Genomic DNA, 57,671 nt, shown 5'->3' with positions numbered 1-57,671 from the left:
GCCGATTGCCAACAACAATCTCAACCAGACCCAGAAGAACCGCCAGTGGAGCCAGGAACTGCGTCTGTCGGGCAAGGTGCTCGACGACAAGCTCGATTTCACCGTGGGCGGTTTCTACTTCGATACGCGCGGCACCTTCACCGGCCGGATCAACCTGAACTATGCCGGGATCGACTTCCGCCACGGCCCCGATCCGACGCCTGCCAAGAACAAGGCGATCTTCGCAAACTTCACTTATGCGCTGAGCGATGCTGCGAACCTGACCGGCGGCATCCGCCAGTCATGGGACGAGAAGGACTATGGCTACGTCCGCAAGAATCCGGATGGAACCAACATCCAGGGTCCGTGCAACTTCTTCCTCGGCGCGCCCACTGCAGGTCCGACCGGCATCGGCAACCAGCCCAACTGCCTGCTTTTCGGGCTTGACGGCCTGACCGCGAAGTTCCGTGACAACCGCGTCGACTGGCGCGTGGCGGCGGACTATCGCTTCAGCCCCGAGTTCCTGTTCTACGCACAGGTATCGACCGGCTATCGCGCCGGCGGCGTCAATCCGCGTCCGTTCTTCCCGAGCCAGGCGACCGCCTTCCGGCCCGAGACGATCACTGCCTACGAAGCCGGGTTCAAGTCTGACCTGTTCGATCGCAAGCTGCGCCTCAACGTCTCGGCGTTCTTCAACGATTACAAGAACATCATCCTGTCGAGCGTGAACTGCCTTGACCTTGCCACGGCGGGTCCGGGCGGGTCTTCGCAGGCCACCCCGTGCCTGCGGCCATCGAACGTCGGGTCGGCCCACGTGAAGGGTTTCGAAGTGGAGACGCTGATCCGTCCGGTCGACAACTTCACGATCGACGGTTCGCTCAGCTACCTCGATTTCAAGTACCAGAAGGTCGATACGCTCTCGACCGGGGTGACGCTGAACGACGTGACGCCCTATACGCCGAAGTGGAAGGCGGCGATCGGCGTGCAGTATGACATTCCGGACGTGCTCAAGGGCATGGTTACGGTGCGCCTCGATGGTGCCTATCAATCGAAGATCTACACCGAGGCCGCCAATATCGACAGCCTGGCGGTAAGCAGCACGGTGGCGGCCAACAGCCCGGTCACGCCTTCGCCGTTCAGCAATGCCGGTGGCGGCGGGCCGATCACCACGCTGCGCCTGTCCAACCGGATTGACGGCTATTTCCTCGCCAATGCCCGTCTCGGCTGGCAATCGGATGCCAAGGACTGGGGCGTCACGCTCGAAGTGCAGAACCTGACGAACAAGTACTACTTCCTGACCCTGCTGCAGGAAGCGTTCGGCGCAGGCACGGCATCGGGACAGCCGGGCCGCCCGCGGACCTGGTCGGTTTCGGTCCGCCGTTCGTTCTGAGGTGAGGGGGGGGCGCGGACCATGTTCGGTTCGCGCCCGCCCCCTTTTCCGGAAAGACATGGTCGCGGTACCCGATCTGCATTATTCCGGTTGCAGCGGGTTGTGCAGTGCGCCAAAACTCGTGGTGATGAGCAAGAGCAAGGTGCCCACCGGGACGGATGTTGCCCGGTTGGCTCGCGTATCCAAGTCGGCAGTTTCGCGTGCCTACAACGGTGGGTATGTGGCGCCCGAGGTGCGCGAGCGGATCTTCGAGGCTGCGCGCAAGCTCCGCTACCGACCCAGCAATGCCGCCCGCGCCCTATCGACCAATCGTTCGAACCTGATTGGCCTCGCCATCACGGCACTCGATAACCAGTTCTATCCCGAGCTGGTCGACAGGTTGAACGACCGCCTCAGTCTGGATGGCTACCGCTGCGTGCTCTTCGAAACGCGCGGCGAGGCCGGGCTCGAGCCAGTTCTCGATGAACTTCTCGGCTTCAGGCTTGATGGCGTGATCATGGCTTCAACCTCCTTTGCCACTCGGGTAGCCAGCGAATGCGAGGATGCCGGCGTCCCGGTCATCATGCTGAACAATGTCGATCTGACGGCACAGGTTGGCGGGGTTTCTGCGGACAACAGGCATGGCGGGGAGGCGGTTGCGCAGCATTTTCAGTCTTTGGGAATTACCCGGACGGCTGTCATCAATGGCCTTGCCGAAAGTTCGGCCAGCGTTGAGAGAACGGCGTTCTTCAGGGATGCCATGCTGAGAGCAGGGTTGCCTGAGCCGATCGTCGCTTGCGGAAAATACGATTTCGAGACCACGGCCCGCGTGACAGCGGAACTGTTGCGGTTGCCCGACCGTCCCACCGGCATCTTCTGCGTAACCGATCTCATGGCCCTGTCCTGTCTGCAGGCGGTTGTCGGTTGCGGGCTTGTGCCCGGTGAGGATGTCGCGATCGCCGGCTTCGACAATGTTCCGATTGCCGCGTGGCCTGCCTTCGACCTCACGACTTATGCCGTGCCTGTCCCAGAAATCGTCGACACCGCCTGGCAACGCCTCATTTCGGCAATACGCGGTTCGGAAGTGCCGAAGGAAGTTCTGCGGGTCCAGGGCGAACTGGTGATCCGCAGCAGCACTGCGGGGCGCACTGCCCGCGACGGATCGCACGGCGGGGATCAGCGGACCAAATAGCCAGATATTCCGCTTCGTCGGGGTTTGACGGAGGACCCGACGACCTATCGGTCGGATGGATAGGTATCGTCCGAATCCTTCAGTTTGTGCAACCGGTCCCATACGTTCAACCAGAAGCTGCACATAAGAATTGTGTCTAAGAGGAGGGGATTTTGTCACAGATCACACCGCGCCTTTTGGCGTCTTGCGCAGCCGCGGGCCTTGCCGCGCTGTCCATTCCGGCGCTCGCCCAGTCGTCGGCTGACCAGTCTGCGGCTGGAGACGACAACGGCCGCCTTCCCGAGATTGTCGTTACTGCCGACAAGTTCTCGCGTTCGATTCAGGACACGCCAATCGCGCTGACCGTCGTGACGGGTGATGCGATCGCCAAGTCTGGCGCCACGAAGATCGATGACGTGCTCAAGAACGAGCCGGCGGTCGTCGTGCAGGGTGCCGCACGCGGCTTCCTGGTCTCTATCCGCGGCGTCGGTCTGTCGCTGCCGCCGCAGATGGGGCAGGGCGCGGTAGGCACAAACTTCGACGGTGCCTACTCAAGCCGTGCCGAAAACGCCTCGGTCGGCTTCTACGACCTTGAGCGGGTCGAGGTCCTGCGTGGTCCGCAAGGCACACTCTATGGCCGCAACTCGGTAGGCGGCATCGTAAACGTCGTTTCGAAGAACCCGGTTCTCGACAAGGTCGAGGGCTATGTTGGCCTCGAGGGCGGCAACTATTCGCTGATCCACGGCGAGGGTGCGCTGAACGTGCCACTTGGCGACAAGGTTGCGATCCGTGTCTCGGGTGCCGGGATCTCGCGCGATGGCTACATGAGCAATGGCCATGACGACAACAAGTCGTATGCCGGCCGTGCGAAGTTGCTGTTCAAGCCTTCGGACGATGTCAGCCTGCTGCTCGGCGTCGAGCATTCGGCGCTGCGTGGCCAGGGTCCGGGTGCCGTGCCGATCGCCAGCATCCTTGCCGGTACGCGTGAGACGACCGACGTGTCGGTCGGCTTCCAGCGCGTCAATTCCTACAAGTACTGGGGTGAACTGCGCGCGGACATCGGGCCGGGCACCCTGAGCATCCTGCCGTCGCTGCAGATCACCAAGGGACGCACCATCGGTGCCTTCGGTGGTTCACTTGCGGACTCGCTGGATCCCAAGCTCACGCGTCAGGAGCAGATCGAGGTCCGCTACGCTTCGCAGCCGGGCTCGCCGTTCGACTGGGGTGTGGGTTTCTACCACTACAAGAGCCGCAACATCACCCAGGCCGTGTCGACGCCGTGCCAGGACGTCGATGGCAACTACGTCATCCCGGCGGCGGGCTTCAGTGCGCTTCCGGTCGGCTCACCTCCGGGCCCGGTTGCCTCGGGCACCTGCCTCTCGGCAGATCAGGCGCGCGCTGAATCGTACGAGCCCGAAATACGCCGGTCGCAGACCGATGGCATCTTCGGTCAGATCACCGTTCCGATCACCGATACGGTCCGCGCCATCGGCGGGGTTCGCTACACTTGGGAAAAGGTGAGCGGCGAGAACGTCGACAGCCTCGACCTGACCGGAGCGCTGACGCCGCTCAATGACGAGCATTTCGACTATCGTGCCGGCCTGGAAGCCGACCTGTTCGGGGGCAAGTCCAAGCTCTATGGCACCATCGCCTCGGGCTATCGCCAGGGCGGGTACAGCTTCGGGCTCGGCACGTTCGAACCGGAAAAGATGACGTCCTATGAGATCGGACTGAAGAACAAGCTCGCCGGCGGCGACATGCTCTTCAACCTTACCGGCTTCTACTACGACTACTCGGCCTTCCAGCTGGTGATCGCGAACTTCACGGTGTTCCCGCCGCAATTGTTCGTACCGACGATGCCGGGCCGCGAGTACGGTGTTGAAGCCGAGACGGTGATCGCCGTGGGTGGACGCGGGCGCTTCAATGCTTCGGTCACCTATCTCGACTCGCGTCTGGACGGTCTCGACGGCTTCTACGTGGGCGTGCCGTTCCCCAACAGCCCGAAGTGGTCGGTCAAGGCCGGTTACGAGCATGCCTTCGAGTTCGGGAACCTGAGGATCACCCCGCGCGCCGACCTCCGGTTCTCGTCCGCATCGAACGTATATCCGGAAACCACCGTGGTGGCCGATACGCATCCTTCGGTGCAGAACGACTATGCCACAGGTGACGTTTCGGTCCAGGTTGCATTCTCGGACAGCCTGACATTCACAGGCTACATCAAGAACGTGAACGATCAGGCAATCAAGCAGTCGCACTTCTTCGGATACGCGCAGCTTGCCGCTCCGAGGACCTACGGCCTTACCGCCAACTACAAGTTCTGATCTGCGACGCTGGGGGGCGCCGCGGCAGTGCCGTTCATGTTCGCGTGAACGGCACTGCCTTCAGATCTCGGGAAAAACCAATGTTCAAAGCGCAGGTCGGCTTGCCACCTGTCGAAATCGGGAAGAGGTTACGCATGCGTCTTGCGGTCATGCTGGCTACTACAGCAGCACTATTTTCAGTTACCTCCCACGCCCAACCAGCTCCGCCCCCGGGAAATGGCCCTGGCGCTGGCGCCCCCCCTCCGGGCGGCATGCCGGCAATGCCTACCATGGCCGCAACCAAGTACACCACCGGCCTGCGTATTACCGACGGTGCCTTCAATGCCGCGTCGCCGAAGGACGCTGCCTTGGCAACCGCGACCGCGACGCTGGTCGAAAGTGCCACGATCACATCAGCACAGAACGCCTTCAACCCGATCCTGGCTGAAGGCGGGAAGACGGCTATCACAATCAAGCGCACGAAAATCCGTCTTTCGGGCACCGGTACCAACGACTTTCTTGGTACTGGCGCCGGGATTCTGGCGCGCAACGGCGCGGCGCTCGTCCTGACCGATTCCACCATCGAGACCAACGGGCCGATCTCGTCTGCGCTGGTCGCGGCCGAGAATGCGACCGTGAAGATCTATGGCAGCAAGCTCGTTGCCAACGGCGGCCCGCTGCCGGCCGACTACAAGCCGCGCATCGGTCCCGGCATGATGGAGCCGCCTGCGCCGCTTGGCCTCGTCGGCACCGCGCGCACCCTGCTGGCGATGAGCAACTCGCGGACCTACGTTTACAATTCGACGATCGAAGCCGACGGTTGGGGCGCGCTTTCGACCGATGCTGCGGGCGATGCCCTGTATCTTGAAGCCAACGATTGCGTGATCAGGGTGCGTCGCGCCGGCTATGGCACCTACGCCGATTTTGGGGCGAACGTGGTCGTCAACAGCTCGAGCATCGATAGCGGAGGGATGATGGGAATCATCGCTGGCAAGGCACGGACGCGCTACGATCGTGTGACCGGCACGGCGGCCGATAACGTGATGATGATCCATTCGGTCATGGCCTTCGACATTACCGAGCAAGCAACCTTTGAGATCGCAAATTCGAACGTCGTGGCCCGGGGCAGCGCGCTGCTGGTAAAGAGCGCCAACGCCAATATCGCCATCGCCTCGAGCAAGGTCGCAAGCGCCAGGAACGTCCTGCTCGAAGTCCGCAAGAACGATGACGCCAACGCGACGAAGACCAATGGCAAGCCGGTGCCCGGCGTTCTCCTGACCGTCACCAACTCGGAACTGCAGGGCGGCATCATCGATACCGACCCGGATCGCACGACGATGGTCGTGCTCGACCATGCTTCCCTTACGGGCGCGCTCAAGGACGTCACTTTGGCCATCAAGGGCGGCGGCAAGTGGACTGCGAACGAAAACTCCGTTGTCACTGCTGCTGACAGCGCCACGTTGGGCGCGATCGATGCGACGGCAGGCGTGACGGTTCAGGTTCGCGGGGCTGGCGCCTCCGCGCCGCGCAAGCTGCCCTCGGGCGGAAGCCTGGTCTTCTCCGGCTGAGGGTGGGGCGGGGTGCAGTCATGAAGATGCGCCGCTGGCACAGATGGTTCGGCTTGCCCTCTGCCATTCTGCTGGGCTTCGTCGCGCTGACCGGAACGCTGCTTCATGTCGACATGATCCGTCTCGGGCAAAAGCCGCCGGGTTCGGATCATGGCATCCAGGCGCCGCCACGAAATTTGCCATCCGATGCCGAGCTTGAGGCCATGGTCGGCACGCTGGCGGCAACGGCACGTTCCGAGACCGACTTTCCGGTGAGGTCCCTCCAGATCAATCTGGATGCCACGCACGTGACGCTGGTCGCGGCAGATGGACTTGCCCCCGGCAGCAAGCAGATCAAGATCGACGCGACAACCGGCAAGCGCATTATCGAACCGCCGCGCCCGGCTGATTTCCATATAGTGCTGCAGGACCTTCACGCGGGTTACACGTTCAGCTGGGGGGGCCGGATCGTCAGCCTGTTGTGCGGGATTGCGCTGCTGGTCCTCAGCGTGACTGGCTTTCAGATCTGGTGGGACCTGCGCAAGCGCCGAAAGAACAGGGAATTTTTCTGGAAGTAGCGGCGGGGCGAGGATGACATCGGGAATATCCGAGTGATGACACTGACTTGAACAAGCAGGGCGCCGGGCCGATTGCGCGCCCCTGTCGGCGGGCTGGCCGTTGTACTTCCTTCATTCGGCTCCTTCGACGGGGAGACAGCCGTCTCCATCAGTGGCATTGATCCGAGAGCGCGATCGCGCTGTCGAACATGGCCTGGCGAACGTGCAGCAGTTCCTCGCGGCTGGGCAACCGGCTCTTGTCAATGGTCTGGGTGCAGGCAGCCGGCATCGCCACGCGCCGGAGTGGGAAAGTTCCCGCTCGAGGATCTTCGCGTCTTCGATCCTGATACGGCCCCAGCGCAGGAAGGGGACCGTTCCTTCCCTGACGGTGCGCGGAAAAAATCTGGCCGCTGTTGGTGTCGATGAAACACTGCTGTTCGGCCGGGCCATTCTCGGCCAACAAGATCCTGCGCCTCAGATCCGAGAATGCAGATCATTCTCGGGCAACCAAGTTCTGAAACCGGTCGCAGATATCGACTTCCTATGGGGGAACGTTCCGTTCATTTCGGGCGGATTGCCGTGGCAGGAGATCTTGCCGGGCCGGGCGGGGTGCAATGTGATGAGATGACGGGATTAATATCTAAGAATACAGAGTGGGAGGTATCAATTGTATCGGAAATTCGAGTTCGCGCGCCACTCTGATACAGATTGAAACGTATCGCCGGAACAGGATGGTCAGGATCATTCGTAGGCGATTGTGGGAGCGATTGCACAAGGTTAATCCGGGTGTCTGAACCAGTGGAGAGGCTTTGCTGATGAAAAGACGTTATATGGCATCGAGCGGAATGATCGGGGCAGTGTTTGCTCCGATCATTCTTGCGGTTTCAGTTTGCGCACCGGCGGCATCGGCCAAGGAAGTCGGCGGTGTTGTTGGCCAGACCGTGGCCTTGCCCGAACTGACTCTGGTGGCGGGGAACCTGCCGACGGCACCGGATGGCAAGCTTCTCACCTTGACTGTCAACGGTGTTGAACGCGCAATTGCGCCGGGACGCTATTCGGGCGACGTCGTACTCACGGTGACGGACGACATTCCCGTCAAGTATCATGAGCTTCCGCTGCATCACTTCCGCACGGCGCTCTATGTCGAGAACGGTGCGCCGGTCGCGGCAAAATCGGTAAGTGCAGCGGTTCGTGCCGCATCGTTCGGCGCGGGGACCGTTTCCGATGCCCGGATCGCCTCGGAAGGCGATCGCTTCAACGGCATCATCGTTACCGGAGAAGGCAAGTACACGATCGATCATCCGGTGATCGACTTTATCGGCAACGGCGGCAATGACTTTGCCGGGTTCGGGGCAGCCGTCATGTCGACGGGCAAGGCCGAAGTAACGCTCAATCGCCCGATCATCCGGACCCGCGGCGCCATCCGCACTGCGCTGTTCGCGGGCGGTGACAGCGTCATGCACATCAACAATGCCGAGATCGAGACCTACAACGGTACGCTGCCAGCTGACTACCAGTTCACGGTCGACGTCGGCAAGATGATGGAAGTGCCATGGATGCTGGGCCTTTCGGGCAATGTCCGGTCAAGCAACCTGGTCGACCGCGCCACGATGTTCATCAACAACTCGCACATTCGCTCGGAGGGATGGGGCGTCCTGTCGACCGATGACAACCAGCGCGTGCGCATGACGGTCACCGACAGCCTCGTCGAAGCGGTGAAGTCTGGCTACGGCACGTACTCCATCGGGGATTCGCACAACATCTTCCGCCGCAGCGTGATCCGTGCTGCAGATGTCGGAGCGATCATGGCGGCGGAAGGGTCGATCACCCTGACCGACCGCACCCTCGTCGAGGCGGGGCGCTATGGCGTTATGATGCATTCCGGCGTCGGCGGCGGCGTTCTTACCATCGACAAGGGCAGCGAACTCCACGCCGGGCTTGTCGCCATCGAAGTGAAGGGGATCGGCACGACGATCGTCGTGGACTCGGCCAAGGTCACTGCGGTAGGAGGCACCATCCTGCAGGGCATGGAGAACGACGATCCGTTCCTGAAGGCGATGATGAGCGGGAGTGCGCCGGCAGGGGCTTCGGCGCCACCGCCCGGCATGGGCCCGACGGGAGGGCGTCCGGACGAGAAGCCGAAGGACCCGAACATCATCGGCACGTTCCGCAACACGAAGCTGGTTGGCAACTTCTGGAACGGTCGGCCGAAGCAGGGCGCCATGGTGCTGCGCTTTGAGAATGCCGAGGTCATTGGAACGATCTCGACGTCTTCGGTTGCCCCGGCGAGCGGCAAGGATCCGGTGAAGGAAACCTTTCAGGAGATTGGCCACGTCACGAACACGGCGATTCCCGTAAAGGGCGAAAAGGGTGGCCTGACGGTCTCGCTGGACAAGTCATCCCGCTGGGTTGTCACCGGCACGAGCTATCTCAATGCGCTCGAGACCGAACCCGGCGCGCAGATCGAGGCTGCCACCGGCACGCTTGGCATAACGCTAAACGGCCGTCCCGTCGCGCTCAAGCCCGGAAAGATCAAGGGCGCGATCGTGGTGACCACGAGGTAGCCAAAAGCAAACGGCATTCGGGGCACCGCGGCATGGCTGCGGTGCCCTTTCTTTTTGCAGGACGATGATTGTCCATAAAAAAACAGCGCGAGAGCGGAGTCTCGCGCTGTATCTTTTTGCGTGCCAGGTAATCCTAGAATGGATTGCTCAGGCGGTGCAGGGCGTCTCCCAGCATCGTTGCGTGAATGCTCGGGTCCCCGTTCTGCAACTGCAGCGCTCCCACCGCAACGCTTGTCTCGATCACGTCGCGGCAGCGCTCGAAACGGCGCTCCTGGTAGGCCAGAAGTGCGGCCCGTACGTCATCGGTGCTGGCCAGCTCCTGCGCGAGGACGACCGCGCTTTCCACCGCCATGCCAGCCCCGGATGCAAGGTGCGGCGTCGTGGCATGTACGGCATCGCCAAGCAGGACAACCCGTCCGTTGAACCAGTCGCGTGGCTGCAGGGCCGCCGAAAGCGGCCGATAGTTGATCCAGTCGTCCTTGGACATGTTGTCGCGTATCCATCCGGCGCTGCCCCCGAAATCGGCCAGAAGCTCCTTGAGCGTCTCGAACATTTCCTCATCCGACATGAAGCTCTCGCGCTCCACGTGCGGGGTCAGCATCCACATGTAGATCATGTCCGGTGCGCACACGGTTATGCCGCAAGGATGGGCATGGCCGAGAAAGAACTCCGCGGAATCAAGTTCGGGAGGCTTGCGGATAGAGATTCGCCAGCACCCCTGGCCGGTCGGTTCAGCGGGCTTCATGTGCGGAAAAGCCAGGTCCCTTACCCCCGAGAAAACACTGTCAGCACCGACAACCAGATCGAACCTGCCTGTTGAATCGTCCGAGAAGCGAACGTCTACGCCGGTTCCGTTGTCATCAAGCGCTGAAACGGTGATCCCGAGCCGTACCGGAATGTTCAGCGCCCTGACCTTGCTCTGCATGAGCCGGTGCAGCACGGGGCGCATGATGCCGCCGTTCGCCGGAATCCCCTCTTCCAGAGCAGGCTCATCCAGGTCCAGCATGTGGCTGCCATCGTATTTGAACAAGCGGGTCCTGTTCGTTACCGCGCCGAACTGTTTGATCTCGTCGAGCAAGCCCAGTTCGCGATAGGCCCTGAGAGTGGGGCCTGTGATGGTGATCCCGGCGCCATATACGCGCCAATCCGGATCAAGGTCGATCAACTCGACCGCCACCCCCCTTTCGGCGAGGCTGATCGCGCACGCCATACCGCCAATTCCCCCGCCGACGACGAGCGCCGTGGCGATGCTGCTGATAGCTTTCCCAGTCATGGTGCCATGACCTAGCGAACGCGGCGATGTGTTCAAATCCGAACGATGGATGGAAAGCCATTGATACAATCGGTGGGATATTGGCGCGGATGCGGGCTATCGACCCGGCAGAAATTCACGCGACAACAGCCCTGGGGAGGGAACAATGCGCAATCTGCTTCTAGTCTCGACTGCAATCTCGACGTTCGCGATCGCGACGCCAGCCATCGCGCAGGACGCTGCGCCGCAATCCGCCGAGGTATTGGACGACAGCGGCATCGGCGAGATCGTCGTGACCGCGCAGCGCCGGACCGAAAGCATCCAGAAAGCTGCCATTCCAATCGACGCGGTGAAGGGCGACGATCTGCTGCAGCGCGGCATCGGAAACGCTGCAGACCTGACCCGTGCGGTGCCCTCGCTCAGCATTCCCGCGCCTGGCGCTGGTGTCGCCTCGGTATTCATCCGCGGCGTGGGTAACATCACAACGAGCAGCTACAACGACCCGGCCGTTACGCCCAGCTATGACGGTGTCGTGCTCGGCCGCAGCGGCGGCGTCTTCGGCGCGGCATTCTACGATCTGCAGCGCGTTGAAGTGCTCAAGGGCCCTCAAGGCATCCTGTATGGGCGCAATGCCACCGGTGGCGCCATCAACGTGCTGCCGGCGCGCCCGGAACTGGGCGTAAACTCCATGGGCTTCAACCTCGCCTACGGAAATTACGACCAGATCGACGTGGATGCCCGCGCCAACATCGCCACCGGCGAGAACACCGCGTTGCGCATTGCCGGCGCCTACATGACCCACGATGGCTACAACAAGGACGGCACGGACGACGCGAAGCGCGGTTCGCTGCGTGCGCAGTTCCTCTATGAGCCTTCGACGGACCTGTCGGTGCGTCTCGGTGCGGACTACAGCCACGTCGGCGGCAAGGGCGTGGGCGGCAATTATCTTGGTGCCTTCGTTCCTACAGGGAGCGGCTATACCTTCGTTTCGTCGGGCCTCGCGCAGTCGGAGGGCTTCAACAGCGAAGCCTCGCGCGCATGGATTTCGACGCAGCTGGGCGGGCCCGGCCTGGATTTCCGCCGCCCGATGCAGAGCGACCCTAGCCAGGACATCACTTACTGGGGCGTGAACGCCGAATTCAACCTGCAGACCGGCATTGGCAAGCTCACCGTGATACCAGCCTATCGCAAGACCCGCGAGCGTTCGGAATTCTACGGGCCGGCCTTCAATACCGGCAACGTGCGCGAAGATACCAAGCAGAGCAGCCTCGAAGCGCGCCTGGCGGGCAAGGCAGGGATGTTCGACTACGTCGTCGGCGGTTTCTATTTCAACGAGACGATCGACGCCAACAACATCTACAATCAGGAGTTCGTGCTCCCGATCCAGACCTACACGGCAAAGACCGAGAGCCTTGCCGCGTTCGGCCAACTGACTGCTCATGTTTCGGACCGCGTTCGCCTTGTCGGCGGCGCGCGCTATACGCATGACAAGAAGACGGTGAACGGCCTGATCAACAACATCATTGCCGTCTGCAACGAGAGTGCGCCGCCGTTCTGCATTGGCCAGATGCCCCACCTGCCCAACTTCTTCAACGCCGACGATGCCATTGGCTGGCTGGGCAGCAACGGCTTCATCAACACCAATGTCGCGATCAGCCCGCCCAGCAATACGACAAAGTCGGGCCAGATCATCTATCCCATAGTGAACGGTGCCAACGGGATCATTCTGAAGACGTACAACAACATCAACGACACCGACACCTTCTCGAGAGTGACGTGGAAGGCCTCTGCCGAATTCGATGTGACGCCAACCAGCCTTGTCTATGCCACGGTGGAATCCGGCTATCGCGCAGGCGGCATCCAGATGGTCGATTCCCCTTTGAAGGAAAAGTACAAGCCCGAGTTCATCACCGCATACACCATCGGCTCGAAGAACCGTTTCCTGAACAACAAGCTGCAGGTGAACCTTGAAGGCTTCATCTGGAAGTACCGCGATCAGCAGATCACGTATTTCACAGTGGATTCAAACGGCACCCTGATCAGTTCGAACGAGAATGCGGGTCGATCGACCATCAAGGGCTTCGATGTGGACGTGATCGTGAAGCCGGCGAGCGGCACGACGCTTGGTGCCAAGGTGCAGTATCTTGACAGCAAGTACGAGGAATTGACCCTGACCTCGGCCATACCGTTCGACAATTTCAATTGCCCGGTTTCGGGTTCGGCCGGAACGACAAGCAACGGTTCGCCGATCATCAGCTACGACTGCTCTGGCAAGCAACTCCTGTACAGCCCGAAGTGGACGGTGAACCTTTCGGCCGAACAGGTTGTGCCGCTTGGCAATGATCTCGAACTGGTTGCCAACGTCGATACCGCGTGGCGCGACAGCCAGTGGGCAGCGTTCGAGTTTCTCGATTTCGAGCGCGTCCCTGCCTACTGGACGACTGGTGCCTCTGTCAGCCTGCGTGCGCCCGAGGGCGCCTGGGGCCTGACGGCATATGTCCAGAACATCGAGAACGAGCGTCGCAATCTTACGCCGCAGTCCTCGCCGATGGGCGTTGCCGTCGCGCATTACAGCGCACCGCGTACTTATGGGCTGCGCTTCTCGGCCAACTTCTGAGGACTTGAAGATGAATATCCTGGTGACCGGCGCTGGTGGCTTCGTTGGACGCGAGCTTGTCCGCCTGCTTCTCCATGCCGGCCATCAGGTGACGGGCATGGACTTTTCTGCCGATGCCATCCCTGAAGGTGCCAAGGCAATTGCTGGCGATCTCGGAGATGCGGAGGTCCGGAGACGCGCGATCGGATCAGGATGTGATGCCCTTGTCCACCTTGCCACCGTTCCGGGGGGAGCCGCTGAGACGGACCCGGCAGCGTCACGACGCATCAATGTCGATGCCATGTATGATCTATTGCTCGAGGCTTCGGCTGCAAACAATGGTGTGAAGGTGGTCTATGCCAGTTCCATTGCCGTGTTCGGCGATCCTCTGCCACCTGTCGTGGATGACGCGACGCCGCTGAGCCCGAAAATGATCTATGGCGGGCACAAGGCGATGATGGAGCATGCCGTGGCCATGTTCTCCAACCGCGGCCTGATTGACGGGGTGACTGTCAGACTGCCAGGTATTCTCGCCCGGCCGAAGGGACCGTCCGGCATGAAGTCGGCGTTCATGTCCGATCTGTTCCACGCGCTGAAGGCTGGCGAGCAGTTCTTCTGCCCGGTTTCCGCCGGGGGAACGATCTGGGCACAGTCCGTCCGGCAGTGCGCCGAGAACTTCCGCCATGCAGTCGGGTTGAATACATCCAGCTTGCCCACCACGCGGGCCGTGACCCTTCCAGCACTGCGCGTCTCCATGGGCGACCTCGCGGCGGAGATCGCGCGACAATGCGGCGTGTCTGAAGCGCTGGTGAGTTATGGCAATGACGAGGCACTTGAAGCTGCCTTTGCTGCGCAGCCGCCTCTCCAGACTGCGGCAGCCATGCGGGCAGGTTTTGCGCATGACGGAGATCTTGCTAGACTGGTCTCCAACGCTCTCGCTGCGATCTGACGGGAGCACGGGAGATGGCAATGCGGTTCGGGCGTCTCGATCTAAATCTGCTGGTGGCTCTCGACGCGCTCCTGACAGAGCGGAGCGTAAGCCTTGCATCCGACAGGTTGTGCCTTTCGCAATCTGCCACGTCTAGCGCGCTTGGTCGCTTGCGCGAGTACTTTGGCGACGAGTTGCTCGTGGTCAAGGGAAGAACCATGATCCTGACCGCTCGGGCTGAAGAGCTCATCGAGCCCGTACGCGCGGTGCTCGAGCAGATCCGCACCACGGTTGCCGTCGCGCCGCCATTCGATCCGGCAACTGCGGATCGCGCGATCCGGCTTATGGCTTCCGACTATTCAACCGAAGTCCTGTTGGCTGGGGTTCTGGCTGGAATGGAGCGGGACGCGCCCGGCATGCGGTTCGAAATTCAGCCGATGAACGACACCCCGATCGAAGCGATCGAGCGCGGCAATATCGATCTGCTTCTGACCATCGACTACGCCATCTCCGCCGACCACCCGAGCCAGCTGCTGTTTGAGGATGACTACGTCGTGGTTGGCGATCAGAATAATCCGGCTTTGGCAGGCCCGATGACCAAGGAATTGTACTTCGCACTGGGACACGTCAGTCCGCGTTTCGGCAAGGCGCGCGTGCCAGCCTTCGAGGACTGGTTTGTCAGGCGGCAAAAGCAGCAGCGCCGGGTCGAAGTCGTGGCTCCCTCCTTCCTGTCGCTGCCCGGTCTGATCCTGGGCACGAAGCGCATTGCAACCATGCATCGACGCATGGCAGAGATCGTGGTGCGATCGATGCCGCTTGTCATGCGCGAAATTCCATTCGACATCCCCCCGATCCGGGAAGCGGTGCAGTGGAACATCGCGAACAACAATGACCGTGCACTGCGCTGGGTGGTCGAACGGCTGATGTTTGCGGCGAGCAAGGATACTCCGAAACCGGATGCCAATGTTCTGGCCCTTTCAGGTGGCTCGATCGACCGCAACCAGATCGAGGTCGAGTACCGGATGAACCATCCCCAGCGTTGACCCCTTCGGCGCAGATGTGGTCACGCCCCCTCATACTGCTGAAACGGTTTGGTCCCTCCCGTCCGACACGGCACCTGATCTCTTGAAAATCACGGTCGTGCTGCGCTGGCGGACGATTTTGCATGCGATCTGATCTTCTCGGAAGACGCGCGTGCGCCTTTCACTGGCATTCCCCAAGGCACAAAAAAGTGCCTTCTTCCGCTCTCGCGCGAACCGTTTAAGCCAACTTTCCAAGAGCGATGACAATCGCCGACCCTTCGCGGAGCATCGGGCCAACTGCATGGGAGAGCAGGTCGCAGCGACAGAGCAGCTGGAAGCTGTCTTAAGACCTACGCAGACTGCCGGCGGCGCAGATCTCGATCAGCGGTGGTAACGATCTTCGGGCGCAGCGGCACGCCATGCGCCTGCCGGGCTACGGTGCGGTCAAGGCCCATCAAGCTGGACGCCAGACTTGGAACTGAAAGGAAGCAACTTGCATGAGCGCAGACGCAACCCGCTTTGACGGCAAGGTGGCCATCATCACCGGCGGCGCCGGGGGTATTGGCGCAGCCACCGCACGACTGATTAGCGCGCGGGGCGGCAAGGTGGCCGTGGCCGATATCATGATCGACCGGGCCGAGGGACTGGCTGCCGAACTGCCCGGCGCCATTGCCATCCACCTGGACCTGGAAAGCGAAGCATCGACCGAGGCGATGATCGCCACCACGGTGCAGCATTTCGGCCGGCTGGACGTGCTGCACAACAACGCGGCGCTGCTGGGCCCCGATATTGCGCAGCAGGATGGCGACGTGGAACACATGGCCACCGCGCTGTGGGACCGGACCTATGCCGTCAACGTGCGCGGCACGATGATCGCGTGTCGGGCCGCCCTGCCCCACTTGCGCGAGGTGCGCGGCAACATCGTCAACACGGTGAGCAACCTTGCGCTGCAGGGCCACCTGATCCAGGCCGCCTATTCCAGCAGCAAGGCCGCCATCATCCAGATGACGCGGGCCATTGCCGCCAGCCACGGCAAGCTGGGCGTGCGCTGCAACGCGGTGGCGCCGGGCATGACCATGACGCCGGCGCTGCGCGAAGCCTTTCCGCCCGCGCTGCGCAAGGTGGTGGAGGATGAAACCCTGCGCGAACAGCTGGGCGATCCGGAAGACATCGCCGAGGCGGCGGCTTTCCTTGCCAGCGACGCCGCCCGCAACGTGACCGGCCAGGTGCTTGTCTGCGACGGCGGCGGCGCCAGCCACGTGCCCGGCCTTGCCGGCTTCCGCAGCTTCTTTTCGGGAGAACATTGAGATGAGCCAGTACGACATTGTCGTGATGGGCGCCGGCCACAACGGGCTGGTCGCGGCGGCCTACATGGCCAAGGCGGGCAAGAAGGTGCTCGTCTTGGAACGCAAGCCTCACTATGGCGGCGGCGTTTCCACGCGTGAATTGCTGCACCCCGGCTTCTGGCATGACGAGCACTCCAACGTGCACATCATGATCCAAGGCAACCCCATGCTGCGCGAGGACGAGCTGGGCCTGCTTTCCAAATTCGGGCTGGAATACATCTATCCGGACCTGATCCACGTTTCCATCTGGGACGACGGCACCGTCATCCGCAGCTACAAGGACCTGGACAAGACCTGCGAGGAACTGGCCCGCGTCTGCAGCCCCAAGGATGCCGACGCCTATCGCCGGTTCGTGGAGATGAGCCAGACGGCGCTGCCGATGCTGGTCAGCGGCCTGTACAGCCCGCCCTTCCCCATGGGCGCCTTCGTGGCGATGATGGACCAGTCGGACGAAGGGCGCTTCCTGCTCGACCTGATGCAGCGCACCGCGCTCGACATCGTGGACGCCTATTTCGACAGCGAGCTGCTGAAGCTGCACATCGTGCGCATGGTCACCGAAAACCTGCAGATGCCCGATGAACTGGGCACCGGCATGGGCGCGTTCGTGATGCCGGGTATCGTCCACACCTATGGCTGTTCCATGCCCAAGGGCGGATCGGGCCAGCTTTCCCACGCGCTGGTCCGCGCCATCGAGCATTTCGGCGGCGAAGTGCGCTGCAATGCCGAAGTGAAGCGCGTGATCGTTTCGGGCGGCAAGGCGACGGGGCTGGAGCTGGTCGACGGCGAAACCTTCATGGCTCGCGACGGCGTGATCGGCGCGATCCACCCGCACGTGCTGCGCAAGTTCGTGGCCGAAACGCCCGAGCCGGTGCTGGCCCGCGCCGAGCGCGTGACGCAGTCCACGTTCTCCATCAACCTCACCCACATGACGTTGAAGGAGCGCCTGAAGCTGAAGGTCGGCAACGATTGCAACGCGATGATGACCGAGCTGATGGACTTCTACACCGTGCGCGACATGTGCCTGGAGTATGACAAGCTGCGGCGCGGCGAAGTGAGCGAGCGGCTGATCGCCGGTGGCGACAACACCATCTTCGATCCCAGCCGCGCGCCCGAAGGGGCGGGCGTGTTCTATGGCGTGAACTTCGCGCCCTATGACCTGTACCCCGGCGGCCCCGCATCGTGGGAGGAGCGCAAGATGGAAGTGGCGGACAAGGCGCTGGCCCAGTACCGCAAGTTCTATTCGAACCTGACCGACGACAACATCACCGGCCGCCTCGTGCGATCGCCGGTGGACCACGAACGCGACAGCCCGGCCAGCTTCGTGCGCGGCGACATCCATGGCTGCGCGCCGTTCTTCTACCAGTCGGCAGGGCATCGCCCGACGCCTGACCTCGGCAACCTGCGCGTGCCGGGGATCGAGGGGCTGTATCTGGTCGGCCCGTTCATGCACCCGGGTGGCGGCGTGTTCGGCGCCGGGCGCGCCACCGCGATCCAGATGATGGACGACATGGGGATTGACTACGACAAGGTATGCGGGGGGCCGGTGTAATGAGCAGCGCACGCAAGAAGGTGCCGGTGGCGACGATTCTCGATGCCAACGACAAGGAACTGATGGCGATCCGCAAGATCGAGCCGGATGGCAACACTCTGGTCATTCGCGGCAAGATCTTCGGGGCCATGCCGATGGTGGCGAAGCTCACCCCTGCCGAAGCGCGCGCGGCGCTGAAGTTGCTCGATCTGCGCACCGTGCTGTTTCTGCTGACGTTCCTGTTCCGCAAGAACTGATATCGGTTTTCTGGATTGGATCGCAGCGAAACAATGCATCTCGTCGAATTGCGATAGATCAACAATCCAAGGTCTGCGCGCCGTCATGACTCTTCCCGTAGTTTCGGGAGACCAGCGATGGCGATTATTGGAATCAGGCGGCTGACATGGTTGGTGGACGATGTCGCCGCCTGCGTTCGTTTCTTCACTGACTTCGGACTGACGCTGGTCGAACAGGATGGCGCTTCGGCAATGTTCGAAGCAGCGGACGGTTCGCAATCGCTCTTCCTCGCCCGCGGGCACGAGCGTTTGCCCAAGGGCACGGCGCAGACCGCGCGAGGCGTGCACGAGTGCGTCTGGGCGGTTGGCAGCGAGCAGGCTCTAGCGCGTCTCGTCGCGCGTCTTGAGCGTAGCGTGCCGATCTCGACCGATGACGAAGGAGTGGTGCACTTCGTCACCGCTTTCGGCCAGGCGATCGGTCTGCAGGTCTGGCAGCCGCGACAGGTGTTCGGCGCGCCAACGCCGCAGAACACGGTGGGCCGCATTGCCCGCCTCAACCAGCCGCGCAAATGGATCGATCGCGCTGTGCCCAAGCGCACGCACCATTGCGTCTGGACCTTTCCCGACGTGCAGGAAGCTGTCGACTTCTACCGCGACATGCTCGGCTTCCGCATCACCGACATGCAGAAGGGGTTCGGGGTCTACATGCGGGCCGATGGCGCGTACGAGCACCACAACATCTTCCTCGCCGATGCCCGCGCACCGATGCCGGGCTTCAATGGCACGCTGAAGTTCCATCACGCCAACTGGGAAGTCGAGGACATCGACGAGCTGATGGTCGCCAAGAACTACCTGGATCGGCGCGGGTATACCTATGGCGACTGGAACTGGGGCTTCGGCCGCCATCGCCTGACATCTGCGGCGTTCTTCTACGTTCCCTGTCCCGCCGGTGGCGAGGCCGAGTATGGCGCTGATTGCGATTGCGTCGACGACAGCTGGAAGCCGCGCATCTGGGACGGCGCCTTCGGCACGGCGATCTACATGACGAACCTCCCCGATTTCATGAAGAGCGAACCGGACTGGGACGTGACCTATGCCCGGCCGGATCAGCTCCATTACCACCGCGCAGACCCGGCCCCGCTGGCCGAAGCAGCCGAATAAGGAAGGCGATACGATGTCAAAGGCAAACCGAGTTCTCATCATCGGCGGCGGTGTGGGCGGCCTCGCGGCAGCAATCGGCCTGCACCAGCGCGGCATAGCGGTTGAAGTCGTCGAGCGCGACAAGGACTGGAAGGTCTATCACGTCGGCATCATCGTGCAGGCCAATTTCGTCCGCGCGCTCAACATGCTGGGCTTGGGGGACCGCGCTGTCGCGGCGGGCTACGCCTACCGCGGCGCGCGATTCCTCGACATCGACGGGAACGTCCTGAAGGAATTGCCCGGTGACACGGCAGTCGACGGCCTGCCCTCGGACCTCGGCCTTACCCGTCCGGCCCTGCACAAGGTGCTGACCGAGAAGGTCCGTGCGCTTGGCATTCCGGTCCGGCTTGGCGTGTCGTTCGATAGTCTCTGTGACGATGGCGACGGTATCGATGTCAAGTTCACCGACGGAACCTGCGGCAGGTATGATCTGGTGATCGGTGCGGATGGCAACTACTCCGCCGTCCGCAAGGCGCTCTGGCCCGAAGCGAAGCCCCAATACACGGGGCAGGGCGTATGGCGCTACAACGTGCCCCGGCCGGAAGGGCTGGAGTGGGCAGATATCTACATCGGCAAGGACAAGGGCAAGGCCGGGTATTGCCCTCTGACGCCTGAAGAGATGTACATCTTTGCGGTCTTCGAAGAACCTGGCAATCCCCGGTTCCCTGCCGCAACGCTCGCGGCCGAGATGCGTCGCCGCCTCGAGGGATACGGCGGCATCCTGGCTGAGGCGGCGCGGCATGTCACCGACCCTTCGCTCGTGGTCTATCGCCCGTTGGAAGCCTGCATCATGCCGGCTCCTTGGTATCAAGGGCGGATCGTTCTCATTGGCGATGCTGCGCATTCCGCCACACCACACTTGGGCCAAGGCGCAGCCATGGCCGTCGAGGATGCGGTTGTGCTGGCCGAGGAAGTCGCGGAGCGCGAAGTAGACAGCGCTCTGGCGGCGTTCATGGAACGGCGGTTCGAACGCGCAAAGCTGGTTGGCCTGAGTTCGATCCGGCTTGGCGAGTGGGAAATGCATCCGGAAAGCGCCGGCGATCCGATGCAGCTGACCGATCAGATTCGGAAGAAACTTGCCGAACCCGTCTGATCCATTTGCGGTATCGATATCACGGGTCCGGAAACTTTGGTTTCCGGACCTTGCGGTTATTAGGCATGACAGTCCGGCTAAGGGGACTTCCGGAGTAATCATGCCACCCAAGGATTCTACAGCCGTCATCGGTATCGAACGTGTCATTTTCGGCGTGACCGACATCGCTGAGCATACCCGCTTCTGGGTCGATTTCGGCCTGCAGATCGAACACGCCAGCGAAGAGGAAGCAACCTTTCTCCTGCCATCCGGTAGTCGCCTCGTGCTTCTGCCGCATGGGGATGCCAGGCTGCCTTCACCTGATCCCTATGTCGGCGACGGGATCAAGGAGACTGTCTGGGGGGTAGACACGACCGAAAATCTCGAGTTGCTCGCCGCGAGCTTGGCCGGCGAAGTGCCGGTCGCCCGGGACGCGGATGGAACCGTGCATTGCGTTTGCCCGGATGGTCAGCCCATTGCCCTGCGTGTCTGGCAGAAGAAGCCGGTGGTTTCGGAAGCCAGTCCGGTCAACACGCCGTCAAGCTGGCCGCGCTTCAACCAGCACCGCATCTGGCGGAAGCGGGCACGGCCGAAGACGATCAACCACGTCGTCTTTTTCAGCACCGACTATGTCGGCAGCTTCGAGTTCTACGAACGGCACCTCGGCTTCCGCTATGTCGATCATTCGAAGGGGACCGGTATCTTCGCCCGGGCGGGGGGTACGTTCGAGCATCATTCGATCTTCTGGGTGAACTGCGATCTTCCCATCGCTCCGGATCACTTCAAGTTCATGCACATCGCATTCGGCTGCGATGACATCGACGAGGTCATGCTCGGCGCCAACATCATGGACAACAAGGGCTGGAAAAATACCACCATGAACACGAGTGGCGGTATCTCCCGGCACCGTATCTCGAGTGCAATCTATTATTATTGCGAGATTCCCGGGCATGCCGGCGAGGCCGAATATCATGCCGACACGGATTATGTCGACGATGGGTGGGTGCCGCGTGCGTGGGACTTCAAGTTCGGCTCGCTGCTCTGGTCGCACAACGCTCCCAAGATCTTCCGGGGCGACGACATCCCTTGGGAGATGACCTTCGACCAAGACCGTAAAAGTTTTGATCCCTATCGTCGCTCCAAGCCCGGGAAACGTCCGATCGAGGGCGATCTGGCAAATCTGACCGAAGAGGACGAGCACGCCATCTGAGATTGCAGAAAGGGGCGCCCCGACAGAGAGGCGCCCCTATTCGTCTTATTGCATGGGATGAGAAGAGGGCCGGAGTTCAGCTTTGCGCAGAGGATCCCCCATCTGACCTGCGTCGGTGGATTCGGGGCTTCGTTGACGATGTAGATATCGTCGCGGGTTCAGGCCACGCCCTCCACGAATTCGATCAGATTGCCCGCGCAGTCACGTATAAAGCATCCCCTGCCGAAGCTTTCGCGCACGACCATCGCGATGTCAGCACCTTTCTGTTCCATTTCCGCCAAAAAGGAATCCAGGTCGGCGACCTGAAAAGCGACATGCTTGTTCCCGTGAGTCTGAACGTCGCGCGGTGGGTAGCGGCGTTCGTCCGGCAGGGGGGCTGCCCCCTCGACCTCAAAGATTTCGAACCGGAGAGGCCCCTTGCGCAGCATGGCCGTGTGGCTCCTCGCGGCCTCGATGTAGAAGCGGTGTTCCACAGTGAAGCCGAGGATCGTGCCATACCATTCGATCGCCTGTTCGAGCGAGGGGACCGACACGCCGCCGTGATGGAAAGTAAAGTCAGCCATGAGGTCTACACCATTTCGTTGAATGTTTGGGCGCACCAGTCTGCGATGTAGTCGCGCATGGCGGTGCCGTTGTCGGCGCCGCAGTGTTCGACTTCGAAGTCGGCTTTTGTGAAGATGCGCAGGGAGCGTTTTGGGCTGTTGGTGGCCTGATCGTAGCTCATGTGGGCGTTGTAGACGGGGATCTGGCGGTCGTTTTCGCCGTGGGTGACGAGGAATGGCACGCGGATCTTGTCCACCTGTCCGTCGAGGGTGATCTGGTCGGCGTAGGCGAGGAATGCCTCGCGATCGTCGATGCCGAAGACCCACATGACGTGGTCCCAGTAGTGCGGGACGGGGTTCTCGCCCTCGTTGGCGACGCGTTCGCGCTGGCGCTGGCCCCAGACGTGGTTTGCGCCCATGACGGCACACAGTGCGTAACGGGGATCGTTCGCGGCGATGCGCGGGGCGTGGTAGCCACCGAAGGACAGGCCGAAGATGCCGATCTTCGAGTGAATCACATCGCTGCGCGTCAGGAGATAGTCGAAGGCCGGGCTGCCCCAGCGTTCGGCGTCGTGGACGGCGGGGAGATTGCGCTTGCGGATCGCTTCGCCGGTGCCGGGCTGGTCGAGGAAGAGCGTGTTCATGCCGCGGGCCAGGTTCACCGCGCCATGGCCTGCCATGCACACCTGCTCCTTCATGGAATCGAGGCCATTGACCGAGACCAGCGTGGGCCGCGGCGTGCCGCTGCCATCGTGGACGAAGATCGCCGGATAGCTCGCTCCCTCGTAGGGGATCTCCACCTTCTCGACATGGAGGCCGCTAAGCGCGCTGCCCTTGTGGTAGAGTTCGAGGCCCTTGTCATAGGCCGCCCAGCGCGGCGCGTAGTCGCGGCTCTGCAGGCGCTCGGCCCCGAGGTAGTATCCCGAAGCGCGCAGGTACTTGGCGCCGGCCGAGAGGAGATAGCCATCGGCCTCGTCGCGTTCGGCATTGCGGGTCACCTGATCGGCCACGGCAATCCAGCTGTCGAACAGTTGTGCGGACCCGGCATCGGCGCCGGCCTTTGCCGCCTCCCGGACGGGCCGGCAGACCTCGTCCAGTTCGCCGTGGTTGCCGCCTGCGATCAGGGCAAGGTTGATGCCCAGGTTCCAGACATAGTTACCGGGAAAGGGTTCGAACATCGTGCAATCCTATTCTGCGGTCCAGCCGCCATCGACGACGAGGCTGGTTCCGGTCATCAGCGCGGAGGCGTCGGTTGCAAGGAACAGCACGGCGCCCATCAGGTCCTCGACCTTGCCGATCCGTCCCAGCTTGATCCTGGCCAGCACGCTGGCCCGGAAGGCCGGGTCGGCGAACATCGGCTCGGTCAGCGGGGTTTCGATGAAGGTCGGCGCGATCGTGTTCGATCGGATGCCATGCTGCGCCAGGTCGAGCGCAAAGGACTTGTTCATGCCTTCGATCGCCCATTTGCTTGCGCAATAGAGCGAGCGGTTGGGCCCGCCGACATGGCCCATCTGCGAGCCCATGTGGATGAGGGAGCCTGGCGTGCCGGTCTCGATCATCCGGCGGGCGCAGGCCTGCGCGACAAAGAAGGCCGCGCGCAGGTTGAGGCCCAGGACGGCATCGTAGTCCGCCGGGCCGACGTCCCACATCGGCATGGGCCGGTTGGTGCCGGCGTTGTTGACCAGCACGTGAAACGGCTCGCGCTCGGCAAAGAACGCAGCCACGGCGTCGAGGTCGGCGACGTCGAGCGTGGCGCCTTGCGCGCCGTTGCCGATCGCGGCTGCCGCTTGCGCGATCTCGCCGGACGAGCGGGCGACGAGAGTGACCGCCGCGCCCGCCTGGGCAAGGGCAGCGGCGGCGGCCAGACCGATGCCTCGCCCTGCGCCTGTCACGACCGCCCGCTTGCCATCAAGACGCAGCGAGGGGGTGCGGGGCAGGGGAGTCATGCCACGCCCCTCATGCTTTGGTCAGTTCACTCGGCGCGGCCTGCCCGGCGTAAGGCACATCGCGCCCGCCGAAGCGGCGCACGCGGATGTTGGCCTGCTCGCCGTGGCCGGCAAAGCCTTCCAGCGCGCAGAGGCGGCTGCAGTATTCGCCCACCAGCGCCGAAGCCTCGTCGGTCAGGACCTTCTGGTAGGTGCAGGTCTTGAGGAACTTGCCCACCCACAGGCCACCGGTATAGCGCGCGGCCTTCTTCGTGGGCAGGGTGTGGTTGGTGCCGATGACCTTGTCGCCGAACGAGACGTTGGTGCGATTGCCCAGGAACAGCGCGCCGTAGTTGGTCATGTTCTGCAGGAAGTAGTCAGGGTCGGCGGTCATCACCTGCACGTGCTCGCTGGCGATGTCGTCGGCAATGCGCACCATCATCTCGTAACTGTCGGCGACGATGACTTCACCGAACGCTTCCCACGCCTTGCGCGCGTGATCGGCGGTCGGCAGGATCTCGAGCAGACGGTCGATCTCGGCCATCGTGGCCCGCGCAAAGCTCTCCGAATTGGTCAGCAGCACGCCGGGGCTGTCCGGTCCGTGCTCGATCTGGCCGAGAATGTCGGTCGCGGCCATCTCCGGATCGCAGCCGATCTCGTCGGCAATGATCAGGGTCTCGGTCGGGCCGGCGAAGAGGTCGATGCCGACGCGGCCGAACAGCTGGCGCTTGGCTTCGGCGACGAAAGCGTTGCCGGGCCCGACAAGGATGTCGACCGGGTCGATCGTCTCGGTGCCGATGGCCATGGCCCCGATCGCCTGGATGCCGCCCAGCGCATAGATGGTGTCCGCCCCGGCCAGGGCCTGCGCTGCAACGATGGCGCGCGCGGGCTTGCCCTGGAACGGAGGCGCGCAGGTCACGACGCGCGGGACGCCGGCCACCTTGGCCGTGATCACCGACATGTGCGCCGAGGCCAGCAGCGGATACTTGCCGCCCGGCACATAGCAACCGGCCGCCTGGATCGGGACGTTTCTGTGGCCAAGCACGACGCCAGGCATCGTCTCGACCTCGACGTCCTTCATGCTCTCGCGCTGGATCTGCGCGAAATTGCGCACTTGGGCCTGCGCAAACTCGATGTCCTTGCGCTCCTGCGGCGACAGGCTGTCCACCGCCGCATCGATCTCCGCCTGGCTCAGGCGATAGTCGGCACGGTCCCAGCCATCGAACTTCACGCTCATCTCGCGAACCGCAGCATCACCACGCTTCTCGATGTCCGCCAGCGCCGCCTCGACAACGTCACGAACCTTGCGATCCGCCTCCGCCTTGCTCTCCGCAGCAGCGCCGCGCTTCAGCCATATGGCCATGAATCTCCCCTCAAGTGCTTCCAACGCGCACCAACTGCAGGACCCGCCAGACCCACACCATCGCATTCTTTCGATGCCATCATATCGATCCAACGCCTTTGCTTCGGGATTTGCCAGGAAATAGACGACGTGAGCGTAGGGAAGATAAAGGGAAGGGATGCCAATGCGGTTGGCAACATTGCGAGATGGATCGAAGGATGGGCGGCTCGTCGTCATATCTCCGGACGGATTGCGATATGCATTCGCGCCCATTCCGACCTTGCAGGATGCGCTCGAGAATTGGGATCTTGCCCTGAAGTTGCTCGCCGGTGTCTGGGAATTCCCGGACGAGCTCGCCAAGACCGATCTTTGTGCCCCGTTGCCTCGTGCCTGGCAGTGGCTCGACGGATCAGCCTATCAAAGCCACGGCGACCTGATGGATGCCGTGCTGGGCATTTCAAAACCGAAGACCGATCTGCCGCTGATGTACCAAGGTGTCTCAGACAGGTTCTACGGGCCGTACGACAACGTGCCTTTTTCCGACGAATCGCTGGGCATCGACTTTGAAGGCGAATTCGGGGTGGTTGTTGACGCCGTGCCCATGGGCACGACTCCGGCCGATGCCTTTAAGCATATCCGGCTGATCGTGCAGATCAACGACTGGTCGTTGCGCACTCTCGCAGGACCTGAAATGAAGACCGGCTTCGGTTGGATTCAGGCAAAGCCGCCGTGCGGTATGGCACCGTTCGCTGTCACTCCCGACGAGCTCGGTGATGCTTGGCGGCATGGCCGGGTCTGCCTGACCCTGAACGTGGAATGGAACGGCAAGCAGTTCGGGGCCGCGCAGGGAGAGCCCATGGGCTATGGCTTCCACGAGCTGGTTGCCCACGCGGCGAGGACCCGCGATCTTGTCGCCGGCACGGTGATCGGATCGGGCACGGTGTCGAATGCCAACTTCCGCGATATTGGCTCGTCGTGCATTGCAGAACGTCGCGGGATCGAGGTGATCGACCTCGGGCAGCCGAAGACGGAGTTCATGAAGTTTGGCGACCGCGTTCGCATGTATGCGACAGATGAAAATGGGCGCGCCCCGTTTGGCGAGCTTGAGCAGAAGGTGACGAGAGCATGACCAGCAGAGTTTACGATTTCGGCTTGCCGCCTGTTCAGCGGGTGGTGACGGGGCATGACAGCGATGGTCGCGCGATATTCAAGTCCGAGGACGTCACGCCACTGGAGCTGATTCCCACGGGCGATGCTGCCATGCTGACCATCTGGTCGACAGCCACGGTTCCGGCAGACAACAACGACGAGACCGATGGCCGGGATCGCGAGACCGGCCTTACGCTAAACGGCGGGTCGGTCATCCGCATCTGCGACATGCTGCCGCACCAGGAAAGTCCGATGCACCGCACCAATTCCATTGACTATGGGATCGTCATGAAGGGCGAAGTGGAGCTGGAGCTGGAAAATGGCGTGAAGAAGACCATCCGAGAAGGCGGGGTCATCGTCCAGCGTGGCACTGTCCATCTGTGGCGGAACACCACTGATGAGATCTGCCGGATCGCGTTCATTCTGATCGAAGCACCGGCCTATGTGCATAACGGAACCGCGCTGAGCGAAAACAAGCCAGAAGACGTCACCGCCGGTCATTAAAGGTTAGCTTGTGACACTTTGCCTTCGGGCAAAGTGTCACAGGGGACAAAAGTTGGATTTCAACGTCGCCCCGACTCGCCGGGGATTCACAGGAGTCACCTTATGTGCTTTGTTGAATCCCTGAATGTTCCAGACTGCCATTCTTTCCGGCCCGTCTTCCCATGGCGCGATGTCCTCCTTGCTGAACTGCCTTTCGCAGGCGAGTTCCAGGCCGCGCTATGCGTTCATGGTGCTGAGCCTGATCGCCGAGGTTGCCGACGAGAAGGGTGAGGCGGGGCCATTCGTCCGGCGCGGGAGGCAGGCCTTCACCTTGCGGGACTGGCTGTGCGACAGCCTTGCCCCGATGGGCGGGCGCGATCCTCGTCGTGTGGCCCTGACCGAACGGGTACGCTCTGACCTGATCCTTGAAGGCCGCATGCCCGAAGACCCGGGAGAAGCGGCGCAAGTGATCGAGGATGAAGTCCGCGCGCGTGTGCGGGCTTCGGGCAAGAGCAACCTCAGCCGCGCGGTTTCGGAACTCGTCGGGGCGGGCCTGCTGCGCCGCTATTACAAGGGCTATGCCATCGACCACGAAAATCGCGGCGGACAGCGCCACGCGGTCTATGTCCTGCAGGGGAAAGCGCGTTGCCTGCTGCCGCAAGTCCGCCCTGTGCAGGCCCCGCGGCGCGGCGTGGCGGTGCAGGGCGAACTGCGGTTCTAGGCCCGAGCCGGAACCTGAATATCGGTTAAGCGTTAGGTGCTGCAATGACGCAGCCCCAATGGCTTTCACTGGCCACCCTTGGCGGGATGATGGCCCTGTTTTTGTGGGGGCGCTTCCGATACGACGTGACCGCCGTCATCGCGCTGTTGTTCGCTGTGGCGATCGGCGTGGTCTCGCCCGATGCCGCGTTCACCGGTTTTTCCGATGACATCGTGGTGATCGTCGGCTCGGCGCTGGTTCTTTCCGCCGCAGTACAACGATCGGGCATGATCGAGCGGTTGCTGCAATCCCTGGCCCAGCGCATCCGCAAGCCGCAGCGGCAAATGCTGGTGCTTTCGGCGGCGGTGGGACTGTCATCGGGCTTTATTAAAAACGTCGGTGCGCTGGCCATGCTGATGCCGGGAGCCGTGCAGATGGCGCGTCGCAACAAGGCATCGCCGTCGCTCTATCTCATGCCGATGGCGTTTGCGTCGCTTCTGGGCGGGCTGACCACTCTTATCGGCACCTCGCCAAACATCATCGTCAGCCGCGTGCGCGAGGAGATGACGGGCGAGCCGTTTCGCATGTTCGACTACTTGCCAACGGGCCTGGCGTTGCTGGCGGTCGGCCTGGTGTTCCTTTCGGTGGGCTGGCGCCTGCTGCCCACTGATCGGCATGCAGCGCAGGGCATGTCCGAAGCGATCAACATCTCTGCCTATGTGATCGAGGCTACCGTGACGACGGGATCGCCCATCGCAGGCTTGAGCGTTGCCGGGTTTGTCGAACGGCATGAGGGCGAGGTGGAGGTTGCAGGACTCCTGCGTGGCGACATGCGCGGTGAGGTTACGCCGGAAACCCATATCGGCGAAGGCGATGTCCTGATCCTGAGCGGCGAGCCCAACCTGCTCGAACAGGTCATCGGCGCCGACCGGCTGGCGCTGGCAGGTGACGACGAAGATGGCAGTGGCCACAAGCCCGACGGCGTCGGCGTTATCGAAGCCGTGGTACATGCCGATTCCGGGCTGATCGGGCGCACTGCCGGGCGTTTGCAGATGCGCGAGCGGCTTGGCATCAACCTTCTTGCCATTTCGCGCGAGGGCGAGACGATCGCCAACAAGCCCGGCAACACGGTGCTGCAGGCAGGCGATGTGATCGTTCTGCAAGGCCCGCTCGATACCCTGCCGGCGCGCCTTGCCGAAATGGGGGCGCTGCCGCTGGCTGAGCGCAAGATCGGACTGGGCTCGAAGCGTACCCGGTGGTTGTCACTCGCGATCCTGGCCGCTGCAATGGTGGCAGCGGGGACCGGCTTCATGCCCGCTGCATTGGCGTTCTTTGCCGCTGCGGGGCTGACCGTGATCACCGGCGCGCTTCCTGCGGATGAGGCGTACAAGGCCATCGAATGGCCGATCCTCATCATGCTGGCCGCATTGATTCCCGTCAGCGCGTCATTGCAGACGACCGGGGCCTCCGACGTTATCGCCACGTTGCTTGCCGATTTCGCCGTGAAGCTTCCTGCATGGGGGGCGGTTGCGCTGATCCTTGTCGCAGCCATGGCGGTGACCCCGTTCCTCAACAACGCGGCGACCGTGCTGGTCATGGCCCCGATTGCCGGGGTATTCGCCCAGCAGCTCCATTACCGCCCCGAGGCCTTCCTGATCGCGACTGCGGTCGGCGCGGGCTGTGATTTTCTCACGCCCATCGGACACCAGTGCAATACGCTTGTGCTGGGGCCAGGGGGATACCGGTTTGGCGATTATGCCCGGCTTGGCGCGCCCCTATCGCTGCTGGTGGTGCTGATCGGCACGCCGCTGATCCTGTGGTTCTGGCCATTATAGCTCGATAAGGCCCCCGCCGGACCGGGCGGGGGCCTCTTTTCTGCTTCGGTTGGTCGTGTTCAGGCAGCGCCTCCGCTCTTGTAGCGATTGAAGGCAGCATTCTCGCTTGCCCGGTCACGGGCGCGGGAGAGGCCGGGCGTGTCGGGGAAACCCTTTTTCGGGCCGACGTCGGTTCTCAATTGCGGCTTGGCGGCGGTGCTGGCGTAAGCCTTGCCATTGTCTGGCCGTGTGCCGGCAAATGCCGGCGCCGCCAGCAGCAATGCTCCTGCGCCAGCGGTCAGGATCGTGGATATCGTTCCGGTCTTTCGCATGTCGACCTCCTTGGACTTCCGTCTTTGCGTGGACTTGGGACAGCGAGAGCCGACGGCGGCCGCGACACTTGCGGCAACCGGACGATGCGTGTCCTGTAGTGATGACTCTCGCTCGCCCTGGCAGCGTTTCTGCATGGGGCGAGGGAACGGTCGAGCCTTGGCGATTAATGCCTAATTAATTGTTTTTACGAACCTTTCACCTCGTCGCGCCGTGGGTTCGCGTCGGCATTCCTCCAGCGTTGTGCGGTGCAACATAGGCGACGGATCGTGTCAAAAGACATAGCCCGCAAGGGTGCATCTGAGGAACCTTCAGAGCGATCATGCACGGCGTGTCCGCGCTCGATTCGGAGATCGGCCTTGCGCGGACGAGGTTCACGCCGTTCCAGAAATGCCTTGAAACTCGACTGTCCTCCGCGCACTAGGCGTGCCCATGCGGATTGCCATCGTCGATGAAAGCGCCAGCCGTGCCGCGGTGATCCGCGAAGGGCTTGCGACGCTGGAAGACTGCGAGATCTTCGTGGTCACCGAAAGGCGAGGGCTGGTAGCCAGCATCGGCGAGATCGCGCCCGACATCGTGCTGATGGACCTTGGAAACCCCTCGCGCGACGTGCTGGAGGAATACTTCGCCGTCAGCCGGGTGCTTGGCCGCCCAATCGCGATATTTGTCGATGAAAGCGACGAGGAATCGATCGCTGCCTCGGTCGATGCCGGGGTTTCGTCCTATGTCGTTGACGGCCTTTCGGCGCACCGCATCAGGCCGATCCTCGATCTTGCCGTGCGCCGCTTCAACGCCTTCGCGCGGCTGGAGGCTGACCTTGCCGAAGCCAAGGGCAAGCTGGCCGAACGCGAACTGGTCGACAAGGCCAAGCGCATCCTGATGGACAGCCGCGGCTTTTCCGAACCGCAGGCCTATAGCGAGTTGCGCAAGACGGCGATGAACCAGGGCAAGCGCATTGCCGACATTGCCGAAGCCGTGGTCACGGCGCACCAGCTGATGGGAGGGAAGTGATGGCAGGCGAAGCCGCATCGGAGGAAGCCGCATCGGGCGAACTGACCATCGGCTTCCTGCCGCTGGTGGACGCGTGCCTGCCGATCCTTGCGCGCGAGCATGGCTTTGCCGAGGAGGAAGGCCTGTCGCTACGCCTGGTGCGGGACATGAGCTGGGCCACGGTGCTCGACCGGCTGCTCTATGGCCACAGCGATGCTGCGCACATGGTCGCCCCGCTGGCAATCGCCACCACGCTCGGACGGGGCCGGCCGGCGCAGCCGCTGTCGGTGCCCTTCGTGCTGGGGCTGAACGGCAACGCCATCACGATGCGGCCCGATCTTGCCAAAGCAGTGAACCCCGGCGGAGGATTGGGTGACCCGGCAACCGTGGGCGCGGCATTGAAAGCGCATGTCGAGGCGGCGGGGCGCAAGCTGCGTTTTGGCGTGGTGCACCGCTATTCCAGCCACAATTACATGCTACGGTACTGGCTGGCGGCCTGCGGTGTACAGCCCGACTTGGATGTTGAAATCACCACCGTCGCCCCCCCGTTCTGCGCGGACGCGCTGGAGCATGGCGAGGTCGACGCGATCTGCGTGGGCGAGCCATGGAACAGCGTCGCCGTGGAACGCGGCGCCGGCGAGATCGTGCTGGTCACGGCGCAGATCTGGCGGCGCGGTGTGGAGAAGGTTCTGGCTTTCCGTGAGCGGGTCATGGAGGAGCGCCGTGGCCAGGCGGAGGCACTGGTACGAGCCTTGCGCAAGGCGGGCGAGCACTTCGTGGATCCGGCGAACCTTGAAGCCAATGCGGCGATTCTGGCACGGCCCGAGTACCTCGATGGCGATGCCACGCTGATCGGCCGCGCGATCTCCGATCGGCTGCTACTTGCGCAAGGGGGGCAGGTGCTGCACTACCCCGACTTCATGTTCCAGCATCGCGAGGCGGCGAACTTCCCGTGGGTGAGCCAGGCCGAATGGCTCTACAGCCAGATGGTGCGGTGGGATGGACTGACCTTCGATCCGGCTGACGCGGCCAAGGCGGCGCGCGTATTCCGCCCGGATGTTTATCGCAGCGCACTATTGGGCACCGGCGAACCCTTGCCGGGGGCCAGTTCCAAGGTCGAAGGCAGCCTGCACAAGCCCACTTCAGTCAGCATGCAGCAGGGCGTCATAACATTGGAAAACAACAGTTTCTTTGATTGTCGGCCGTTCGATCCCGAACTGCTCGAATCCTACATTGAAAGTCAGCGTAGGAGCTAAAGTTTCGCTGCGGTGCAAAAAAAGCTTGCCGAATAGCAGGCGAATCACATAGCTTTGCATTCAGGCCGACACGGTGCCACCCAAGGACGGGCGGCGGTGATCCGGACGGTCTCAGGTTTACATCGCGTGGCAACGTCGCCGCCCAGACCTCCCTCATCGGGATGCGTTCGGGCGGCTTTTTCGTGTTTGCCACGCCGCATTCGAGGGGTGGTCGAGTATGGTCGGACTGGGCGGTTTCAATCGGCGGGGCATGATTGCGGCATTGCTGGCGGGCGTGGCCGTGGCAAGCTGCGGCAAAGGCGGGGATGCGCCAGAAAAGCCTGCTGCTTCGGCCAATGGCATTGAGAAGCCGGTGCTGAAGCTCGGCTTCATCAAGCTGACTGACATCGCCCCTCTGGTCGTGGCCCAAGAGAAAGGCTTCTTCCGTGAGGAAGGGCTGACCGTGACGCTCGAGCCCCAGGCGAACTGGAAGGTCCTGCTCGATGGGGTGACCGGCGGGCAGCTGGATGGCGCACACATGCTGGCTGGACAGGTGCTGGCCTCGGGCGCGGGGATCGGCAGCAAGGTGCCGCTGGTCACGCCGTTCTCGCTGGACATCAATGGCAAGGGCGTGACGGTTTCCAACCAGGTGTGGGACATGATCGCGCCCAGCCTGCCCAAGGGGCCGGATGGCAAGGTGCAGATGCCGATCTCAGCCTCGGCGCTCGCCCCGGTCGTTGCCAAGTTCAAGGCCGAGGGCAAGCCTTTCAAGATGGGCATGGTCTTCCCGGTCTCTACCCACAACTACATCCTGCGCTACTGGCTGGCGGCAGGCGGTCTGAACCCCGGCTTCTACCTGCCGGGCGATACCGCTGGCGTGACAGGAGCCGACGTGCAGCTTTCGGTCACCCCGCCGCCACAGATGCCCGCCACGATGGAAGCCGGCACGATCAACGGCTATTCGGTGGGCGAGCCGTGGAACCAGGCATCGGTCGCTAAGAAGATCGGCGTGCCGATCATCGTTGATCCCGATATTGCGGGTACCACGGGCGACAAGGTTTTCGGCCTGACGGCAGACTTCGCGAAGAAGAATCCCAACACGGTCAAGGCGCTGACCCGCGCGCTGATCCGCGCTTCGATGTGGCTTGATGCCGAAGGCGGCAAGAACCGGCCCGAAGCGGTCAAGATGCTCGCCAGCCCGAAGTACGTCGGCGCCGATGAAAAGGTGCTGATGGCGTCGATGACCGGCAAGTTCACCTTCGGCGCGGGCGACACACGGGATACGCCCGAATTCAACCTCTTCTTCGATCAACAGGCCAGCTACCCGTTCTATTCGGATGGCATCTGGTACCTCACGCAGATGCGTCGCTGGGGGCAGATCGCCGAGGACAAGGGTGATCAGTGGTATCTCGACACGGTCAAGTCGGTCTATCGTCCGGACATCTATGAGGAAGCGGCCAAGTCGCTCGTCGCCGATGGCAAGGCCAGTGCCGACCAGTTCCCCGCCACCGACGGCTTCCGCGTCTATGCCCGCGAGGCGATCGACGGCGTGCCCTTCGATGCCAAGAAACCCGCTGCCTATGTCGCCAGCTTCTCGATCGGTCTGAAGGCCGGCCAGAAGGTGACACCGGCAGGCGTGAAGTAAGACAGGAGCGATTACGATGAACGCGGTTGCATTGCGCAAGGACGAATTCGTCGGCACCGAAGCGGACGTCATGGAGGGGGGCGGGTCCCTCCTCCCCGAAACAGAGGCGGAGACGAACGCGGAGAACGCTGCGAAACCCGAAAGAGCGCTGCCGTTCGGCATCAAGCTGCCCACGGGCCGCGCCGCGTTCGACGCGCTCTGGCCACCGCTGGCAGGGATCGGCGGGTTCCTGGCGCTGTGGGCGCTGCTGGCGCCGCTGGTACAGACATCGCTCGGTACGCTCCCTGGGCCGGGCGATGTCTGGTCAGCCTTTGGAGGCCTGCTGGACGAAGCCGATGCCTCGCGCGTTGCCGCGGCCGAAGCGGTGGCCGCAGGGTACGCCTACACCGGCCCGCCGACTTTCATCGACCAGATCTTCACCAGCCTCGAGACGGTGGCGGCGGGCTTTGTGCTGGCGACAATGTTCGCGGTGCCGCTCGGTCTGGTTGCCGGCATGTCGAAGCGCGTCAATGCCGCGATCAATCCGCTGGTGCAGGTGATGCGCCCGGTCAGCCCGCTGGCCTGGCTGCCGATCGTGACGATGGTGGTTTCCGCCTCGGTCAGCAGCGATGACCCGACCCTGCCCAAGAGCTTCGTGATCTCTGCCGTTGTCGTTATGCTCTGTTCGCTCTGGCCGACGCTGATTAACACCGCGATCGGCACGGCCAGCATCGACAAGGACTTGATCGCGGTGGGCCGCGTGCTGCGCCTTGGCTGGTTCGCCAAGCTGACCCGGCTCGTCCTGCCTTCCTCGCTGCCCTATATCTTCACGGGCATGCGCCTTTCGCTCGGCACCGGCTGGATGGTGCTGATCGCGGCGGAAATGCTCGCGCAGAATCCGGGCCTCGGCAAGTTCGTGTGGGACGAATTCCAGAATGGTTCGGAAAAGTCGCTCGCTCGCATCATGGTTGCCGTGGTGGTGATTGGCCTGATCGGCTTCGGCCTCGACCGGGTGATGATGGCGCTGCAGTCCTTCGTCAGCCGCAACCGCACCGTCTGAGGAGATTGTCCGATGGCTACGATCCTTTCCCTGAAAGATCTCCGCAAGTCCTACGAGGGCAAGTCCGGTGGCGTGACCGAAGTCCTTGGCGGCATCGACCTCGATGTCGAGGAAGGCGAGTTCATCGCGATCCTCGGCTTCTCCGGAGCGGGCAAGACGACGCTGATCTCGGCCATCGCGGGTCTGGTCGAACCCGATGCCGGAGAGATCCTGCTGCGGGGCAGGGCCATCGACGGGCCGGACAAGGATCGCGGGCTGGTGTTCCAGTCCTACTCGCTGTTCCCGTGGCTGACGGTGGAACAGAACGTGGCGCTCGCCGTGGACTCGGTTCACAAGGATCGCACCAAGGAAGCGCGCGCCGCGCTGGTCCGCCAGAAGGTCGAACTGGTCGGCCTTGGCCACGCGATGGAGCGCAAGCCCGCGCAGCTTTCCGGCGGGATGCGCCAGCGGGTTTCGGTGGCGCGCGCGCTGGCGATGGAGCCCGAGATCCTGCTGCTGGACGAGCCGCTTTCGGCATTGGATGCCCTGACCCGCGCAAAGCTGCAAGACGAGATCGACCGCATTCGCGAGGAAGAGAAGCGCACGATCATCCTTGTCACCAACGACGTGGACGAGGCGCTTCTGCTGGCAGACCGGGTGGCGGTGCTGACGCCAGCTCCGGCGGCAAGGATCGGCCGGATCTTCCCGGTGACCCTGCCGCGCCCGCGGGATCGCGAGGCGGTGAACGACAGTGTCGAGTTCCAGAAGCTGCGCACCGAGATCGTCAATTACCTTGGCGAGCTGGCTGGCGAGAAAGCCGCGCAGGGCAGCGATTATGGGCATCTGCCCAACGTCACCCCGCTCGATCTGGCGCCTCCGCCCAAGGCTTATCAGGACGCGGCGAGGAAGGGCGCGACGCGGCGCTACATGGAGTTCTGGAAGCTCCACAAAGTCTACCCCACGCCTGAGGGTCCGCTGACCGTGGTCGAGGATTTCAACCTGATGATGGACAAGGGCGAGTTCATCTCGCTGATCGGCCATTCGGGTTGCGGCAAGTCTACCGTGCTGACGATGGCGGCAGGCCTCAACGAGATCAGCAAGGGCGGCATCATCCTCGACAACCGCGAGATCGACGTGGCGGGGCCGGACAAGGCGGTGGTGTTCCAGGCGCCCAGCCTGATGCCGTGGCTGACCGCGCGGCAGAACGTGGCACTGGGGGTGGAGCGGGTCTATCCGCACGCGACGCGATCAGAACGGCGCGAGATCATCGATTATTACCTCGACCGCGTGGGCCTTGCCGATGCCAAGGACAAGATGGCGGCGGAAATGTCCAACGGCATGCGCCAGCGTGTCGGCATCGCCCGCGCCTTCGCGCTCTCCCCGCGCCTGCTGCTGTTGGACGAGCCCTTCGGCATGCTCGACAGCCTGACGCGCTGGGACTTGCAGGACGTGCTGGTCGAGGTTTGGAACCGCACCAAGGTGACCGCGATCATGGTGACGCATGACGTTGACGAGGCGATCCTGCTGGCTGACCGCGTGGTGATGATGACCAACGGCCCCAATGCCACCATCGGCAAGGTGTTGAAGGTCGACCTGCCGCGCCCGCGCGATCGCAAGACACTGCTCAAGCACCCGGATTTCTACGCCTACCGTCAGGAAGTCCTGCGCTTCCTGGCCGAATACGATCACGGGCCGAAGGCCCGCGCCGCCTGAGCGGTGACTTGAAATTGAGGGGATGCCTGAACGGCCTTCTTTGAGGGGTTCAGGAGGGAAACATGAAAAAGACTGCAATCACGGCGACGCTGCTCGCGTCGTCGATCGCCTTCGCACATCCGGCGTTTGCCGCTGGCAAGCCGGCGTTTGGCGATCCCATACCGGCTGGGGAGGGGCTGACGCTCGATCCGATCATCGATGCGCGCATTCGCTATGAAGGCGTGGACCAGCCAACGGTCGATGCCGATGCGCTGACCGTGCGGCTGCGCACAGGCGTTGAACTGAAGCACGCGCTGTCGCACCTCTCGGTGCTGGTCGAGGCCGAAGGCACATTGGGCCTAGTCAACGACTACAACGCCTTTCCCTTCGCGCTGCCCGGCAGCTCGCAGCGCCGCCCACAGTACGCAGTGGTCGCCGATGGCGAGAGCATCGACCTCAACCGCGCGCAGATCATGTACAAGGTGAAGGACTTCGCCCTGACCGTCGGGCGGCAGCGGATCAACCTTGACGATCAGCGCTTCGTTGGCTCGGTCGGCTGGCGTCAGAACGAGCAGACCTTCGATGCAGTGCGCGCCGAAGCGACGGTCGGGCCTGTCAGCATTGATGCCACTTATGCGATCCAGCAGGATTCGATCTTCGGGTCCGAGGCAGGGCCGCGCCGCGCGATGGACGGGGACTTCGTGTTCGCACAGGCTGTGGTAAAGGCTGGTCCCCTGCAGGTGAAGGGCTTTTCCTACATCATCGACTATGACGAGGCCTTCGCTTTCGCCAATTCCTCGCAGACGTATGGCGGGCGCGTGTCGGGCAGCATCCCGCTGTCAAAGGCGGTGAAGCTCAATGTGCTGGCCAGCTATGCGCGGCAGATGGACATCGGCCGCAACCCGGTGAATTACGAAGCCGATTTCGTGGTGGGCGAGCTTGGCTTGGCGTACCAGGGCTTCACCCTGACCGGCGGCTATGAAAAGCTGGGCGCGGACAAGGCCGCTGGCAAGTCGTTCCAGACGCCGCTGGCAACGCTGCACAAGTTCAACGGCTGGGCTGACCTGTTCCTCACCACGCCCGGCAATGGGCTGGAGGACTATTACGTCACGCTGGCCAAGGTCTTCCCGAAGGTGAAGGCGGTGCAGGGCCTCAACGCGAACGTCACCTATCACGAATTCCGCAGCGATGTGGGCAACGTGAAATTCGGCACGGAATGGGATGCCAGCCTCGGGTTCAAGACGAAGAAGGTGGGCTGGCTGGTCAAGTACGCCAACTACAACGCCGACAAGTTCGGCGTCGATCGCCAGATCCTGTGGTTGCAGGCCGAGGTGGCGTTCTGATAGTGACGTGCTGCACTGCAAAATAACCCTTGCAGTGCAGCCCCCGAATCGGTTAGCCAAGTGAACGAAGGCCAAGCGCCGCCCAAAGTCGGGTGGATCAATCGCAAGGCCTGAAAGATCAACATCGCGTGGCAACGTCGCCGCCCAGACCTTCCCAATCGGGATGCGTTCGGGCGGCTTTTTTGTGTTCACGCGTCTGCGAAGGAACGTTTGCGTGAACGCCCCTGCTACCCTGATGGAAAAGGACCAGACCGCGCCCGTGAAGGAGCGGTTGGTGGTGATCGGCAACGGCATGGCCGGGTGCCGCGCCGTCGAGGAAATCCTTGCCCGCGATCCTGCGCGTTTCGACGTGACGATCTTCGGCGCGGAACCGCGGGTGAATTACAACCGCATCATGCTTTCGCCAGTGCTCGCGGGCGAAAAGGCGTTCGAGGACATCATCATCAATGGCGAGGACTGGTACGCCGACAACGGCATCACGCTGGTCTCGGGCGATCCGGTCGTCTCGATCGACCGAGAAACGCAGACGGTGGTGGCAAAGTCGGGCCGGGTCGAACCTTATGACAGGCTGCTGATCGCCACCGGCTCCGATCCGTTCATCATCCCGGTCCCGGGCAAGGACCTGGCGGGCGTCGTCACCTTCCGCGATCTGGATGACGTCGACAAGATGCTGGGCGCCGCCGAAAAGGGCGGCTGCGCCGTGGTGATCGGCGGTGGCCTGCTCGGGCTGGAGGCAGCGCATGGCCTTTCGCTTCGCGGCATGAAGGTCACCGTCGTTCATCTCATGCCGACGCTGATGGAGCGTCAGCTCGATGAAGCGGCGGGATACCTGCTCAAGACCGAGCTTGAACGGCGCGGCCAGACCATCGTGACCGGTGCCGACACCGCCGAAATCATCGGTCGGGATGGCCACGTGGCCGGTGTAAGGCTCAAGGACGGGCGCGAATTTGCTGCCGACATCGTGGTCATGGCCGTCGGCATCCGCCCAGCCACCGGCCTTGCCAAGGCGGCAGGCCTCGCAGTCGAGCGCGGTGTTGTCGTTGACGACCACATGGTCACCAGCGACCCGGCGATCATGGCGGTGGGTGAATGCGTGCAACACCGCGGTGCCTGCTACGGTCTGGTTGCCCCCTTGTGGGACATGTGCCGCGCGCTGGCCGATGCGGCTTGCTCGGACCCATCTGGTTATGAAGGTTCGGTCACCTCGACCAAGCTCAAGGTCTCGGGCATCGACCTGTTCTCTGCCGGTGATTTTTCGGGCGGCGATGGCGCGGAGGACATCGTCATGCGAGACGCCGCGCGCGGGCTCTACAAGCGCGTTGTCGTAAGGGACAACAAGCTCGTCGGCGCGGTGCTCTATGGCGATACCGCCGATGGCAACTGGTACTTCGACCTGCTGAAGAAGGGCGAGGATATCTCCGACATCCGGGAGGCGCTGATTTTCGGCCAGGCCTTCGCCAGCGGAGGCGCCCTGCTGGACCCTAATGCCGCCGTTGCAGCTCTTTCGGACGACGCAGAAATCTGCGGCTGCAACGGCGTTTCCAAGGGCAAGGTGATCGAGACGATCAACGCGGGTGCCTGCAGCCTCGATGCGGTGCGCAGCACCTGCAAGGCTTCGGCCTCCTGCGGATCGTGCACCGGTCTGGTCGAAAGCCTGCTGGCGCTCACATTGGGCGGCGAGGTGCAGTCGGGTCCGAAGACGTTGTGCAAGTGCACCAGCTTCAGCCACGATGATGTTCGCCGCCTGATTGTCGACAAGAGCCTCAAGGCCATCCCGCAGGTGATGCAGGAGCTGCACTGGACCACCCCTGATGGCTGCTCCTCATGCCGCCCGGCGCTGAACTACTATCTGCTCTGCGCTTGGCCGGGCGAGTATGAGGACGATCAGAAGAGCCGCTTCGTCAACGAACGCCTTCACGCCAATATCCAGAAGGACGGCACCTATTCGGTGGTGCCGCGCATGTGGGGCGGGCTTACCAACCCGCGCGAGTTGCGCGCGATTGCAGACGTGGTGGAGAAGTACAACGCGCCGATGGTCAAAGTGACCGGCGGCCAGCGGCTCGACATCTTCGGGATCAGGAAGGAGGACCTGCCTGCTGTCTGGGCCGACCTCAATGCCGCAGGGATGGTTTCGGGCCATGCCTATGGCAAGAGCCTGCGCACGGTAAAGACCTGCGTCGGCAGTGAATGGTGTCGGTTTGGCACGCAGGATTCGACCGGCCTCGGCGTGAAGCTGGAGCGGATGACCTGGGGTTCGTGGATGCCCCACAAGTTCAAGATCGCGGTGTCGGGCTGCCCGAGAAACTGTGCCGAGGCGACGATCAAGGACTTCGGCGTGGTCTGCGTCGATAGCGGGTACGAACTCCACGTCGGCGGCAATGGCGGGATCAAGGTCCGCGCCACTGACCTCTTGTGCAAGGTTGCGACCGAGGCAGAGGCGATGGACGTCTGCGCGGCCTTCATCCAGCTTTATCGCGAACAGGCGCACTACCTCGAACGCACCGCGCCGTGGATCGAACGGGTGGGTCTCGATCACGTGAAGGCAGGCCTGTTCGACGATCCCGACAGCGTGCGCCGCCTCGCCGCGCGGTTCCGCTATTCCCAGACCTTCTGTCAGGACGATCCCTGGGCCGAGCGCGTGGCCGGCAAGAACGCGGACCTGCACCAGCACCTTGCCGAGGTGCGTCCCCTTCAGCTGGAGGCCCTGTAATGATCGGAGACTGGCTCGACATCGGTCACGTAGACCAGATCACCCCCGGCACTGCGCGTACGCTCCCGGTCGTGGGATCGGACGAGATTGCGGTGTTCCGCACGCTCAAGAACGAGTTCTATGCGCTTGTGAACAAGTGCCCGCACAAGCAGGGGCCGCTTTCGCAGGGCATCGTTCACGGCAATGTCGTCACATGCCCGCTGCACAACTGGAACATCTCGCTCAAGACGGGCGAGGCGCTTGGGGAGGACAATGGGTGCGTCCCTACCGTCCCGATGAAGGTTGACGCAGGCCGCATGTACCTTTTGCGCTCGGCCGTTGTCGGGAGGCGTGCTGCTTGAGGGCGGTTCGCACCACGTGCGCCTATTGCGGCGTCGGTTGCGGCATTCGCGCCGAGGTGACGGGAGAGCGTGCGGTCGTCATCCGGGGCGATGCGCAGCACCCGGCGAACCTGGGCAAGCTGTGCTCGAAGGGCACGCATCTGGGCGAAACGGTGGGGCTGGAAGGCCGCCTGCTCCACCCCATGATCGGCAACGCCCGCGCCGGGTGGGACGAGGCGCTCCACCTCGTTGCTGGCAAGATGCGCGACTGCGTTGAACGGCACGGTCCGGACAGTGTTGCGCTCTATGTCTCGGGCCAGCTTCTGTCCGAGGACTACTATGCCGCCAACAAGCTGATGAAGGGCTTTGTCGGCAGCGCCAACATCGACACCAATTCGCGCCTGTGCATGGCCAGCGCCGTCGCCGCGCACAATCGGGCGTTCGGCGAGGACGTAGTGCCGGTCACCTACGATGATCTCGACGAGGCGGACCTGATCCTGTTTGTGGGCTCGAACACGGCTTGGTGCCACCCGGTGATCTGGCAGCGGATCGAGGCGGCGCGCGAGGCGCGGGGTACGAAGATCGTGGTGATCGATCCGCGCCGCACCGAAACGGCGGAACAGGCTGACCTTCACGTGCCCGTCCAGCCAGATGGAGATGTGGCGCTGTTCAATACGCTGCTGGCAGAGATGGTCCGGCGGGGGCTTGCCGATACGGTCCCGGCGATGGGCGAACACGGCCTTTCGCCCGATACCTTTGCCGCGCTGGCCGATCTCGTCGCCACGCACCCGCGCATGGTCACCGTGTTCTCGATGGGCGCGAACCAGTCGATTGCGGGAACGGACAAGGGCAACGCGATCATCAACCTGCACCTTGCCATGGGCCGCATCAACGCGCCGGGCATGGGGCCGTTTTCGATGACCGGACAGCCCAACGCCATGGGCGGGCGCGAAGTCGGCGGGCTTGCCAATATGCTGGCCTGCCATCTCGGCTTTTCCGAAAGCGAACTGTCCGATGTCGCCGCGTTCTGGCAGGCCCCGCGCATGTGCAGCGCCCCCGGCCTCAAGGCGGTGGACCTGTTCCGCGCCGTGCACGATGGCCGCGTCAAATTCCTGTGGGTGATGGCTACCAACCCCGCCGTTTCGATGCCCGATGCCGGTTTCGTGCGCGAGGCCCTGGCCAAGTGCGAAACGCTGGTCGTATCGGACGTGATCGCCGATACAGACACCGCACGGCACGCCCACATCCGCCTGCCCGCGCTGGCCTGGGGAGAGAAGGAGGGCACCGTCACCAACTCCGAACGCCGCGTGAGCCGCCAGCGCGCTCTGTTTGCTGCGCCGGGAGAGGCAAGGGCGGATTGGGCAATCATCGCCGACGTTGCAAAGACGATGGGCTTTGCAGGGTTCGATTGGACCAACGCCGCCGCCGTGTTCCGCGAATATGCGGCAATGACCGCGCTTTCGGTAAAGCACGGCAAGGTTCTTGACCTGACCGCCCATGCCGGGATTTCCGACGCGGATTACGAAGCGCTTGACCCGTTCGTTTGGGGAGGACGCCATCCGCTGCAGGGCCGCGAGATGAAGATCGTGCCCGTCGAGCCCCGCACCCGCCCGGTCGACCCGGATTTTCCCTTGCGCCTCAACACCGGCCGTTACCGCGATCAATGGCACACGATGACCCGCACCGGCCTTTCGCCCACGCTTGCCCAGCACCGGCGCGAACCGCTGCTCGAGGTGCATCCTGCCGATGCCGCTGGGGCAGGCATTGCCGATGGCGCGCTTGCCCGCGTCGTCTCGGCAGCGGGCAGTTCGGTGTTCCGCGCGAGCGTGACCGATGCGCAAGGCCGCGGCCAGGTCTTCGTGCCGATGCACTGGACTGATGCCATGGCAAGTGGCGGGCGCGGCAACCTTCTGCCCGATCAGTCGGTCGATCCGTTGTCCGGCCAGCCTGGTTTCAAGAACAACGCCTGCCGGATCGAGCCGGTCGGCAGCGAATGGCGCGGCTTCCTTGTCCGCCGTGAACCGGTCCGCCCGCTGGGCCTTGTCTGGTGGAGCCGGTCCGCGATAGCTGGCGGTTGGCTTTATGAGCTCGCTGGCAACGGCGCTGTCGATGCCGATGCCTTGCTGCCCGCAGGCAATCGCAGCGAGGCGGTCGATCTGGCGCGTGGCATGCGCCGTCTCGCCGTGGTCGATGGCAGCGGCGCGATGGCCGGAGCGCTATTCATCACCCGCATCGGGCAATTGCCACCGCGTGAGTGGATCGCGGCGCAACTGGGGGCGAGTGGCGCGCACCTTCCCGAACTGCTGGCCGCGCGGCCCAGCGCTCCTGCGCCGCATCGCGGGCCGGTGGTCTGCGTCTGCCACGGCATCGGCACCAACCAGATTCTTGCCCATGCCGAGCAGGGCGCGGGGACCGTGGCGGAAGTGGGCAGGGCGTGTGGCGCGGGGACCAATTGCGGTTCGTGCCGCCCGGCGATTGCCCGGCTGCTGCGCGAATGGAACGAGACATGCGAAGAGGCTGCGCAATGAACGACTTTCCGCAGGGCATGGTCTGGCTGGTCGGGGCAGGTCCGGGCGATCCGGAATTGCTGACCCGCAAGGCGGAGCGGCTGATTACATCGGCCAGTGTGATCTTCCACGATGCGCTGGTTGCCCCCGGCGTTCTGGCGCTGGCCGCGCCGAGTGCAAGGCTGGTCCATGTTGGCAAGCGTTCCGGGCGGCATTCCAAGGTGCAGGAGACGATCGACAGCCTGATTGTTGAAGCTGCGCTGGCGGGGCATCGCGTGGTGCGTCTAAAGGGTGGAGACCCTGCGATCTTCGGCCGCGCCACCGAAGAGCTGGACGCCTGCCGCGCGGCAGGCGTGGCGGTGCGGATCTGTCCCGGCGTGACAGCCGCCAGCGGCGCCGCAGCCAGCCTCGGCGCCTCGCTCACCCTGCGCGGCCTCGCTCGCAAGCTGACCTTCGTGACGGCGCATGTCCGTGCGGGCGAAACGCTCTCGCTCGATTGGGCATCGCTGGCCGATCCCGATGCGACGCTGGCCGTCTACATGGGCAAGTCGTCGGCGGGCGCAGTGTCACGCGGGCTGATCGAGGCCGGGCTGCCCGCCGACACGCCGGTTGCCCTGGTCGAGGCGGCGAGCCTTCCGGAAGAGCGCCAGTTCCATACGCGCCTCGATCTGCTGCCGCTTGTCGCGCGCACGGCGCTGGGCGATGGCCCGGCGCTGTTGCTGATCGGTCAGGCCATGGCGCGGCGCGATGGCGTGACCGCGACAAGCAGCGCCGTGTTCACGGTCAACTCCTGATCAGAACGCGGCGATCCCGGTAATGGCGCGGCCGAGGATCAGCGCGTGGACATCGTGCGTGCCTTCGTAGGTGTTGACCGTCTCGAGGTTCACCATGTGGCGGATCACCTGATATTCGCCGGAGATGCCGTTGCCGCCGTGCATGTCACGCGCCATGCGAGCAATGTCGAGCGCCTTGCCGACGTTGTTGCGCTTGACGATGGAGATCATTTCGGGCGCGAACCTGCCGGCGTCCATCAGGCGGCCGACTTGCAGTGAGGCGTGCAGGCCCAGCGTGATTTCGGTCAGCATGTCGGCGAGCTTCTTCTGGTAAAGCTGCGTGCCCGCCAGCGGGCGGCCGAACTGATGACGATCCAGACCATATTGCCGCGCCGCGTGGTAGCAGAACTCCGCCGCTCCCAGTGCGCCCCATGAGATGCCGTAGCGCGCGCGGTTGAGGCAGCCGAACGGACCTTTCAGGCCCTGCACGTTCGGCAGCAACGCATCGTCCGGAACGAAGACATCGTCCATCACGATCATGCCCGTGATCGAGGCGCGCAGGCTGACCTTGTTCTCGATCTTGGGCGCGGACAGGCCTTTCATGCCCTTTTCCAGCACGAAGCCGCGAATGCCGCCGCCATGCGCCTCGCTCTTGGCCCAGACGACGAAGACATCGGCAATCGGTGCGTTGGAAATCCAGGTCTTGGCGCCGTTGAGCACATAACCGCTATCGACCTTCCGGGCCACCGTGCGCATCCCGCCCGGGTCCGACCCCGCGTCAGGCTCGGTCAGGCCGAAGCAGCCGATCCATTCGCCGGTGGCCAGCCTGGGCAGATACTTGCGCCGCTGCTCTTCCGATCCGTACTCGAAGATCGGGAACATCACGAGGCTGGACTGCACGCTCATCATCGAGCGGTAACCGGAATCGATCCGCTCCACCTCGCGTGCGACAAGGCCGTAGGATACGTAACCGGCGTTGGCGCAGCCGTAGTCCTCGGGCAACGTCACGCCAAGCAGGCCTTGGCTGCCCATCTCGCGGAAGATTTCAGGGTCGGTATGCTCGTTGGCGAAAGCATCGATCACGCGGGGGGCAAGGCGATCCTGCGCGAAGCTGCGTGCGGCATCGCGGATCATCCGTTCATCATCGGTAAGCAGGCCGTCCAGCCCCAGTGCGTCTTCCCAATCGAACGGTACCATGCCTGCCATTGCGTGCTCTCCGAATGCGCTCCCTGTGCGGCGGGTGATTGCACCTGAAATCAGTTCACTTCAACCACCCAAATGGCCACGCGCATCTGATTGTGGGGAAACATTGCAAGCAGGCCCCGCTGCTGGCTAGGTTGGCCAGTGATGACCATGCCGCACTCGCACCTGCACCCGATCTATGCCGAAATGCCGGTGACAATCTTCGAGCACATGTCCGGCCTTGCCCGCGATCTGGGCGCGATCAATCTGGGACAGGGGTTCCCAGATGGTCCTCCTCCTGCCGAATTGCTGCGCGCATTGACCCGCGCCGCGATGGAGCAATCGCACCAGTATCCGCCGATGGCCGGATTGCCCGAACTGCGAAGGGCTGTCGCAGGCTTCTACGCTCGCATCCAAGGTCTCGATCTTGCGCCGGAAAGCGTCGTGGTGACATCGGGCGCGACCGAGGCGGTGGCTTCGGCCATCCTGGCGGTGGTTGCGCCGGGTGACGAAGTCCTGCTGTTCGCGCCTGCCTATGATGCCTATGCGCCGCTGGTCCGCCGTGCAGGCGGCAAGCCGGTGTTCGTCGCGCTCAAGCCGCCAGTGTGGGCGTTCGACGCCGCCACCATCGCCGGGGCGATCACGCCCCGGACGCGGGCACTTGTCCTCAACGATCCGCTCAATCCCACAGGGACGGTAGCGTCGCCAGCCGACCTCGCCATGCTGGCGGGACTGTGCGTTGCGCATGATCTTTTCGCGATCTGTGATGAAGTTTGGGAAAACGTGCGCTTCGACGGCCGGGCGCATGCATCGCTGCTGGCGCAGCCGGGGATGGCGCAGCGGGCGGTCAAGATCGGCTCTGCGGGCAAGATCTTTGGCGCAACCGGGTGGAAGGTTGGCTGGATCGTAGGCGCCCCAGAAGTGGCCGCGGTGGTTGGCCGAGCGCATCAGTTCCTCACCTTCACCACCCCGCCGATGCTACAATGGGCCGTGGCCGAAGCGCTTGACGATCCGGCGATTGCACCAGGCTGCCATGCGCAATGGTCTGTCACGCGCGAGCGGCTGATTGCCGGGCTGAAGCAGCAGGGCTTTTGCGTGTTGAACAACGTGGCGACGTGGTTCACCTGCATCGACCTGCCTGCTTCCGGCATTGCGCTGGACGACCGGACGTTCAGCGAGAGGGCCGTGCGCGAAGCGGGCGTTGCCTCGATCCCCATCTCGGCGCTGTGGGAAGGGGAAGGACGTCCCGATCACATCGTCAGGCTGTGCCATTCCAAGAACGCCGCGATGCTCGACGAAGCGGTGGACCGGCTCGGCCGGTGGCGGACGGAATTGAAATCGAGCTAATTCGATTTGCTCGGTCAGGGCCGATAGTGCAGCAATGTCCAGACTCTGGCGCCACGAGCGCGACGTCGCCCCTCGCTTAGGAAGGCAACCGAAGCAAGGCCCCATTGCCAGCGCTTCTGCATGGCAGAAGAAGCATATCATAACTTGCGCAACTCCTTATACGCAAAACTGATAATTTACATTATGTAAATCTACAAGCTTATTTGAGGAAATACTCATATACGCGCGCAATCGTTGGTCTTGAGCGGCCGGGAACCGAAATCTCGGCAAATTCTGCCGAAAGCCTCACACATTCGGCAAAACCCATTTCATCGCGGCGATTACTAACGGCGGCACCGCAAGTATGAGGAAGCCGCCATGAGCCACTTTCGCCCCAAGTATGTGACTTTCGATTGTCACGGTACGCTGATCAATTTCCAGATGGCAGATGCCGCACGCGATCATTTTGGTCATTTGCTAGACGAGCCGCGCATGGTCGAGTTCATCCGCAACTTCCAGGCATATCGTCTCGATGAAGTGCTGCGCGATTGGAAGCCGTATAGCGAAGTGGTGTACAAGGCCCTGGAACGCACCTGCAAGCGCAACAACGTCTCGTTCAGGCCGGAACAGGCCGAGGAAATCTACAACCGGGTGCCCACTTGGGGGCCCCATGCAGATGTACCAAAGGGTCTCGCAAAACTGGCACGGCATATCCCCCTGGTAATCCTGACCAATTCGATGAACGCACAGATACCGAAGAATGTGGCGAAGCTGGGCGCACCCTTCCACGCCGTTCTGACCGCTGAGGATGCCGGAGCCTACAAACCGCATCTGCAGGCGTTCGAGTACATGTTCGACACACTTGGATGCGGACCGGAGGACATTACTCACGTCTCCTCCTCGTTCCGACATGATCTGATGTCGGCCTATGACATCGGCATCAAAAGCAAGGTCTGGGTCAACCGTGGCCACGAGCCAGCCAATCCATTCTACGAATATAGCGAAATTCCAGACATTACACGCCTGCCCGCAGTATTCGGGCTGTGAGTCTCGGTTCGCCGGGGTGAATGCCATGGCGCCCACTGCACCCATTGCAGCACATTTTGGTGATGGCCCCGCATTCCTGCGCGCTGCCGCCGAAAGCCTCGCGCAGCTTCCGGACACAGCCGAGCCAGAAACCGGCGAGTTCCTGCTGCATGCATACTACGGGATCAAGGCTGCCCTCACAACGCTGTCGTCCGAGGTCGAGCGCACTTGTGTGGCGACGCTTGCCGATGGCCAGCGCCTGATCCTAAAGACCTCAAACAGGCTGTCCGCGTGTGATAGCTTTCGCTTCCAAAGCGCCGTTCTCGCCGAACTCGAGAATGCCGCCGACGTCATTGTCCCGCGTGTGATCCGCACAGATCAAGGCGGCTTGCTATTCGAGCATGAGGATACGGGCGGATACCTCCAGACGTGTGTCGATGGGCCAGCCCTGCACACGCTCGTGCATTCACCCGCCTTGCTGCACGATGTAGGCGCGGGGTTGGCGCGGCTAAACCGTGCCATGGCCACCCTTGAACTGCCCGGCGCCCGGCGGCCGGTCCTGTGGAACCTCCAATGCTGGAATGGCTTGGCCCGCCTGCAGCGTTACGTCCCCGAAGGACCCACCGCCTGCCATGTGCGGCAGGCCATGGCGGACTATTCCGAAGCCATCGCGCCCCGACTTGGCGAACTGGACTGGCAGGCCACTCACAACGATCCGAGCCCTTTCAACATGATCGCAACGCCGCAAGGCGTGGCCTTCATCGACTTCGGCGACGGCGGCTGGAACCCGCGCTTGCAGGACCTCGCCATTGCTGCGGGACACTTCGTTAGCGATCCTGCATTGCCATTGGGGGGAGCCGAGCATCTGATCGCAGGCTATGCCTCCATCCTGCCCCTCTCGGCGCTCGAGCTCGAGTTGCTGCCTGGCCTGATGCGTGCGCGCCAAGGTGCGCTCATCCTTATCAATCATTGGCGAGCGCATCTTTTCCCCGATGCAGCTGGCTACATCATGAAGAACGTCCACAGGGCCGAGAGAGGGTTGGCGCTCCTGAGCCGAAGCGAAACTGCAGCAGCCTGAGGCGCAAAAGTCACGTTCCTGACGACACCTGATACCCGAACATGAGGCGAGAATTGATGTCTGTAGATCTCATGCCCAATCGTTACCGCCCCGGCGATGCGGAACTGTCGGAGCGCGAGGCCGAGTTGATCGCACGGCGGGATGCTGTGCTCGGCGCATCCTATCGGCTACAATACCGCAAGCCTGTACACTTTGTCCGGGGCGAAGGCATGTGGCTCTACGATCCGGACGATCGGCCCTACCTTGATTTCTACAACAATGTGCCTTCGCTCGGCCACTGCCACCCGGAAGTAAATGCGGCGATGGCCGAGCAGGCCGCGCGGCTCAATGCCAACACGCGATATCTCGAGCCGAGGCTGGTGGAATATGCCGAGCGGCTCACATCAACATTTCCGCCCGAGCTGGACCGCGTGGTCTTCACCTGCACCGGCAGCGAATCCAACGACCTTGCCCTGCGCATCGCGCGTCTCGCGAGCGGTGGCGAAGGGGTCATCGTTACGTCTTACGCCTATCACGGCACCAGTGCTGCTGTAGCCGCGGTCTCTCCGAACCTGGGCGCTGCTGTGAACCTGAGTCCCTACGCAAGAATCGCGCGCCTTCCCGGCCCTGCGGGTGTGTCCGATGCAGACGCCTCCGGCTTCTTCGAAGCTGAAGTTCGTGCGGCGATCGCCGACTTGCAGCGTCGTGGCATCGGCGTCGCCGCGCTGCTGTTCGACAGCATTTTTTCCAGCGACGGCGTCTGGATCGATCCCCCGGGCTTCATTGCGGGCGCGGTCGAGGCAGTGCGCGAGGTTGGCGGGTTGGTCATATCGGACGAAGTGCAACCCGGCTTTGGCCGAACCGGCGCCCATATGTGGGGCTTCGAACGCCACGGCATCGTTCCTGATCTGGTCACCTTGGGCAAGCCGATGGGTAACGGCTTTCCGATCGGCGGCGTGGTCGGTCGACGGTCTCCGATGGAGAAGTTTGGCAACACAGCACGCTATTCGAACACCTTTGCCGGCAATACGGTCGGCATCGCTGCTGCCGATGCAGTGCTAACCATTTTGCAGCGGGACTGCATAATGGAAAGCGTACTGGCCGCTTCCGCACGACTGCATGCCGGGCTCGAACAGATTGCGAGCGAAACCCCCGGAATCCGTGCCATCCGCAATGCGGGGCTCTTCTTCGGCGTCGATATCGGTCTGGATTCGGACTCGACCCACCAGCGGCGTGGTCGGGCGCTGGAGGTGGTCAATCTCATGCGGGATGACGGCGTTCTGATCAGCACGACCTCCGCAAACGAGGATACCCTGAAAATCAGGCCGCCTCTGGTTTGCCAAGAGGAGCATGTGGATCTCTTTCTGCGATCCCTTCGGAAGGTCCTGGTGGAGGCCTCGAGCTAGCGGCCGCATTCTCTTCGTGCCGTGCAGGGGGCCGCGAGATCTGCGGAAGATCGCACGGTGTCTGCGTAAAGGCACCTGCAACCACTTCCTGACTGATGAAGTCGCGGCAGCCCCATGCGAAGTCAGTGATGTCGAGGCTCATCGCCCGTCCGCCAAGTCGTAAACCGCCTGCCAGCCGCTCGCCTCGAAGCAGCCATAGCCTTATGACCCTGAGCAAGTCTGGACGCTAGCGTTACATTTTTCAGGTTTCTGCCTGATGCCAAGAGCAGGTGCTGGTTGCGCAAAGACGTTCACACCGGCCCCTTTGCACCACCCGCACCTAGTGCATCCGTCCATGCCGTGATCCCGTCCACACGCATTGGTTCCATGTCGAGGGGGCGCATCACGCTCAGCATGCCGTACCAACCGCTACCTGCCACACCCGCATGAGACTCGCGGTCACGTTCGGCAAGCACCTGCACTTCCACGTGATGGCGCTCGATGAGTTCGGCCAATTGCGCAGCACCGGCAGGTGAGAGCTTGACGGTCTCTGCACTGTAGACGGTCTCAGGCTGAGAATAATCAAGTTCGAAGAACGTGCGCTTCATGTGAACCTCGAACAGGGCGCGCAAGGGTTGCTTCCGAAAGACCAAAGCGCGGTCTACCAGCGGCCGCACGCGCCCGCTGCGCAACCGGTCAATCAGCGCCAGACGTTCAAGCCGTTCGAGCGCAGCGTCCATTGCCGCAGCGGGCACATTGAAGTCAGCCGCCACTTCCTCTGCCGGCACTCCGCCCAGCAGGGCCATGAACAGGAACGAGAGGAAGATGTTGGTCGACAGGGCTTTCTCCTGCGCCAGCGTCAGCTCATGCGCGAGATCGCCCGGGCACTCTTCTGCTTCCCTCGCCAGGTCACCCAGCACCAGCCCGCACAACTGCGCCATGCGCTCAAGCCGGTCGATCGTAAGTCCCTTGCCCGCCAGCCACCGCTTCACGGTGGCCTCACCGACGCCCAGCTCCCGCGAAAGTCGTAGAACTGTCCATCCATCTTTGCGCAAATGACGGCGCAGAGCAGAAATCATCGCTGATGCCGTAGGTTCGTATCGCGTCATGATCCGAATTAGATAACAGGATGATCCGTTTGGCAAGAGCCCGTCTTCGCACAACCGCACCCATGCATATGCTGCACCCAACGAACAAGATTCTGCGGACGATGCTGCGCAACATGCAGCGATCTCGCGAACCCAACGGGAGAATGAAATGACCGATATCCTCATCAAGAACGGCACCGTCGTGGACGGCACCGGTGCACCCGCCTTCAAGGCTGACGTGCGCGTGAAGAACGGCGTGATTGCCGAGGTCGGTGAAGGCCTCGCACCGGCTGGAGAACGCGTGTTTGACGCCAGCGGTTGCCACGTCACCCCCGGCTTCATCGAGAGCCATACCCACTACGACGGGACGATGTGGTGGCAGCCCGATCTCGATCCCCTGCCGGGCTATGGCGCAACGACGATGATCCTTGGCAACTGCGGCTTTTCCGCAGCACCGCTGCATAAATACATGCCCGCCCAGCGCGAGATGATCGGCATCTTCTCGTTCTTCGAGGACATTCCCGAAGGCCCGTTCATGCAGAACCTGCCGTGGGACTGGAACAAGTGGAGCGAGTACCGCGCATCGGTCGAACGCAACGTCAAGGCACCGCTGAACTACGCCGCCTATGTCGGCCACATCGCCATCCGCCTGGCAGCAATGGGCGTCGAGGCCTGGGAGCGTGAGGCAACCCCTGAAGAAATCGCGAAGATGGCCGAACTCCTCGACGACGCGCTCGCCGCGGGTGCGCTCGGCATGTCAGACAACATGCACGACCATGACGGTCAGAACCGCCCCGTCCCGACACTGATGGCGAACGACGCCGAGTTCGAAGCCCTGTTCGACGTGATGGAGCGCTATCCCGGCTGCTGCTACCAGGTCATTGTCGACACCTTCATGCGCATGACCGGCCCGGCCAATCTGGAGCGTCTCGCGAAGCTTCTCGGCGGCCGCAACATCAAGTGCCAGATTGCAGGGGCCATCCCGACGCTCGAATTCCAGAAGGGCATCCTGCCCGCCATGCAGGAATCGGTGCGCAAGATGCGCGAAGCCGGTGTCGACGTGTGGCCGGGCTATGCCCACGTCTCGCCCACCTCGACCCTCAGCCTGGTGAAGTCGCTGATCTTCGCGCAGTCGAACGATTATGTCTGGCATGAAGTCGTGCTTGAGGACGACCACCACAAGAAGGCGCAGCTTCTCGCCGATCCGGCTTGGCGTGCCCGTGCCCGTGAAAGCTGGGACACGCAGGCCTGGGATCATTCGCCGCTCAAGAACCCTCAGGAACTGTTCCTGCTCGACAGCGAGAACGGTACCGGGCCCTTGAACATCACGCTGAAGGAATACGCCGACAGCCTGGGCCTGCACCGCTCCGACGCTATGGCCGACTGGATCCTCAAGAACGGCACCCGCTCCACCGTCCACATGGCCCCCTTCCCCAAGGACGAGGACCTGACGCTGGAGCTGATGAAGGACCCCAAGACCGTCGGCAACATCTCCGACGCTGGCGCCCACCTGCAGATGCTGTGCGGTGGGGGCGAGAACGCGCTCCTGCTCACCCAGTATGTCCGCGAACAGAAGAAGCTGACGCTGGAGCAGGCCATCCACATCATGACCGGCAAGCTCGCCGGCCACTTCAACCTGCACGATCGTGGGGTGATCGCGGTAGGCAAGCGCGCCGACATTGCCGTGTTCAACATGGACGAGATCCAGCGCCGCGAAATGGTCAAGGCGCACGACGTGCCCGACGGCAAGGGCGGCACCACCTGGCGTTTCACCCGCGCCGCGATGCCCACCCGCCTCACCCTTGTGAACGGCGTTCCGACTTTCGAGAACGGCGCATTCACCGGCGCGATGCCGGGTGAGTTCCTGTCCCCCGCCAACGACGATGCTGCGCTGGCAGAGGCTGCGGAATGACCGTCTTAGCGAGGGCCAAATCCCCAAGATGAACCCTCGCACTGGGGGCGTCCACTCCCTCCCGGACGCCCCCTAACCCTTTGCAGAATATCAGGAAAGGATGCCGACATGAGCGAAGCAAAGATCGGCGATGCCGACCGGGCCTACTTCAACGGCCGGATCCAGAAGATCGAGACTGAAAGCTCGGTCCTCGTAAGCTCTTCCAAGTACCTCAACCATGCGGGCCTGCGCGCACTGATCTCGCAGGAGATGCTGCGCCGCAACGGGCCTGACCTTCCCAACACGGCATACATCCCGGAAGTGGCGCAGATCCTCCACGATCTGGAAGACATGCCCCGCATCATTGAACTGTTCGAGACGGAAAAGGCCCGCCTGCCGCTGTTCAAGCGCTGGCTCGAGCGCAAGAGCCTGTCCAACTTCACGATCGACGAGACCAAGGACTGCGCCCCCGGCACGCTGGGCGCGAAGATCCACGATTTCATGGTCAATTCGGGCTACCAGCTCGATCTGTTCTTCCAGGAAATTCAGGTCGTCAACGACTTCACCTATTACCTGCGCCAGACCGCGCTTTCGCACGATATCGAGCACATGATCACCGGCTTCGGCCCGAACCATGGCGGCGAAATAGCGCTGCTTTCAGCCAACATGCACGCCAAGGCGCTCTACTTCCACCCCGAGCTCAGCAACTTCTTCAGCCGCATCGCCTATTACCTCAAGGCCAAGACGACGATGAAGGACGCGCTGTTCTATCCCGAAGCGATGGTCGTGAATCTCGAAGCGGAGTTCATCGGCGCGCAGCAGGGCCGCAACTGGAAGTACCCGCTGATGCTGGTCGACTGGCGCGAATATGCCGACGTCCAGATCGAGGACATCCGTCGCGAACTGAACATCACGCCCGTGATCGACAGCCGCTGGGACGATACCAACCGCCTCTGCAACGAGGACGACCCCAACTATGGCGTCCCGATGATGGAAGCTGCCGAATGAAGGCCAGTCCGATCATCACCGGACCACCTTGCTGAATGACAGGGGCGGCGAGCGCAGCGCGCTTTGCCGCTCCTTTTGCATCGCGCCCGGCAACAAGCTCTGGCGTCAGAAAACAACGGAGGGAGAGACATCATGAAAGCACGGCATACCCACAGCATGCTCCTGCGCGGCACGATACTTGCGGCTGGCGCGCTGGCCTTCGCACCTCTGGCCCACGCCGAGGAAAACGCAGCTGAAGAGCAGGCCGAAACCACCGGCCAGTCAGCCTCGGTCCAGGAAATCATCGTCACTGCCCAGCGCCGCGAGGAAAGCCTGCAGAAGGTTCCCGTGGCAGTTACTGCGATTGGCACCGAACAACTGGAAGCGTTGCGCGTCACCAGCGTGCGCAACCTCGCCGGCCTCGCGCCCAGCCTGCAGTTCAACGCGCAGGGCCAGCAATCCAACCCCACCATCATCATTCGCGGCGTCGCTTCCGGAACCTCGTCGAACTCGGTCGATCCCAAGGTCGGCATGTATATCGATGGCGTGTACATCGGCCGTGCCGTGGGATCGCTGCTCGACTTCTCCGACATCCAGCGGGTCGAGGTGCTGCGCGGGCCGCAGGGCACGCTGTTCGGCCGGAATGCCACATCCGGCGCAATCAGCATCGTCACCGCCGCCCCCAAGGGCGAGTGGGGCGTGCGCGCCACCGGCTCCTATGGCAACTACGATGCCTTCCGCGGCAAGGTCTCGCTCGACCTGCCGCAGATTGGCCCGTTTTCGATCCGCCTGTCCTACCTGCATGACCAGATCGATGGGGACGTGACCAACACGATGGGCGGCAAGGGTCTCAATATCGCCCTGCGCGCGCCCGAATTCGGCACGCAGCGCTTCGTCAACAAGCTCGGCTATCGCAACGTCGATGGCGGGCAAATCGCGGTGCGCGGCGAGTTCGGCGCGCTTATCGCCGATTACCGCTTCGACTATACCGACACCCGTGCCTCGGGCCGCGCGATGCAGAGCCTTGGCGTGATCCCCGACGCCTCGGGGCAGTTGCTCGGCCCCATCGTGGCGCTTCAGCCGTTCTTTGGCGGCACTACCAACGAGGGGCTGAATGGTCCCTTGTCCTCGGTCGCAGCTGCCACCAGCGAGGAGCACGTCGTCACCCAGGGCCACAGCCTGACGTTGACGCTCGACGCCAGCGACAACTTCACTGTCAAGTCGATCAGCGCCTACCGCAAGTTCCGGCAGGACCCGGTGATCTTCGATCTCGGCTCGGCCGGCGGCATGCGCTTCACTTTCCAGCAGTTGGGTGCATTCCTTACCCCCGGACTGACCCCGCAGCAGATCCAGGCGATCCTGTTCAATCCGGCCAATGCACCCGGACCGAACGACTACTTTTTCCCGCTGCTTTCGGCCCGCGCCACTCGTCAAGAGCAGTTCAGCCAGGAGCTGCAGTTCCAGCTTTCCAACGACAGCTACCAGTTGACCGCCGGCCTGTTCTATTTCCACGAAAAGTCGCCCGGCACCGAAGTGCTCGGCATCCTTTCGCCCACGCCGTCTGCCACCATCGTGCCGAGCCCGCTCGACAACATCTTCGGCAGCGGCATTACCCGCACCGAAGGCATCAACGACTCCATGGCCGGCTATGCCCAGCTGACCTGGCACCTCTCCGATACTTTCGACCTGACCGGCGGCCTGCGCGGCACGATCGACGACCGCGAACTAAAGATCTTCGTGATCTCGGGCGCGCAAGGTGGCTCGCTGGGCGTTGGTGACTACAAGGCAACCTACAAGAAGCTGACCTGGACCGGCATCGCGACCTGGCGCCCGACCGAACAGACCACGCTCTTTGCGAAAGTCGCCACCGGCTACGTTTCGGGCGGCATCCTTTCGGGCATCCCCTATCGCCCGGAAAACCTCACCAGCTATGAACTGGGCGCCAAGACCCAGTTCCTCGACAACAAGGTGCGGCTGAACGTGGCGGCCTACTACAACGACTACAAGGACCTGCAGACCCAGAACTTCATCAACGGGCGACAGTTCTTCGACAACGCAGGCAAGGCGAAGATCAAGGGCTTCGAAGCCGAACTGGATGTCGTGCCGGTCGCGGGCCTGAACCTTTCAGGCAGCGTGTCCTACACCGACTTCAACTACAAGCAGTTCATCCTGAACGGGCAGGACGTCGCTGCCTTCGCACGCCCGACATACTTCTCGAAGTGGACCGGCCGCGCCGCCGCCAGCTACAACTCACCCGATTTTTCCAGCAGCGGCGGTCATGTCACTGCGCTGATCGAGGGCCGTTACCGCAGCACATACTACCTCACCTCCACTCCGCTGCGTGATCTTCTCACCAACCAGCCAGTACTGGAGGACCGCAACCGCCAACCCGCCTACTGGCTGGTCAACGGTCGCTTGGGCGTTGCCGACGTGGGCCTCGGCGGCGCCAAGGTCTCGCTCTCGGTGTTCGGGGACAACATCTTCAACAAGCGCTACATCAGCTTCGGCGCCCCGGTACTGCTGTTCACCGGCAGCTACGAACGCGGACGCACGTATGGCGTGGAGCTGGGCGTCAACTTCTGATCTGCCAAAGTCTGATCGCATTACAACAGGGGAGAGGGGCCGGCGCGAAAGCGCCAGCCCCTCGGTTGTCTCGGGGCTCAGCTGTATTCAGGCCACAGCAGCGAGGCCTCACGGCTGTCCAGATCGACCGCGCCGACAATGCCCAACGCTGCTCGCGCCTCTTCGATCGGCAAGTGGAATACGTCCTCGTACTTCGCCATCCAGTAGGGGCCGGACTGCTCGCCCACGTCCATGCCGCGGCGCATGGCCTTGAGCACGGTCGGGAACGCGGCCTGGTAATGCAGCCCGGTGCGCGAAACGAGCCTCAATGCGCCCAGCAACTGCCCGGCATTGATAAGGCCGACCAGTTCAGGATCGAGGAAACGCGGCAGGTTCGACAGCCGAGCGAAGTAGGGCACCAGCTCGCCGATGATATCGAACCCGCCGCCGCAGACGATATGCTCCAGGTCATGCGTCTGGCCGCTGCGGAGCGAGAAATACTCGAACTGGTTGCGGGGAGTGAAGCGCGGCACGATGTCGATCTCGAAACCGTTGTCGCGCAAGTAGCGCCCGAAGGTGTGGCCAAGCGAGCCATCCGGATTGGCCAGCAGCTCCTCCACGGTGAAGTTCGACGAAAAGCCCGCCGCGAACCACGCATCAAGCTCAGGCCAGCGTTTGCGCTCGGCGGTGAACAGTTCCTCGATGCGCGGCACGTCGAAAATGTCAGCAAGGATGCCATAGAGCTTGTGCGCATCAAGCGTTGTGGGCGAAT

General features: G+C 62.9%; 46 protein-coding genes (2 of these 46 running past the window's edge). 36 read left to right on the top strand and 10 right to left on the bottom strand.

What is annotated here, in order from left to right; translation table 11 throughout:
* The 5 genes from AC3WLM_RS18530 to AC3WLM_RS18510 all read left to right on the top strand — a co-directional run.
* Nucleotides 1-1,369, top strand: the 3' portion of a protein-coding gene (locus AC3WLM_RS18530; RefSeq protein WP_492478376.1) for a TonB-dependent receptor. Its footprint begins 1,205 nt before the window's first position; only the last 1,369 of its 2,574 coding nucleotides appear in the window; its start codon lies off the left edge, out of view; it ends in the stop codon at nucleotides 1,367-1,369.
* Between the two features lie 127 nt (nucleotides 1,370-1,496).
* Nucleotides 1,497-2,540, top strand: coding sequence for a LacI family DNA-binding transcriptional regulator (locus AC3WLM_RS18525; protein ID WP_492478375.1), 1,044 nt, complete (start codon nucleotides 1,497-1,499; stop codon nucleotides 2,538-2,540).
* Nucleotides 2,541-2,692: 152 nt separating this feature from the next.
* Complete coding sequence (locus AC3WLM_RS18520; RefSeq protein ID WP_492478374.1) at nucleotides 2,693-4,840, top strand: TonB-dependent receptor; 2,148 nt, start codon at nucleotides 2,693-2,695, stop codon at nucleotides 4,838-4,840.
* Between the two features lie 260 nt (nucleotides 4,841-5,100).
* Nucleotides 5,101-6,387, top strand: coding sequence for a hypothetical protein (locus tag AC3WLM_RS18515; RefSeq protein ID WP_492478373.1), 1,287 nt, complete (start codon nucleotides 5,101-5,103; stop codon nucleotides 6,385-6,387).
* Nucleotides 6,388-6,407: 20 nt separating this feature from the next.
* Nucleotides 6,408-6,944: a PepSY domain-containing protein gene (locus AC3WLM_RS18510; RefSeq protein ID WP_492478372.1), complete on the top strand. Its 537-nt coding sequence runs from the start codon at nucleotides 6,408-6,410 to the stop codon at nucleotides 6,942-6,944.
* Between the two features lie 148 nt (nucleotides 6,945-7,092).
* Here the strand turns inward: AC3WLM_RS18510 and AC3WLM_RS18505 are convergent, their stop codons facing one another.
* Nucleotides 7,093-7,383 carry a hypothetical protein gene (locus AC3WLM_RS18505; protein WP_492478371.1) on the bottom strand — a complete coding sequence of 97 codons (291 nt, stop codon included), beginning with the start codon at nucleotides 7,381-7,383 and terminating at the stop codon, nucleotides 7,093-7,095.
* Nucleotides 7,384-7,738: 355 nt separating this feature from the next.
* On the opposite strand from AC3WLM_RS18505, the gene AC3WLM_RS18500 reads away from it, so the two are divergent.
* The gene (locus AC3WLM_RS18500; protein ID WP_492478370.1) at nucleotides 7,739-9,487 is read left to right on the top strand and encodes a hypothetical protein; all 1,749 of its coding nucleotides are present in this window, start codon (nucleotides 7,739-7,741) and stop codon (nucleotides 9,485-9,487) included.
* Nucleotides 9,488-9,620: 133 nt separating this feature from the next.
* Here the strand turns inward: AC3WLM_RS18500 and AC3WLM_RS18495 are convergent, their stop codons facing one another.
* Entirely contained in the window at nucleotides 9,621-10,760 is a 1,140-nt protein-coding gene (locus tag AC3WLM_RS18495; RefSeq protein ID WP_492478369.1) for an FAD-dependent monooxygenase, read from the bottom strand.
* 145 nt (nucleotides 10,761-10,905) lie between these two features.
* On the opposite strand from AC3WLM_RS18495, the gene AC3WLM_RS18490 reads away from it, so the two are divergent.
* The 9 genes from AC3WLM_RS18490 to AC3WLM_RS18450 all read left to right on the top strand — a co-directional run bounded on the left by AC3WLM_RS18490 (nucleotide 10,906) and on the right by AC3WLM_RS18450 (nucleotide 21,877).
* Nucleotides 10,906-13,356, top strand: coding sequence for a TonB-dependent receptor (locus tag AC3WLM_RS18490; protein ID WP_492478367.1), 2,451 nt, complete (start codon nucleotides 10,906-10,908; stop codon nucleotides 13,354-13,356).
* Between the two features lie 10 nt (nucleotides 13,357-13,366).
* Complete coding sequence (locus tag AC3WLM_RS18485) at nucleotides 13,367-14,284, top strand: NAD-dependent epimerase/dehydratase family protein (RefSeq protein ID WP_193828490.1); 918 nt, start codon at nucleotides 13,367-13,369, stop codon at nucleotides 14,282-14,284.
* A gap of 14 nt (nucleotides 14,285-14,298) precedes the next feature.
* Nucleotides 14,299-15,306: a LysR family transcriptional regulator gene (locus AC3WLM_RS18480; protein WP_230487879.1), complete on the top strand. Its 1,008-nt coding sequence runs from the start codon at nucleotides 14,299-14,301 to the stop codon at nucleotides 15,304-15,306.
* Between the two features lie 476 nt (nucleotides 15,307-15,782).
* The gene (locus tag AC3WLM_RS18475) at nucleotides 15,783-16,592 is read left to right on the top strand and encodes an SDR family NAD(P)-dependent oxidoreductase (protein ID WP_039336708.1); all 810 of its coding nucleotides are present in this window, start codon (nucleotides 15,783-15,785) and stop codon (nucleotides 16,590-16,592) included.
* 1 nt (nucleotide 16,593) lies between these two features.
* Nucleotides 16,594-18,180, top strand: coding sequence for a phytoene desaturase family protein (locus AC3WLM_RS18470; RefSeq protein WP_193828832.1), 1,587 nt, complete (start codon nucleotides 16,594-16,596; stop codon nucleotides 18,178-18,180).
* The gene (locus AC3WLM_RS18465) at nucleotides 18,180-18,416 is read left to right on the top strand and encodes a hypothetical protein (RefSeq protein ID WP_039336705.1); all 237 of its coding nucleotides are present in this window, start codon (nucleotides 18,180-18,182) and stop codon (nucleotides 18,414-18,416) included. Before AC3WLM_RS18470 ends, AC3WLM_RS18465 begins: the two co-directional genes overlap by 1 nt.
* Before the next feature lie 117 nt (nucleotides 18,417-18,533).
* A complete protein-coding gene (locus AC3WLM_RS18460) occupies nucleotides 18,534-19,556 on the top strand; it encodes a VOC family protein (RefSeq protein ID WP_492478366.1) in 1,023 nt (340 codons plus the stop codon).
* 13 nt (nucleotides 19,557-19,569) lie between these two features.
* Complete coding sequence (locus AC3WLM_RS18455; RefSeq protein ID WP_492478365.1) at nucleotides 19,570-20,688, top strand: FAD-dependent monooxygenase; 1,119 nt, start codon at nucleotides 19,570-19,572, stop codon at nucleotides 20,686-20,688.
* 100 nt (nucleotides 20,689-20,788) lie between these two features.
* The gene (locus tag AC3WLM_RS18450) at nucleotides 20,789-21,877 is read left to right on the top strand and encodes a VOC family protein (RefSeq protein ID WP_193828828.1); all 1,089 of its coding nucleotides are present in this window, start codon (nucleotides 20,789-20,791) and stop codon (nucleotides 21,875-21,877) included.
* A gap of 158 nt (nucleotides 21,878-22,035) precedes the next feature.
* Here AC3WLM_RS18450 and AC3WLM_RS18445 read toward each other — a convergent pair whose 3' ends face one another.
* The 4 genes from AC3WLM_RS18445 to hisD are packed head-to-tail and all read right to left on the bottom strand — an operon-like array spanning nucleotide 22,036 to nucleotide 25,707.
* Complete coding sequence (locus AC3WLM_RS18445) at nucleotides 22,036-22,440, bottom strand: VOC family protein (protein WP_193828827.1); 405 nt, start codon at nucleotides 22,438-22,440, stop codon at nucleotides 22,036-22,038.
* 5 nt (nucleotides 22,441-22,445) lie between these two features.
* Nucleotides 22,446-23,597 carry an alpha/beta hydrolase family protein gene (locus AC3WLM_RS18440; protein ID WP_492478364.1) on the bottom strand — a complete coding sequence of 384 codons (1,152 nt, stop codon included), beginning with the start codon at nucleotides 23,595-23,597 and terminating at the stop codon, nucleotides 22,446-22,448.
* 9 nt (nucleotides 23,598-23,606) lie between these two features.
* A complete protein-coding gene (locus AC3WLM_RS18435) occupies nucleotides 23,607-24,365 on the bottom strand; it encodes an SDR family NAD(P)-dependent oxidoreductase (RefSeq protein ID WP_193828729.1) in 759 nt (252 codons plus the stop codon).
* 10 nt (nucleotides 24,366-24,375) lie between these two features.
* A complete protein-coding gene (gene hisD, locus AC3WLM_RS18430; protein WP_492478248.1) occupies nucleotides 24,376-25,707 on the bottom strand; it encodes a histidinol dehydrogenase in 1,332 nt (443 codons plus the stop codon).
* A 163-nt stretch (nucleotides 25,708-25,870) separates the two neighbouring features.
* On the opposite strand from hisD, the gene AC3WLM_RS18425 reads away from it, so the two are divergent.
* The 4 genes from AC3WLM_RS18425 to AC3WLM_RS18410 all read left to right on the top strand — a co-directional run bounded on the left by AC3WLM_RS18425 (nucleotide 25,871) and on the right by AC3WLM_RS18410 (nucleotide 29,853).
* Nucleotides 25,871-26,815 carry a fumarylacetoacetate hydrolase family protein gene (locus tag AC3WLM_RS18425; protein WP_492478363.1) on the top strand — a complete coding sequence of 315 codons (945 nt, stop codon included), beginning with the start codon at nucleotides 25,871-25,873 and terminating at the stop codon, nucleotides 26,813-26,815.
* Nucleotides 26,812-27,339 (top strand): cupin domain-containing protein, encoded by a 528-nt coding sequence (locus tag AC3WLM_RS18420; RefSeq protein WP_039338517.1) that lies wholly within the window; start codon nucleotides 26,812-26,814, stop codon nucleotides 27,337-27,339. Before AC3WLM_RS18425 ends, AC3WLM_RS18420 begins: the two co-directional genes overlap by 4 nt.
* Nucleotides 27,340-27,463: 124 nt before the next feature.
* The gene (locus AC3WLM_RS18415; protein ID WP_039338518.1) at nucleotides 27,464-28,039 is read left to right on the top strand and encodes a hypothetical protein; all 576 of its coding nucleotides are present in this window, start codon (nucleotides 27,464-27,466) and stop codon (nucleotides 28,037-28,039) included.
* 44 nt (nucleotides 28,040-28,083) lie between these two features.
* Complete coding sequence (locus AC3WLM_RS18410; protein WP_492478362.1) at nucleotides 28,084-29,853, top strand: SLC13 family permease; 1,770 nt, start codon at nucleotides 28,084-28,086, stop codon at nucleotides 29,851-29,853.
* Nucleotides 29,854-29,912: 59 nt separating this feature from the next.
* Here AC3WLM_RS18410 and AC3WLM_RS18405 read toward each other — a convergent pair whose 3' ends face one another.
* A complete protein-coding gene (locus AC3WLM_RS18405) occupies nucleotides 29,913-30,164 on the bottom strand; it encodes a hypothetical protein (protein WP_082013549.1) in 252 nt (83 codons plus the stop codon).
* A 430-nt stretch (nucleotides 30,165-30,594) separates the two neighbouring features.
* Here AC3WLM_RS18405 and AC3WLM_RS18400 point away from each other — a divergent pair, with 430 nt between their 5' ends.
* The 10 genes from AC3WLM_RS18400 (at nucleotide 30,595) to cobA (ending at nucleotide 44,416) form a co-directional block, all read left to right on the top strand.
* Nucleotides 30,595-31,173: an ANTAR domain-containing response regulator gene (locus AC3WLM_RS18400; protein ID WP_492478361.1), complete on the top strand. Its 579-nt coding sequence runs from the start codon at nucleotides 30,595-30,597 to the stop codon at nucleotides 31,171-31,173.
* The gene (locus tag AC3WLM_RS18395) at nucleotides 31,173-32,408 is read left to right on the top strand and encodes a CmpA/NrtA family ABC transporter substrate-binding protein (protein WP_492478360.1); all 1,236 of its coding nucleotides are present in this window, start codon (nucleotides 31,173-31,175) and stop codon (nucleotides 32,406-32,408) included. The genes AC3WLM_RS18400 and AC3WLM_RS18395 overlap by 1 nt, the downstream gene beginning before the upstream one ends.
* A 217-nt stretch (nucleotides 32,409-32,625) precedes the next feature.
* Nucleotides 32,626-34,032: a CmpA/NrtA family ABC transporter substrate-binding protein gene (locus AC3WLM_RS18390; protein ID WP_039338527.1), complete on the top strand. Its 1,407-nt coding sequence runs from the start codon at nucleotides 32,626-32,628 to the stop codon at nucleotides 34,030-34,032.
* Between the two features lie 16 nt (nucleotides 34,033-34,048).
* Nucleotides 34,049-35,071: an ABC transporter permease gene (locus AC3WLM_RS18385; RefSeq protein ID WP_236727231.1), complete on the top strand. Its 1,023-nt coding sequence runs from the start codon at nucleotides 34,049-34,051 to the stop codon at nucleotides 35,069-35,071.
* Between the two features lie 12 nt (nucleotides 35,072-35,083).
* Nucleotides 35,084-36,763 carry an ABC transporter ATP-binding protein gene (locus AC3WLM_RS18380; protein ID WP_492478359.1) on the top strand — a complete coding sequence of 560 codons (1,680 nt, stop codon included), beginning with the start codon at nucleotides 35,084-35,086 and terminating at the stop codon, nucleotides 36,761-36,763.
* Between the two features lie 62 nt (nucleotides 36,764-36,825).
* Nucleotides 36,826-38,085 (top strand): alginate export family protein, encoded by a 1,260-nt coding sequence (locus tag AC3WLM_RS18375; RefSeq protein ID WP_492478358.1) that lies wholly within the window; start codon nucleotides 36,826-36,828, stop codon nucleotides 38,083-38,085.
* Between the two features lie 235 nt (nucleotides 38,086-38,320).
* Entirely contained in the window at nucleotides 38,321-40,795 is a 2,475-nt protein-coding gene (gene nirB, locus AC3WLM_RS18370; protein ID WP_492478514.1) for a nitrite reductase large subunit NirB, read from the top strand.
* The gene (gene nirD / locus AC3WLM_RS18365) at nucleotides 40,795-41,136 is read left to right on the top strand and encodes a nitrite reductase small subunit NirD (RefSeq protein ID WP_039338533.1); all 342 of its coding nucleotides are present in this window, start codon (nucleotides 40,795-40,797) and stop codon (nucleotides 41,134-41,136) included. The genes nirB and nirD overlap by 1 nt, the downstream gene beginning before the upstream one ends.
* Nucleotides 41,133-43,643, top strand: coding sequence for a nitrate reductase (locus tag AC3WLM_RS18360; RefSeq protein WP_492478356.1), 2,511 nt, complete (start codon nucleotides 41,133-41,135; stop codon nucleotides 43,641-43,643). Before nirD ends, AC3WLM_RS18360 begins: the two co-directional genes overlap by 4 nt.
* Complete coding sequence (gene cobA, locus AC3WLM_RS18355; RefSeq protein ID WP_492478355.1) at nucleotides 43,640-44,416, top strand: uroporphyrinogen-III C-methyltransferase; 777 nt, start codon at nucleotides 43,640-43,642, stop codon at nucleotides 44,414-44,416. Before AC3WLM_RS18360 ends, cobA begins: the two co-directional genes overlap by 4 nt.
* Here cobA and AC3WLM_RS18350 read toward each other — a convergent pair whose 3' ends face one another.
* Nucleotides 44,417-45,601 (bottom strand): acyl-CoA dehydrogenase, encoded by a 1,185-nt coding sequence (locus AC3WLM_RS18350; RefSeq protein ID WP_492478354.1) that lies wholly within the window; start codon nucleotides 45,599-45,601, stop codon nucleotides 44,417-44,419. It lies immediately after the preceding gene.
* 147 nt (nucleotides 45,602-45,748) lie between these two features.
* On the opposite strand from AC3WLM_RS18350, the gene AC3WLM_RS18345 reads away from it, so the two are divergent.
* The 4 genes from AC3WLM_RS18345 to AC3WLM_RS18330 all read left to right on the top strand — a co-directional run bounded on the left by AC3WLM_RS18345 (nucleotide 45,749) and on the right by AC3WLM_RS18330 (nucleotide 50,392).
* Nucleotides 45,749-46,924, top strand: coding sequence for an aminotransferase (locus AC3WLM_RS18345; RefSeq protein ID WP_492478513.1), 1,176 nt, complete (start codon nucleotides 45,749-45,751; stop codon nucleotides 46,922-46,924).
* A gap of 357 nt (nucleotides 46,925-47,281) precedes the next feature.
* Nucleotides 47,282-47,950 (top strand): haloacid dehalogenase type II, encoded by a 669-nt coding sequence (locus AC3WLM_RS18340; protein ID WP_492478353.1) that lies wholly within the window; start codon nucleotides 47,282-47,284, stop codon nucleotides 47,948-47,950.
* Nucleotides 47,868-49,007 (top strand): phosphotransferase enzyme family protein, encoded by a 1,140-nt coding sequence (locus AC3WLM_RS18335; RefSeq protein WP_492478352.1) that lies wholly within the window; start codon nucleotides 47,868-47,870, stop codon nucleotides 49,005-49,007. Before AC3WLM_RS18340 ends, AC3WLM_RS18335 begins: the two co-directional genes overlap by 83 nt.
* 56 nt (nucleotides 49,008-49,063) lie before the next feature.
* A complete protein-coding gene (locus AC3WLM_RS18330; RefSeq protein ID WP_492478351.1) occupies nucleotides 49,064-50,392 on the top strand; it encodes an aspartate aminotransferase family protein in 1,329 nt (442 codons plus the stop codon).
* A 290-nt stretch (nucleotides 50,393-50,682) separates the two neighbouring features.
* Here AC3WLM_RS18330 and AC3WLM_RS18325 read toward each other — a convergent pair whose 3' ends face one another.
* A complete protein-coding gene (locus AC3WLM_RS18325; protein WP_197423706.1) occupies nucleotides 50,683-51,480 on the bottom strand; it encodes a helix-turn-helix domain-containing protein in 798 nt (265 codons plus the stop codon).
* Nucleotides 51,481-51,628: 148 nt separating this feature from the next.
* On the opposite strand from AC3WLM_RS18325, the gene AC3WLM_RS18320 reads away from it, so the two are divergent.
* The 3 genes from AC3WLM_RS18320 to AC3WLM_RS18310 all read left to right on the top strand — a co-directional run bounded on the left by AC3WLM_RS18320 (nucleotide 51,629) and on the right by AC3WLM_RS18310 (nucleotide 56,920).
* Entirely contained in the window at nucleotides 51,629-53,371 is a 1,743-nt protein-coding gene (locus AC3WLM_RS18320) for a D-aminoacylase (protein ID WP_062344507.1), read from the top strand.
* Nucleotides 53,372-53,479: 108 nt separating this feature from the next.
* Nucleotides 53,480-54,358: a Coq4 family protein gene (locus tag AC3WLM_RS18315; protein ID WP_193828814.1), complete on the top strand. Its 879-nt coding sequence runs from the start codon at nucleotides 53,480-53,482 to the stop codon at nucleotides 54,356-54,358.
* A gap of 132 nt (nucleotides 54,359-54,490) precedes the next feature.
* Nucleotides 54,491-56,920, top strand: coding sequence for a TonB-dependent receptor (locus AC3WLM_RS18310; protein WP_492478350.1), 2,430 nt, complete (start codon nucleotides 54,491-54,493; stop codon nucleotides 56,918-56,920).
* A gap of 77 nt (nucleotides 56,921-56,997) precedes the next feature.
* Here AC3WLM_RS18310 and AC3WLM_RS18305 read toward each other — a convergent pair whose 3' ends face one another.
* Nucleotides 56,998-57,671, bottom strand: the 3' portion of a protein-coding gene (locus AC3WLM_RS18305; RefSeq protein WP_492478348.1) for a Coq4 family protein. The gene runs 145 nt beyond the window's last position; 674 of the gene's 819 nt are visible here — the last part of the coding sequence; its start codon lies beyond the right edge, outside the window; the stop codon is at nucleotides 56,998-57,000.

The organism is Novosphingobium sp. FW305-C-30-35 (assembly GCF_058783135.1).
Note: the sequence above shows the minus strand (reverse complement) of the source record. Positions and strands in the feature narration are given on the sequence as shown.

Excerpts from the sequence above, each read along its gene's own strand:
- AC3WLM_RS18330 (WP_492478351.1), top strand. The coding sequence starts at position 49,064 with ATGTCTGTAGATCTCATGCCCAATCGTTACCGCCCCGGCGATGCGGAA.
- AC3WLM_RS18395 (WP_492478360.1), top strand. The coding sequence starts at position 31,173 with ATGGCAGGCGAAGCCGCATCGGAGGAAGCCGCATCGGGCGAACTGACC.
- AC3WLM_RS18480 (WP_230487879.1), top strand. The coding sequence starts at position 14,299 with ATGGCAATGCGGTTCGGGCGTCTCGATCTAAATCTGCTGGTGGCTCTC.
- AC3WLM_RS18415 (WP_039338518.1), top strand. The coding sequence starts at position 27,464 with ATGTTCCAGACTGCCATTCTTTCCGGCCCGTCTTCCCATGGCGCGATG.
- nirB (WP_492478514.1), top strand. The coding sequence starts at position 38,321 with ATGGAAAAGGACCAGACCGCGCCCGTGAAGGAGCGGTTGGTGGTGATC.
- AC3WLM_RS18470 (WP_193828832.1), top strand. The coding sequence starts at position 16,594 with ATGAGCCAGTACGACATTGTCGTGATGGGCGCCGGCCACAACGGGCTG.
- AC3WLM_RS18485 (WP_193828490.1), top strand. The coding sequence starts at position 13,367 with ATGAATATCCTGGTGACCGGCGCTGGTGGCTTCGTTGGACGCGAGCTT.
- AC3WLM_RS18440 (WP_492478364.1), bottom strand. The coding sequence starts at position 23,597 with ATGTTCGAACCCTTTCCCGGTAACTATGTCTGGAACCTGGGCATCAAC.
- AC3WLM_RS18475 (WP_039336708.1), top strand. The coding sequence starts at position 15,783 with ATGAGCGCAGACGCAACCCGCTTTGACGGCAAGGTGGCCATCATCACC.
- AC3WLM_RS18435 (WP_193828729.1), bottom strand. The coding sequence starts at position 24,365 with ATGACTCCCCTGCCCCGCACCCCCTCGCTGCGTCTTGATGGCAAGCGG.
- AC3WLM_RS18465 (WP_039336705.1), top strand. The coding sequence starts at position 18,180 with ATGAGCAGCGCACGCAAGAAGGTGCCGGTGGCGACGATTCTCGATGCC.
- AC3WLM_RS18310 (WP_492478350.1), top strand. The coding sequence starts at position 54,491 with ATGAAAGCACGGCATACCCACAGCATGCTCCTGCGCGGCACGATACTT.
- AC3WLM_RS18525 (WP_492478375.1), top strand. The coding sequence starts at position 1,497 with ATGAGCAAGAGCAAGGTGCCCACCGGGACGGATGTTGCCCGGTTGGCT.
- AC3WLM_RS18455 (WP_492478365.1), top strand. The coding sequence starts at position 19,570 with ATGTCAAAGGCAAACCGAGTTCTCATCATCGGCGGCGGTGTGGGCGGC.
- AC3WLM_RS18375 (WP_492478358.1), top strand. The coding sequence starts at position 36,826 with ATGAAAAAGACTGCAATCACGGCGACGCTGCTCGCGTCGTCGATCGCC.
- AC3WLM_RS18315 (WP_193828814.1), top strand. The coding sequence starts at position 53,480 with ATGAGCGAAGCAAAGATCGGCGATGCCGACCGGGCCTACTTCAACGGC.
- AC3WLM_RS18390 (WP_039338527.1), top strand. The coding sequence starts at position 32,626 with ATGGTCGGACTGGGCGGTTTCAATCGGCGGGGCATGATTGCGGCATTG.
- AC3WLM_RS18515 (WP_492478373.1), top strand. The coding sequence starts at position 5,101 with ATGCCTACCATGGCCGCAACCAAGTACACCACCGGCCTGCGTATTACC.
- AC3WLM_RS18380 (WP_492478359.1), top strand. The coding sequence starts at position 35,084 with ATGGCTACGATCCTTTCCCTGAAAGATCTCCGCAAGTCCTACGAGGGC.
- AC3WLM_RS18340 (WP_492478353.1), top strand. The coding sequence starts at position 47,282 with ATGAGCCACTTTCGCCCCAAGTATGTGACTTTCGATTGTCACGGTACG.
- nirD (WP_039338533.1), top strand. The coding sequence starts at position 40,795 with ATGATCGGAGACTGGCTCGACATCGGTCACGTAGACCAGATCACCCCC.
- AC3WLM_RS18490 (WP_492478367.1), top strand. The coding sequence starts at position 10,906 with ATGCGCAATCTGCTTCTAGTCTCGACTGCAATCTCGACGTTCGCGATC.
- AC3WLM_RS18445 (WP_193828827.1), bottom strand. The coding sequence starts at position 22,440 with ATGGCTGACTTTACTTTCCATCACGGCGGCGTGTCGGTCCCCTCGCTC.
- AC3WLM_RS18320 (WP_062344507.1), top strand. The coding sequence starts at position 51,629 with ATGACCGATATCCTCATCAAGAACGGCACCGTCGTGGACGGCACCGGT.
- AC3WLM_RS18460 (WP_492478366.1), top strand. The coding sequence starts at position 18,534 with ATGGCGATTATTGGAATCAGGCGGCTGACATGGTTGGTGGACGATGTC.
- AC3WLM_RS18410 (WP_492478362.1), top strand. The coding sequence starts at position 28,084 with ATGACGCAGCCCCAATGGCTTTCACTGGCCACCCTTGGCGGGATGATG.
- AC3WLM_RS18385 (WP_236727231.1), top strand. The coding sequence starts at position 34,049 with ATGAACGCGGTTGCATTGCGCAAGGACGAATTCGTCGGCACCGAAGCG.
- cobA (WP_492478355.1), top strand. The coding sequence starts at position 43,640 with ATGAACGACTTTCCGCAGGGCATGGTCTGGCTGGTCGGGGCAGGTCCG.
- hisD (WP_492478248.1), bottom strand. The coding sequence starts at position 25,707 with ATGGCCATATGGCTGAAGCGCGGCGCTGCTGCGGAGAGCAAGGCGGAG.
- AC3WLM_RS18425 (WP_492478363.1), top strand. The coding sequence starts at position 25,871 with ATGCGGTTGGCAACATTGCGAGATGGATCGAAGGATGGGCGGCTCGTC.
- AC3WLM_RS18495 (WP_492478369.1), bottom strand. The coding sequence starts at position 10,760 with ATGACTGGGAAAGCTATCAGCAGCATCGCCACGGCGCTCGTCGTCGGC.
- AC3WLM_RS18350 (WP_492478354.1), bottom strand. The coding sequence starts at position 45,601 with ATGGCAGGCATGGTACCGTTCGATTGGGAAGACGCACTGGGGCTGGAC.
- AC3WLM_RS18400 (WP_492478361.1), top strand. The coding sequence starts at position 30,595 with ATGCGGATTGCCATCGTCGATGAAAGCGCCAGCCGTGCCGCGGTGATC.
- AC3WLM_RS18510 (WP_492478372.1), top strand. The coding sequence starts at position 6,408 with ATGAAGATGCGCCGCTGGCACAGATGGTTCGGCTTGCCCTCTGCCATT.
- AC3WLM_RS18325 (WP_197423706.1), bottom strand. The coding sequence starts at position 51,480 with ATGACGCGATACGAACCTACGGCATCAGCGATGATTTCTGCTCTGCGC.
- AC3WLM_RS18450 (WP_193828828.1), top strand. The coding sequence starts at position 20,789 with ATGCCACCCAAGGATTCTACAGCCGTCATCGGTATCGAACGTGTCATT.
- AC3WLM_RS18345 (WP_492478513.1), top strand. The coding sequence starts at position 45,749 with ATGCCGCACTCGCACCTGCACCCGATCTATGCCGAAATGCCGGTGACA.
- AC3WLM_RS18500 (WP_492478370.1), top strand. The coding sequence starts at position 7,739 with ATGAAAAGACGTTATATGGCATCGAGCGGAATGATCGGGGCAGTGTTT.
- AC3WLM_RS18405 (WP_082013549.1), bottom strand. The coding sequence starts at position 30,164 with ATGCGAAAGACCGGAACGATATCCACGATCCTGACCGCTGGCGCAGGA.
- AC3WLM_RS18420 (WP_039338517.1), top strand. The coding sequence starts at position 26,812 with ATGACCAGCAGAGTTTACGATTTCGGCTTGCCGCCTGTTCAGCGGGTG.